The sequence below is a fragment of the Laspinema olomoucense D3b genome, assembly GCF_025370785.1.
GTDB classification, from domain to species: Bacteria; Cyanobacteriota; Cyanobacteriia; order Cyanobacteriales; family Laspinemataceae; genus Laspinema; species Laspinema olomoucense.
This window is the reverse complement of the sequence record NZ_JAMXFA010000031.1, coordinates 1-57671: the sequence shown is the minus strand read 5'-3', so window position 1 is coordinate 57671 and position 57671 is coordinate 1. Positions and strand designations below refer to the sequence as shown.

The following is a 57671-nucleotide window of genomic DNA, read 5'->3' as shown; positions in this document are numbered from 1 at the left end:
TACGCTTAACTAGAGTTGAATAGGACTGATGCAGATCAACCGGGTTTCTGTAAAACAGGGTCACGTTGTCATGATTAGAGAACTCAGCTGAACTCTAGAAACTGGGTTTTTCCTGGGGTAGTCCGGTGGAAAATTGATTGGGAGTTGCCAATGTCGGAAAATGTCTCGCAGTGGTTGGAAGAAATTAGATCCCTGAAACAGGAAATCATCCGTGCCGAACAAGAACGGGATGCGGCGGAAGCGGGTGCCGATCGCTGGCGGGGACTTTACACGACGGAAGCGCAGCAACGGCGAACCCAGGTTGAGCAGTTGACGGATGCAGTCGCCACTCTGAAAGCTGAACTAGAACGGTTGCAAGCGGGACCCTCATCGTTGCCTCGGGCCATTGCCCCCTCGGAACTGTTGCAAGAGTTGGCGGGAATGGGACCGGATGAAGTGAAGGGAAAATTGATTGAAGCCTTCCTGGAACGCGATCGCCTCGCCCAAGAACTGTCACGAATGACTGAATTGCTTGAAGCGGAAAAAGCCAGTCATGAACAAACCCGCCAGAGTTTAACCAGTGCCCTGGGAGATACGGTGGAACTCCTGAAAAAAGGCCAACCGGGAACGAAATCTGGACTCAATCTCGATTTGGCCCGTCTCGTCAGTGGCACTTCATTAAACCCCAAGAGAGAAGATTAACGCAGTTGTCCTTGGTCGTTGGTTCTTGGTCATTGGTCATTGGTCCTTGGTCGTTGGTCATTGGTCGTTGGTCCTTGGTCCTTGGTCGTTGGTCCTTGGTCATTAGGAGGGTTGAATACTCAGAACAAACCAACAACCCATGACAAATGACCAATGACAAATGACAAATGACCAAGGACTGTGGTGATGAGGACCTAAAATCCCATCACTTTTGCTACGGCTTCCATTTCGGGTTCGATGCCTTGTTTAAAGGGATTGTTACTATGTTTAATCGCGGTATCAGGGTCTTTGAGTCCATTGCCGGTGAGGACGCAAACGACGGTGGCCCCGGTGGGTACTTGGTCTTTGACCTTGAGTAATCCCGCAACGGAGGCAGCGGAGGCGGGTTCGCAGAATACTCCTTCCTGGGAGGCTAAAAGACGATAGGCATCGAGAATTTCGTCGTCGGTGACCGCATTAAAACTGCCTCCCGAGGACTCTTGGGCGGCGATCGCCTTATCCCAACTGGCGGGATTTCCGATGCGGATGGCGGTGGCAAGGGTTTCGGGATTGGGGACAGGTTGGCCGTTGACGAGGGGGGCTGCACCAGCGGCTTGAAAGCCCATCATTTGCGGGAGGCGATCGCATTTCCCGGCTTGATGATACTGACAAAATCCCATCCAATAGGCGGAAATATTGCCAGCATTGCCCACAGGAATGCACAGCCAATCGGGAGCGTTACCCAAGGCATCCACGACCTCAAATGCTCCAGTTTTCTGCCCTTCGAGGCGATAGGGATTGACGGAGTTGACCAAGGTAACGGGATAATGTTCGGCCATATCCCGGACAATTTCTAAAGCTTTGTCGAAATTTCCTTTAATGGCTAAGACTTCTGCACCATAGAGTAAGGCTTGGGCGAGTTTACCCAGGGCGACATAGCCATCGGGAATCAGGACAAATGCCCGCATTCCGGCGCGTCTGGCATAGGCAGCAGCAGAGGCGGAGGTGTTGCCGGTACTGGCACAGATGACGGCTTTGGCCCCTTCCTCTTTGGCTTTGGAAATTGCCATTGTCATCCCCCGGTCTTTAAAGCTGCCGGTGGGGTTGAGTCCGTCATATTTGACGTACACTTGCACCTGTCTGCCGATGATTTGGGCGATCGCTGGGGCGGGAATCAGGGGGGTGTTACCTTCTTGGAGGGTAACGACTGGAGTCTGGTCGCTGACGGGCAGATACTGCCGGTAAGCCTGGATGAGACCGGGCCAGTATGAGGACCGAAGGGGGGCATCTGCTGGAGTTGCACCGGAAGTTGGGGAGGGAACGGGAGAATAACTCAGGGTCACCGTGTGTTAATTCTTTGGACTTCAAATAGCCTTACAGTCTAATCCAAGTGTAGCCCACTCGTCAAAAGTTCGCCGGTTGTTGGTCATTGGTCGTTGGTCATTGGTCATTGGTCACTGGTCACTGGTCGCTGGTCATTTGTCGTTGGTCATTGGTCACTGGTCACTGGCCGTTGGTTGATTCTGAGTCTTTATCCCTCCACAAAACCAATGACCAAGGACAAAGGACCAATGACCAATGACCAATGACCAATGACCAATGACAAAATTTGGAATTTTGATAAATTCGATGCTTTTTTTTTCTGGTGTTGAGATAAAATAGCCAGGTGATTTGCCTAAGTAAAAATTACTAAACTTTAAACGACTGATGCCCACTGTTATTTCTAGCCGACCCACCTCCGAAACCGTTCAGAGTGCCTCTAGCGTAGCGATCGCTTCTAATGCTTCCCAGAATAACGGCGATCGCCTGATTAAAATGCTCAAATCCCTCTACCAGGCTGATCAGCAGGTCAAGTTCTTGCACTTGCACGCCGAAGCAGACTACCTGATGCAACAGTTGCAAACCTTGAAACAGCATCACTCCAACCCAGAAAATTCCGTTCCTGCTTCTTCCTCGAAAAATTAAGGCAGTCCAACTCCGACCGGGACAGTGGGACCCCCACTATTTGTTAAGCACACTGTTCCCGGCGAGTCAAGCCCCTGCCGGTTTTTTTGAGCGATTCCGAGATTCTGCATAATAAAAGTCTCTTGTCAATCCCCTAGGGGAAAAATGTGAGGGAAAAACCCTGGCTCTAAAAATTCCTGCTGTGCGATCGCAAGATGTGCTATAAAAGGTAAAGTTTTATGACGTGCCAGGTTTCTAAACCCCAGGGATGCGGAGTGTGTGATCCGTATTTTGCCCTGAACAGGCATTCATCAATCATCAGATTGCACGCAAGACGGCCCTGCTACTCACCCTTTGAGTCAGCAGGAATTTATCCTGCGGCGATCGGGGGATTCATACGATTAGCAACCGAAGAAGTTAGATTTAATAGATGACAGCATCAACATTAAAGCCTCAAGTAACCCCTCAAACATTGGGACCCGATTCCTTCCCTTCTTCTCTACGTCTGAGAGATATTTTGAGGACCTTGCCGAAAGATGTATTTCTCAAAAATCGGCGGAAAGCATGGACTAGAGTTATTATCAATGTATTATTAGTCGCCCTCGGCTACTGGGCATTAGCCGTTTCTCCCGCATTTTTGTTGCCGATCCTGTGGATCTATACGGGGACAGCCCTAACGGGTTTTTTTGTGATTGCCCATGATTGTGGTCACCGTTCCTTTGCCAATCGCAAATGGGTTAATGATTTGGTCGGTCATCTTATGATGCTGCCCTTAATTTACCCGTTTCATGGCTGGCGAATTGGTCACAATCACCACCACAAACACACGAATAAACTGCTGGAAGATAATGCCTGGGAACCTTGGTTGCCGGACGTTTATGAAAATCTCAGCACTTTTATGAAAACCTTTTATCGCTTCCTCCGGGGACGCTTCTGGTGGATGGGTTCCATCGTCCACTGGGCTGGATTGCACTTTGATTGGTGGCGTTATGAAGGCAAGAAACGGGAACAAGTGAAATTTTCGGCTTTAGTTGTCATCGCTTTTGCTGCGATCGCCTTCCCCACTCTAATTGCTACCACTGGAATTTGGGGATTTGTAAAATTTTGGCTGATGCCTTGGATGGTCTACCATTTCTGGATGAGTACCTTCACCATCGTTCACCATACCACCCCGAATATTTCCTTTGCTTTCCCAGAAGATTGGCATGAAGCAAAAGCCCAATTAAGCGGTACGGTTCATTGTGATTATCCCCGCTGGGTGGAATTCCTCTGTCACGATATTAATGTTCATATTCCCCATCACCTCTCCACGGCAATTCCGTCTTACAATTTACGGGAAGCTCATCAAAGTTTGGAACAAAATTGGGGCAAATACCTTCATAAAACCACTTTTTCATGGTCCTTGATGAAGGAAATTACCGATAAGTGTCACTTGTACGATGAGCAAAACGGTTACCAATCTTTTAAAGATTATCACGCCGGTCGGTAAGAGAAAGAATCCTCTCCTATCCCCATGAATTATCCTTTAAAGACGTGCCAAGTGCGCGTCTTTTTTGTTTTTGAAAACGGTTTTTCGGCCCCAGGCCCTACCCCCTTACCAGAGTAGGTTGTTACTGCCCCTCCGGTCCCCTCCCCTGTGTCTTGGGGAGGGTTACGGTGGGGTCCGAGTTCAAAACCCGCAGCGTCCAGCCTGGGGCTACACGGACAAAGCCCGCCTGCGCGGGCTACTCTATAAAATATCCCCTGTTCAATTTGTTTAAAATCAATAAAGCTGCCTTCACCTAAAACGTTCAAAGGGATGCCATGACCCAGCAAAATTTCGGAACCAATCCAGGGGATAGAATGGGGCGTAAATCTCTCCCCGGACCGATTCCATTAAGCTATTACGGCGTTTATCGCTGTCCGGTTTGTCGCTATGGGGAACTCTCTAACCTGGCGATGATGGATGCCTTTGGCTGTAACTTTTGCAGCCGCATTTTTACCGCGAACTTAGACCAAAATGCGCTCAGTTTAGCGGATACTGTGCCGCCAATTACCTGGCATTGGAATGGTCGCCAATGGCAAGGATTACCTCGGGCTGGGGTAGAATTTGGATGGGAAATTGCGATCGCTGCGATCGCCATCATTACCCTCCCCACCCTGTTAGTCGGACTCGGGGCCTATATTTTCCCCCCAGTCCCCGGCAGTAGCTTGAGTTGGGTTCCGGCTTTTTGGACGATCGCCACCTTTTGCGGTCACCTCACCATTGTCCTGTGGCTGATAGTTGAATATTATCAGTTTCCGGTATTGCTTTTTTTAAAAGCATGGCAACGGCGCTTATGGATGCGATAGATTTGTCATTTGTCGTTGGTCATTTGCCATTGTGTTACAAGTTTCGTAGTAACGACTTCAGGCGTTAAAGTGGGGCAGTCAATTAACCACCCCACTCCGAATCAACCTGGGAGTTAAGGCTTACAAATTGTTTTGAATCATTTCTCGGTACAAACTTTTTTGTTTGACTCCCCGGACTTGATCCACTAATCCCTTATCCTTAAAGAACTGCACCGTGGGCGTTCCGGTTACTCCCGCATTGTCCGCAATTTCTGGGTCGGCTTCAATGTCGATTTCGACATAGTGAACCTTGCCATCAAACTCATCAATCACTTTACTGAGAATCGGTTTCAGGGTATGGCAAGGACCGCAGGAGGGGGCGGAATATTTGACCACAATCAAGCGATCGCTGGCATGGTACAACTTCCGCAAGGCCAACCCGCCCACATGGCGCGTTGCAGTCGGATCGAAATTCTCTTCCGTATCGGATATTTGTTCTTTTTCTGGTTCTGGCGCTTTCTCTGATGCTTCGGTTTGATGGAACTCTTGAACTAACCCATTCACCGATAACCACCGTTCCGCTAACATCGCCCCCATACAACCCGTTCCCGCTGCGGTAATCGCTTGGCGAAACTCATGGTCTTGCACATCTCCGACAGCATAAACCCCTTCTACGCTGGTTTCAACGCTTCCCGGTTTTGTGACAATATATCCGAGTTCATCTAGTTCCAGTTGACCTTTAAACAGTTGGGTATTTGGAGTATGGCCGATCGCATAAAACAATCCCCGAACCTGCAAATCAGTTTCTTCTCCAGTTTTGATGTTTCTAACTTTAATCCCCTCCATCCGGTCCTCATTTCCCAAGATATCCACGGTCTCCGTATTCCAATGAACTGTAATTTTGGGGTTCTTCAATACCCGGTCTTGCATCGCTTTGGAGGCGCGCATTTCCTCCCGACGAACTAACAGGTGAACATGAGTCCCATATTTGGTCAAATACACCGCTTCTTCTGCCGCAGTGTCTCCGCCACCCACCACTGCTAAGGCGACGCCTTTAAAAATGGGACTGGCCCCATCGCAAATCGCACAGGCAGAGACCCCACGACTCCAAAACTGGTGCTCGCTGGAGAGTCCCAGCCGTTTGGCCGTGGCCCCTGTGGCAATAATCACCGTATGGGCCTTAACTTCGCGTTCCTCTGAACGGATTACGAAGGGACGCTGACTCAAATCCACCGATTGCACATCTTCCATGTACAATTCAGCCCCCCAGCGTTGCGCCTGGAGTTTCATCCGTTCCATGAGTTTCGGTCCTGTAATCCCCTCGGGAAACCCCGGGAAGTTCTCTACTTCTGTGGTGGTCATTAATTGTCCTCCGGGAATGCCTCCCTTCTGGAACCCTTCAAATACCACGGGTTTCAGATTCGCCCGTCCCGCATAAATGGCGGCAGTGAATCCGGCAGGGCCAGATCCGATAATCACAACGTTTTCTACTACTGGATTTGTCATGGCTTTATTCAAACTCATACCGACTTCGCTTTAAATTGATTATATCAACCTATTGAGCATTATCAGTGATCCAAATCACTTTAAAGCCTTGAATTCAGAGGCTACTTTGTGTTAATTGTTAACAATTAACAATAAGCAGTTAAGGGGTTAGTGACGAGGTGGGTTTGGGCGTCCAATCCGGCCTAAAATAGCAATGGAACCCCTGAGCGGTAAGTGAGATGATGAAACGAGTGTTAGAACCGGAAGTGATGGATACATGGGAGGATGCTACGGCGTATGACGCAATGGATTTTTTGGAGGTGAATACCGCTTTTGCGGAAAGTGCGATCGCAGTCGGTCCCGAGTCGGCGTTGGTCCTGGATGCGGGAACCGGGACCGCCAGAATTCCCATTTTAATCGTGCAGCGTCGCCCCCAGTGGCACATTCGGGCGATCGACCTTTCGCACAATATGTTACAAGTCGGGAGGAAAAATGTGCAATCCGCTGGATTACAAGAGCAAATTCACTTAGAGTATATCGATGCCAAACAGATGCCCTATCATGACAGTACCTTTGATATGGTAATTTCCAATAGCATCATCCATCATCTCCCGGACCCGATGCCCTTTTTCCAAGAACTGAAACGGGTTTTAAAACCCAATGGCGGGATATTTTTGCGCGATTTAATGCGACCCTCGGATATAGAAACGGTAGATAAAATTGTTGCTCGAATTGGACCAGAATATAATGACTATCAGACGCAGTTATTTCGAGATTCATTGATAGCTGCATTTACCCTAGAAGAGGTACAAAACATGATAGAATTGGCGGGATTAGAAGGGGTTAAAGTTTATGCGTCTTCGGACCGCCATTGGACCGCAGAACGTGCCTACAGAGAGTAGGTTTCCTCGTGACGTGGCTCTGCCGCGTCACGCATTCTTGGCGGCTCTGCCGCCTGTACTTTTCGTGAGGAGTTGAAGCAGATTAAGCCATTGCTTTGGGACTGGAGGCAGAGCCTCCTTCAGAGCGTGACACGGCAGAGCCGCGTCACGAGAAAACCTACTGTTTTATGGGTTATGAGTGCCGATCGCCCTTAAATGGTACTGATAGGATTCTTTGCTAAAGCAGACAAAGTAAACTTGAGAGATGGCATTACTTTGGGTTAAAAATTGCTGCACAGTCTTCACCGCTATTCTAGCAGCCCGTTCCATTGGAAACCCATAAATTCCCGTGCTAATTGCGGGAAAAGCGATAGTTTTTAGCTGATGTTTTTCGGCCAACTTTAAACTTTCATAATAACAGCTTGCCAGCAATTTATCTTCATCATGCTTCCCCCCTTGCCATACAGGACCAACCGTATGAATCACATAGTTTGCCGGGAGATTGTAGCCCAGGGTTATCTTAGCTTCGCCGGTTTTACAGCCGTTAAGAGTGCGACATTCAGCCAACAAACCCGAACCTGCTGCGCGGTGGATGGCACCATCAACCCCGCCTCCGCCTAATAGACTGGTATTGGCGGCATTGACGATCGCATCCACCTGTTGTTTGGTAATATCGCCTTGAATCACTGTGATTTTATCGGTCATAGTAGTAAAGTTATTGTCAAATAGAGAAACTACTTTTATTGTATGAAAGAATTGCAGAAATGGAAACAGTTGCGCTCGCGCCTAGTCTTCGATAACCAATGGTGCAAAGTTCGCCAAGATGAAATCGAACTGCCAACCGGCGAAATCATTGATGATTTTTTTGTAAATGTCCGTCCAGATATTGCCTTAGTCGTTCCCGTTACCCCCCATCAAGAAATCGTATTCGTGCGACAATATCGGCATGGAGTCGGGGAAATTTTGTTAGAATTACCTGCTGGCGGATTCAATCCAGAAACCGAAAGGGCAGAAGCAGCAGCAGCGCGTGAAATGACCGAAGAAACAGGTTACTATTGCCAGAATTTAATTAAACTTGCCACCCTCTATGATAATCCCGTTAAAGACACCAATACCATTCATATTTTTTTAGGCAAAGATGCAAAAGAGTCAGGACAGCAAATTTTAGATATTACCGAACAGATAGAAGTGGTTTTAGTCCCCCTTAATGCCATTTTAGACAAAATTACCCAGGGAGAAATCTGCGTCTCCGGAAGCGTTGCCGCCCTCTTCTTAGCCTTAGATTACTTAAAAATCCAAACCTCCACTCCTAAATTGTAGTCGGATTTATCCGACTTAAGCTATTAGACGGGGGTTTAAACCCCCATCCGTCTGTCGGTCTACCTACCATCCCCAACTACCAGGAATACCCTTAAAAGGTCCAACAATATCCGAAGTAATCCAACCCCCATAAAATCCACCGGGTTGCGGTTGCACTTCTTCCCCATCCACATAGCAAACATCCATCACTTCTGGATAGAATGCCACATAATCTTTAATCCCTTCAAATTGGGGAGTAGGATTCGGATAAAACCATGCACAATTCGGCGCTTGTTTTTCCTTAACCGTCACCGTGTAATATCCCGCTGACCCTTTCCACTCGCAGAAACTACTTTTAGGAGTTCGCGTCAGATATTCCATTTTGATATCTTCCGGCGGGATATAATAAACCGGCGGATGACTGGTTTCCAGGACTCGCTTCGCGTTACGAGTATCCGCAATTGGTTCTCCATTAAAGATAATTTGAATCTGTTTGGAGACATCTTCCAACCGAGGAGGACGAGGATAATCCCAAACGGATTCTTGTCCAGGACCGGGTTCAATTCGTTGTGGGTGCATGAGGATTTTAGAGATAAAATGGGATAATCATATATTATCCTATTTTCGGCAAAAATACAGCCGGATCATTTCTCTGTAGCATCATTGAGGGAGGCATTGCTGAATTTTTCAGCTTATGCCACAATGAAAGAAAAAGTCAAGGGAGGGTTGAGCCATGACTTTAACCGTAGGTCAGCAGATCCAAGGGGGCAAATACAGCATTGAAAAGGTGCTGGGAAAAGGGAGGTTTGGGATTACTTATAAAGCGAAGGATGCCGCAGGGAATGCCGTCGCGATTAAAACCCTCAATGACAGTTTGCTGCATCAATTGAGTCCAGGAGAAATTGACGAACTGGAGTCCAAGTTTTGGAATGAAGCAGTCAAATTGGCTAAGTGCAGTCATAATCGGCATATTGTCCAAGTCCAGGAAAGCTTGAAAGAGGGGAAACTGTGCTGTATTGTCATGGAGTATATTGATGGGGTTGATTTGGCAAGTCGTGCCCAAAAGCAGTTACCGGAAAAGTTAGCATTACGATATATTCAGCAAATTGGAGAGGCATTGATGGAGGTGCATTCTCATCAATTGCAGCATCTGGATATTAAACCGGACAATATTGTATTGCGCGGGGGAACTTCCGAGGCGGTGTTAATTGATTTTGGGTTAGCAAGGGCATTTGACCATCCCTTGACCACAACTCGGTATGGTGAACAGGGATATTCGGCCCTAGAAATGTATTCTCAAAGGAGACCACGCGGTGCTTATACGGATCTGTATGGATTGGCGGCGACTTTGTATGAATTACTGACGGGACAAGTGCCGGTGAGTGCGATTGAGCGAAAAGATGCTGATGCGCGATTGATTCCGCCTAAAGAGATTAATTCAAACATCAGCGATCGCACGAATCAGGCTATCTTAAAAGCAATGGCTCTTGATTCAGGCGATCGGCCCCAAACTGTGCAGGAATGGTTAAAATTATTAGGCGTTAAAAAACCGATTCCTTTGCCCAATTGGAATGCAATGGAATGGTTCAACGCCATCATTGCAGTGGGGGCAATTGGGACGTTAATGATTGCATTATTGACCTATTTAAACTCCAATTCCCCACCGCCACCTAACCCCGAACCTCCCACCTCAGAGACTATCCAACCGTAGGGACAGGACAGTACCTTGTCCTCCCCTGCTGTTAATTTTGGATGTGAGACTTTGTATTTTACTGGATCTTACTCCCACAATTAACAGTTTCTTAACCCCTTGATCAAGTCTAGGGATTCAGCTATGAATTGAGGAGTTTAAATTATGCTGCACTTCCAATTCTTGGACCCGACTTTGTAATTCCTCCAATTCTTCAATTAATTGCAAAACGCTGATTCCAATATCCGGTCTAATTTCGGGTTGAGCTGTATTATCAATCTGGGACTGCGCCCAGTCTTGCAACTGTTTTAGTGTCATTTTCTGATTCTCCAATTTATCCAACGGTTGCGCTCGGGACGGTAAACGGTAATTAATTTCGCCATTTGCGTAACTGGATTATAAGTCCAAACACTATGAATGGGATCCCCGATAGTATTAAATCCGAGGATCAGACAAGCGGGTGAGGGATAGGCATCGGGGTAATCTTCAATGATGTCGCCTCCTTCTACGACTGACCCATAGATTTCATCGATTAGTAGGTTATCTGCCACAGCTTCATTGAGACTGTGGCGAGATGGAATAACTCGACCCGATTGAATAGCCTCTACTATGTCATCGATTTCCATTGTAACAATATTGAATTCAAAAATCTGGCATAAGTCTTAGCCTTTAGATGTTACCAGTCTACGCCTCAAAAGGATAGGAGGGGGCGTCAGTCAAATTCCCAGGTTTTTGCATCTTAGCGATCGCTGATTTATCTGACATTCCCTCCCTGTGTGCGCCACCCTCAATCCATCAGGATAAAGTACCGCCCTATCGTCCTCCCCCTGCAGTATCTTTACCCGACAATTAACATTCAAATCGAGAAAACTATGAGATAATAGAACCTGTTCTCTATCCACAACGGGTATGGTCTGGTCGAACGGATATCAATTGCAGAGTCGGGATTACCGCATCGAACGGGTTTTAGGACAAGGGGGATTCGGCATCACCTATCAAGCGCGTCACCTGAAACTCGACCAAGATTTTGTCATCAAAACCCCTAACGAACATCTGCAACTCGACCCAGAGTATCCTAAATTTGTGGACCGATTTATCAAAGAGGGACAGCGGATTGCTCAACTCTGCACCAATCCGCATCCCCATATTGTCCGAGTTTTTGACTTATTTCAAGAAGGGGATACTCACTGCATGGTGATGGATTTTATTCCCGGGGAGAACCTCTTGCAACGGGTGCAAGGTCAGGGTGCGTTACCCGAAGCCGAAGCGGTGAGATATTTTCAACAGATTGGCGGGGCGTTGCAGCGAGTACATGAGGCGGGATTAGTCCATCGCGATGCTCATCCAGGAAATATTATGTTTCGGGGTGATCAGGCGGTTCTGATTGATTTTGGAATTGCCGGAGAAATGGTTCCAGTTACTGTCAGTTCCAAGTATGGCTGGAATCCAGCATTTGCCCCCTTTGAACAGATGAGAGGGTTTCGGGAACCGACGGTGGATATTTACACCCTCAGCGCCTCTTTATATTATGCCCTGACGGGGAAACGTCCGGCGAGTTCTTTTGACCGAAAAATTGATGATGTAGAATTAGTGCCACCCAAAAAATTCGTGCCGAGTCTGAGCAATACGGTTAACAAAGCGGTGTTAAAGGGGATGGAGTTAAACCCTAAAAACCGACCCCAAACGATGGGTGAGTGGTTGTCTCTGCTGCATACTCACATTCCGATAACGACCGTTTCCCCCCGCTATCAGAAATTACAGCTATTCCTGGCAGCAGGCAAATGGCGGGAGGCGGATGAAGAAACTGCACGACTGATGCTCCAGGTGGCGGGGAGAGAAGAAGACGGATGGTTGGATGAGGATTCTATCAACCAATTCCCCTGTGAAGATTTGCGTCAAATTGACGGCCTTTGGGTACAATACAGCAATGGCTGCTTTGGGTTTTCGGTTCAGAAGCGCATCTGGCAAGAATGCGGTGGGAAAGTGGACTATTATGAGACCGAATGTCGGCTGGGCGATCGGGTAGGGTGGAGAAAAGAAGGGAAATGGTTGAGGTATGATGAATGCACTTTCACCTCAAAAGCACCCCCGGGTCACCTTCCTTTATATTATGGTAATTATGTGTGTGGTGTGAGGTTGGATGATGTGATGTGGGAAGTTGAGGGGGTGTACATCCTTCTTCTCTCGCGTCCAGACTTGTAAATTGTAACCTGTAAGCGTTTCCAAAAATTATTACAAATTATTTCCGGCCCTTTTTCAAGGAAAGAATCACTATTTCACGGTTCCGTTACCTGGCACTGAGGGGAGAGGGAGGCCCTTCATCGAACGAATGAAAGAATTATAGAGAGGCCACCCGGGGATCGTAACAGTTCGCCAAGACAAACCTGGATGCGATGGACTCAATTTCTGGATCCATTGCATCCCAGCGGTCCCAAGGTAAACTCATCTGTCCCGGGGATTTTTTCCGGGTTTTACCCCCTGCCACAATTTTCGGTAACAAGCGATTTCCCCATGACAAAGGAGTGAATGATGCAGGTAGAACGTTTAATCTTAGAAACCGATGGGTTAGGGAATCTTAAACACATTCCCAAATTACCGCCGAACAAGCGAGTTGAGGTAACTTTTCGGGTTCTTGATGAGGCAAAAGACTCTGATATTAAACGGAGAATCCCTCACCCGGATTTGGCGGGACAAATTAAAATCTTGTCAGATAACATTATGGATAGTGTTCCCGAGAGTGACTGGGAATTGCTGCAATGATTGTACTTGATCGCCTGTTTCTTGTAGGGGCGCAATGCTTGCGCCCAAGAGGGCGTATGCAATACGCCCCTACATAGGATTTAGAACTCACCTGCTAAGGCAGCAACACACCGATCGCAAATAGTTGGATCTTCCTCGGATTCACCGACGTGAGTCGAGTAGTTCCAACAGCGATCGCATTTCTCTCCTTCTGCATCCACGACACCGATTCCCCATCCGTTGACTTGTGCGGTATATTTCAACGCTTCCAGTGGTTGCGGGTTGTCTAGCACTTCGACTTGGGAGGTGATGAACAGATATCGCAGTTCGTCTACACCGTTGCCAATGGTTTGGGAGACGGGGACGACTGGGGTGGGAGAGGGGACCGTTGCCGGGTGGTGGGCGATCGCCTCTTCGATTGCCTCTTCAAATGCCTCTATTGCCTCGATCGCCGCATCGGTTTGGGTTTTGCCGAGGACATAGTTACTCACGGAGGCAACGGTATCTGTGAGTTCTTTGCGGTTATTGGCGCGTAAGACATAGCGGTTGACAAACCATCCACTGTATCCGATGCCAATTAGTTCCAGTAAACCCGGAAGCAAGGGGAAATCGGCGATCGCATCGACAATTGCGCCTAAGACAATCAGGGAGACTGTACCACTCACAATTAATCCCACAGTCACCAAGGGTCGGCGATAGTCGGAGAAAAATATTCCCAGATATCGGGGTAATTCTGCCATGACTGCTAAGGCAGCATTAAGTAGTTGCTGCCATTGGGGGATATCTTCCCGTGAGGGAGGAGTTGCCGTTGTCTGGGGGAGGGTGATTGTCGTTGCCGGTGTTTCTTCCGGGGGATTGGCGACGGTGGTGGTTGTCGGGACGGTTCCCAGCGATCGCGCTGGGTTCAGGTTCCCTAATGCTTGTCGCAGTGGGATATCCTCAACGTATAACAAGACTTTCGCCTCTAAGGAAGACCCGACTGCTTTATTTTGACGTGCCTTTTCTAGCACTTGGTTGACTTCCCCGCGCAGTTGGCGCAGGGTTTGCCAGGTTTTGGCGAGTTCCGGTTGTTTCCATCGGTCTTCTACCTGCACCCAACCTGCTTCAAAGACCGATTGATAGGGGGTGGAATAGGGGAGATTTTGCCAGATATCTTCGGCGATATGGCACAATACCGGGGCGACTGCTTTGGCGAGGTTTTCCAGGGCGACTGCCAGGACGGTTTGACAGCTTCTGCGCCGTTTGGCATCCACTGCACTGATATACAGGCGGTCTTTGGCAATATCTAGGTAAAAGTTGGACAAATCAACTACGCAGAAATTCTGCACGGTTTGGAAGAACCGGAAGAATTGATAACTCTCAAAGGCATCGGTAACTTCGGCAAAAACCTCCGTCATTCGATGCAGCATATATCGGTCTAATTCCGGCAACTCTTCGTAGGGAACGGCATCTTTTGCTGGGTCAAAATCATCTAAATTTCCCAGTAAAAATCGCGCCGTGTTACGGATTTTTCGATAGATATCTGAGAGTTGTTTTAGGATATTTTTTCCGATAGGAACATCGGAGGAATAATCCACCGAAGAAACCCATAATCGGAGAACATCGGCCCCATAAGGCGGTTCTTCTTTTTGGTTTTTTCCGCCGTTGATGATGGTGGCTGGATCGACAACGTTGCCCAGGGATTTGCTCATTTTGCGGTTGTTCTCGTCGAGAACAAATCCATGAGTCAAAACGCTTTTATAAGGGGCGATGCTATTATTAGCAACGCTGGTGAGTAAGCTGGATTGGAACCAGCCGCGATGTTGGTCAGACCCTTCTAAATAAAGGTCTGCGGGATAGCGCAATTCTTCGCGACCCCCGACGACTGCGGCCCAGGAGGAACCGGAATCGAACCAGACATCCATTGTGTCGGTGCCTTTGCGGTAGGTTTTACCGTTGCTGCGATAAGGTTCGGGTAAGAGGTCTTCGATGGGTAATTCCCACCAGGCATCGGACCCTTTTTCGGCTACAATGGCCTGAACATGAGCGATGGTTTCTTCGGTCATTAAGGGTTCGCCGGTTTCTTCTTCATAAAACACCGGGATGGGAACGCCCCAACTGCGTTGCCGGGAGATACACCAATCGGACCGTTCTGAGACCATTGAGGCAATCCGATTTTCTCCTTGGGCGGGAACCCATTTGACCTCAGAAATGGCTTTCATGGCTTCATCTCGGAATCCATCCACGGAGGCAAACCATTGTTCTGTTGCCCGGAAAATGGTGGGTTTTTTGGTGCGCCAATCGTAGGGATATTTATGAACGTAGGGTTCTTCTTTGAGGAGAGATTTGGCTTTTTTTAAGGCTTCGATGACGGCGGTATTGCCTTCATCGAGAACATTTAATCCGGCAAATTCTCCCGCTTCTTCCGTAAAGTTGCCGTTACCATCCACCGGGGCTAAGATGGGTAAACCATAGCGTTGTCCCACTTGGTAATCTTCCAAACCATGTCCGGGGGCGGTATGTACCAGTCCGGTCCCCGATTCGGTGGTGACGTAATCGCCGCCGATAACTACGGGACTGGTGCGATCGCACAGGGGATGTTTGTACTCACATCCTTCTAAGTCTTTGCCTTTGATTTTGGCTTGGACTGTGAGGGGAGTTCCCAGGGTTTCCGAGAGGCGATCGACTAATTCGGCAGCAACAATTAGGAACTTGCCCGATGCCGGTTCATAGTCCGGTCCGGTTTCCACGATCGCATATTCGAGTTGGGGATTCACACTCACCGCTAAGTTTCCCGGAATCGTCCAAGGGGTCGTCGTCCAGATTCCCACCCACAATTGTTTCATGTAGGGTTGAAGTGCGGCAGCGGTCTCCGCTAACTTAGTGATGTGGAATGCCGCATAGATACTGCGGGAAGTGTGACCTTCGGGATATTCTAATTCTGCTTCGGCAAGGGCAGTTTGAGAACTCGGACTCCAATGCACGGGTTTTCGCCCTCGGTAGATATAGCCTTTCAGGACCATCTTACCAAAGACACCAATTTGGGCGGCTTCGTATTCCGGTTTTAAAGTGAGGTAAGGATTTTCCCAATCTCCCCAGACCCCATACCGTTTGAAACTCTCTTTTTGTTCCTCAACGGTTTTCAGGGCAAATTCTTGAGCTTTTTGGCGCAATGTTAAGGGAGTCAGGTTTTGACGTTCCTTGGATTTCATCGCCTGTAGCACTTTCAGTTCGATGGGTAACCCATGACAATCCCAACCGGGGACATAGCGGACTTGGTGGCCGCGCAGTAACTTATACTTGTTGATGATGTCTTTCAGGACTTTGTTCAGGGCGTGTCCCATGTGGAGGGACCCGTTGGCGTAGGGCGGCCCATCATGAAGGATGAACAACTCACCGGGATTGTTCTGTGACAGGCGTTCATAGATTTGATGTTCGGCCCAAAATTTCTGGAGTTCGGGTTCCCGCGTGACGGCGTTAGCCCTCATGTCAAAGCCAGTTTTTGGCAGGTTGACGGTATCTTTATAAGTTTTTGCTTCAGTCACAGCCAAATCCTAATTATTATAGAACAGTTTTCAGTTTATTATAGCCTGTAGGGGCGTGAGCGCGATCGCCTCTACAGTCGGTTAAAAACAGACTAAAAACCCCCACTGTATAAGACTTGCCGTTATAACCTATCCAGATGGGAAGAGGGGTTCCTCGTGACTTGGCGATCGCGCGTCCCGAGGATGGGTATGGGGAAGGGAGGGGTCAAGGGTTTAGATGGGATAGCTGCCTGCGGTAACCACGCGATCGCGTCCCAGGGCTTTGGCGCGGTAGAGGGCCATATCAGCAGCCCGAATCAGGTCATCTCCGTTGACTCCTGCGGTGGGATAGCAAGCAATTCCTAGGGAAGCGGTAATGATTCCCACTAATTCCCCTCGATGTTCTAAAACTAAGTTTTTAATGGCTTCCCGGATTTGTTCGGCGCGACGATAGGTTTCTGATAAAGTAGCATCGGGCAAAATTAGGGTAAATTCTTCACCGCCGTAGCGGCAGGCAATATCTGAACCCCGAATATTTTTCCGTAATAATTCTCCCACTTGTCGCAACACAGCATCCCCAGCATCATGGCCGAAAGTATCGTTAAAATGTTTGAAATGGTCAATATCAATCATGATGATGCCGAGGGATTGATCCTGCCGGTGAGCGCGTTGAAGTTCTCTTTCTAGGGTTTCTTCTAGGTAACGGCGATTAAACAGTCCAGTGAGGGAATCGCGAATGCTTTGGGTATGGAGGGTTTCTCGGAGTTTAATATTAGCTAAGGCTAAGGCAATTTGTTCGGAAACGGTGCGGGCTAACTGTTGTTTGCCGTCGCTTAATCGCCCTGGATGGCTAGAAATTAAATACAGTAATCCGGAGATAGTTCCCTGGGCCATCATCGGAATGCAGAGAGATTCTACAGGGGAAGGGTGGGGGTGAAAATGGTCACAAAATAAACTAAAGGGACTATTGTCTACCCGATGCGATCGCCCTCGTCGTAAAGCCCAACATTCATGGGGGGCAAACCAAGGTTTACTGCCGGGAAGTTTTCCCCAAGTGGCAACAGTTTCCACACGGTTTTTAAAGGAGTCGATCGCCGCTAGTCCCCCGGAACAAGAGGGGAATAACTGAGGCAGTTTTAGCCCGATTGCTTTGTAAGCTTCCTCTAGGGTTTCGCAAGCTTGCAACAACTCATTCATTTCCCCCAATAAGGCCATTTCTCGATTCCGTTGTTTGAGTTCTTCCACCCAACGAACCAGCTTATCGTTAGCTTGTTGCAAAGTGGCTTCGGATTGCTTATCCTCGGTAATATTGCGAAAAGTTACGGTAAACCCGTCCTCTAATTTAACGGCCATCATTTTAAACCAAGCCTGGATTCCTTCATGGTTGTAATAAAATTCTAATTCTAAGGGTTGTTGGGTATTGACCACCTCGACGTAGCGTTCAAATAATCCAGTTTCGAGATTTCCGGGCATTTCTTGCAGCAGATATTTTCCCAGCACATCTTCCCGGCGGCGTCCGACGATTTTCTCGGCGATAGGATTAATCGTTAGCCACTGAAAATCAATGATAGTTTCTTCAGAATTTCGGATAGCTTTGAAGGCCATAATGCCATCCAAAGAACTATTTAAAAGCCCCGTCAGCAAGGATTCTGAATATTGCAACGCTTCAACCGCCTCATGGCGATCGGTAATGTCCCGCCCTACCCAGATGACTGAGTGGCTGGAGAGGGGGGAAATACTGGCGGTAAATCGCTTTTGCTCTTTTCCGAGGTGTAAAAAATAATCAAATTGAATCGAGGTCTGGGTTTGCAAGGACTTGCGAATTGGGCCTAAAAAGGTTTTGGATTCTGACCCATTAAAAAAAAATTCCAGGGTCTGGCTGATTAATTGATAATTTTCTGCTGAGTGGACTAGGGTGGGATGGGTTGGCGCGACTTTGATTTTATTGGTGGTTTCATCAATGACGAGAATAATATCACTCAAGGCGGCAAATACCGCCCGCAAAACTTTGTCATTGTCCGTTAGAACTGGCTCAGCTTTAAGTAAATCCAACACTATAAATATTTCGGATAAGTTAGGATTTAAGCTGGGTTGTACCGAGAGGTTACTCAAACAGCTTGATTTCTTCAGAAAGTTGGTTTCTGGGGAGCAATTTTTAATATAAGGCATAATTTTAATGCGCTGCCCAATGCGTCCTTCTGACCTCTTTTTGTACCCCACTAAACCTGATTTTGATAAGGGTTTAAATCGAGGAATCAATGATTTTTTAGGGTGACGGGCCGAATTTAATTCTCCCGCTCCATGATGGTGGGTCGGGACCGCATTATCCAGGACCTTGCCCGAGGGAGACACATAAAATCTTTGTAGCAGTCGGGAAGGGGTGAGACAACCGACTATTTGATGATTAGAATCGCTGAGAATGGGAAGGTGATGAATACCTTGCTGAAACCAAGTAAGAATCCTAGAAATATCGCGACATTCGGATTCTTTAATAAAGATTGAACACTTCTGCATTACCGCTGCCACGGTAGTTGTTTTCAAAGATTGGTTTGTTCCTAAAAATTCCACAATATGCCGGGGAGTTAATAACCCGATCGCCTGAGTCTCATCCATGACAAAGAGGCAGGGTTCTGTTCCCTCTTGACCAGAGGAAGATTCAGTAGTCTGCTTGTAGGACGAGACTGGATCGTTAGGCGATCGCCCCTGACTCCTCATCAATGCGATCGCCTCAAGCAAGGGGGTATCTGCGGCAACAATCTGGACATTTCGGTCAATTGCAGATTCTATATCGAACGAACATAACAAACGATTTGCTTCCAGCATCGACTTTCCCTTAGTCCCATCAGAATCATCCTTTCGACCAGCCCCAATCTTGTTCTATATCTGCGCTTAAAGGCGAGTGAAGCTTCTGCACCCTCCCCCCTGTGAACCCTGGCGATCGCGCCAGTCTATCCGGTTGCCCTCTCCCTTTTTCCCGAGGTGACCCTCTGGAATCAACCCACCTGTTTGGCTGGTACTGATTGCTAGTTTATCCTATTTTAGATTGAAATTGGAGAGGAAAGAAAAATAGGTGGACTTCTTTTTACAAATTGACTCGAATCCCTATTTCAATAGAGTTGACCCCTGATTCTATACCTCCCCTTGCCCAGGGGGGGGATAAAATTGTCTCTTCTTAATGATTTAAGGGGTTTCATTTTAAAGCGAACTCCTGCCTGGGATGGCTTTAAACCCCCTTGATTTTTTTTGCTATAATTAAACCCTAAAATAAGCGATAAAATCTAATTTTTGTTAGAAGCGAAGGAAACGAGAAAGCATGACCAACGACAACCCAACTATGACCACACTAGAACGCCAAACTCCCCACAGCGGATACCATTGGCAGAGTAGTCCACGCCGGTTTTTTGAAGGGTGGTATTATCGGGTCACCTTACCCACGGACCGCCAAACTTTTGCCTTTATGTATTCTATCGAAGACCCCGCAGGCGGTTCGCCCTATAGTGGCGGCGGTGCGCAAATTTTAGGGCCGGATGATGGCTATTTATGCCGGACCTTTCCTGATGTTAAAGGATTTTGGGCCTGGTCTAACAGTTTAGCCCTGGGTCACTGGGGAAAAACCGAGTTACCTTACCCACCCAACTATTTATCCCCCCATGAGTTCGATCGCTACATTGAACAAGGGTATCAAGGGACTGCCACTTGGCATCAGGGCAAATTGTGCGACCCCGGGACGGGACAACGTTGCGAGTGGCAATATGCCATCTCCCCCATCTACGGATGGGGCGATCGCCAGCGGGGTCAGTTAGCAACCGCCGGTTTACTGTCATTTTTACCCATGTTTGAACCCGGTTGGCAAATTTTGATGGCCCACGGTTTGGCAACAGGTTGGATCGATTGGAACAGCAAGCGCTATGAATTTACCAATGCCCCTGCCTATGCCGAGAAAAACTGGGGGGGAGCCTTTCCCGAAAAATGGTTTTGGGTTAATTGTAACTGCTTTGACGATGAACCGGACCTCGCTTTAACCGCTGGCGGGGGACGCCGGGGGGTCCTCTGGTGGATGGAGTCCGTGGCCCTGATTTGTATCCATTATCGCGGTGAGTTTTATGAATTTGTCCCCTGGAATGCTCAAGTGAGTTGGGAGATTGACCCTTGGGGTCGGTGGCAAATGCAGGCGAGTAACGATCGCTTTACCGTAGAACTCACCGCCACCACGGATCAACCGGGAACGCGCCTGCGTGCACCCACCCAAGAGGGATTAACCTTTGTCTGCCGTGATACCATGCATGGGCACCTCACTCTCACTCTGCGATCGCGCCTCGGGGGCCAATCTTCGGTAATTTTTCAGGCCACCAGTTCCCTCTGTGGCGTCGAAACCGGCGGCGGGCCTTGGACAGAAACTTGGCGATCGGCCTGAGTAACCCGCGAATCATTGAGCGATTTCCCTCGATGATTCCCCCCTAGGGCAGTCATCAATTAGAATGGCTCATCGTTATCCCACAAGGGGAAGCGATGCCCCAAACCGTCTTGAACTGACCGCCTTAAAAAGTTATCCACTGACCCCTCCTGTTTCGGCGTAGTCTCACTCATCCTCGGAATCAGGGAAATACACTGTATTTAAAATCAGCCCCCCCCATTGTATCAATGGCTGATTGCTGCGATCGCCTCGGAACTGGAAGCGGCAGGGATTTATACTGGGCTGTTCAGTTCCCTCCTATTCCTCTTTGCTCAACTTTGCCGCAAAACAAACCCGTCAATCTCTGTGTGCCTTACGTGGGTTCCAGTTTTACTGAGATTGGCAATCCGGAGTCGAGCAACCCAATGTAAAGTTATCGTGAAGACCACTTTGGCGGCGGGGAAGGTCCGTAATTTTACGGAAGCGATGGGACAAGAACCCGGATAGGCTAGAACTATCTACTAAAATTGTCCTCTATCGAGAGGACGAGGTGGGGGTGCAGCTTGTCGTTCATTCCTCAGATTCCGGAGTGAATTAACCCCCTTAGCTTGCACCCCTTGTCCAATTGGGTGGAATAGCTCCAAAATCCAGCCATCAGGGGAACGAATTGGCATTTACTCTGTCGATTTTTAGCAGATTCTAATTTATCCATTCGCATCCCGAGAGATTTAGACGATGAAACTCGATGAAATCACGTTTCAGTGGTTGGTGATTTTTTCCCTCCTCGGCAGCTTATCTCCCCTAACTCCAGCTTCGGCACAACCCATCACACCCGCAGCGGATGGGACGAATACTGTAGTCACCCCCGAGGGCGATCGCCTTGATATCAGCGGCGGTTCCCTGAGTCAAGATGGCGCAAATCTGTTCCACAGTTTCCAGCAATTCGGGTTATCTCAGGGCCAAATTGCCAACTTTTTATCTAACCCCGAAATTCGCAATATCCTCGGACGAGTTGTCGGGGGTGATGCTTCTTATATTAATGGTTTAATTCAAATTACTGGAGGCAACTCCAACCTATTTTTAATGAATCCCGCAGGCATCCTATTTGGTGCCAATGCCCAACTCAACGTTATGGGCGACTTTACCGCCACCACCGCCACCGCGATAGGATTGGGAGAGTCTTGGTTTAACGGATTTGGGGATAACAATTATGCAGCACTGGTGGGAACCCCCAGTGCTTTTAATTTTTCTATATCACAACCCGGGAGTATTGTCAACCTTGGGAACTTATCTTTAGAACCGGGACAGAATTTAACCTTGTTAGGGGGTAATGTCCTCAACATCGGCACCCTTTCTAGTCCCGGTGGGACCATTACCCTGGCGGCAGTCCCCGGAGAAAGTCTAGTTCGGATTTCGCAGGCGGGACATTTGCTCAGTTTAGAAGTGAGCAATGCACAGAGTGACCCCACCTCCCTGATGCCGGTTTCATTACCGGAACTCCTGACAGGGGGTGGGACGACTCATGCCAATCAGGTGCAGGTGAACCCCGATGGCACGATCGCCCTGACAAGTTCGGGACCCGCAATCCCGATGACAGGGGGAACGGCGATCGCCTCGGGGACATTAGATGTATCCGGAGAAACCGGCGGGACCGTCCAAGTCTTGGGTGAAAAAGTCGGGGCGATCGCTAGTGAGATTAACGCCTCCGGCATCCAGGGGGGAGGCACAATCCTCCTCGGCGGTGAATATCGAGGCCAAGGTCCCATTCCCACCGCCTTATACACCTTCGTCAGTAGCGATTCCACCCTGAATACCGATGCTGGAACCGTCGGAGATGGCGGACGGGTGATTTTATGGGCCGATGATACAACCCGCTTTGATGGTCATATTACCGCCCGAGGCGGTGCAGCGGGTGGCAATGGCGGATTTGTGGAAGTATCGGGCAAGCAAAACCTAATATTCCGAGGAAATGTAGATGTGAGTGCGCCCAATGGCAACTTAGGAAGTTTGCTGCTGGATCCGGAAAATATTATTATCGTGGATGGTAATGGTGGTGCGGAGGATAGCGAACTCGACGATTCTAACATTTTTAGCTTAGAGGGTACCGGAGATTTTACCATTTCCGAACAGAAACTGGAAAGTTTGGAGGGCAATGCCGATATTACCTTAGAAGCGAGTAATGATATTACTATTGAAGATTTAAGCGATAACGAATTAACCTTTAAATCTGGTGAGGGTGCTATTACCTTTAATGCAGATGCTGATAGGGATGGATCGGGTTCGTTCTCCATGAATGAAGGGGATAGCATTTTAGCCGGAAAAAGAGCCGTAACCATTTATGGAGTCAGCATTACTGCTGGGACAATCCGCACTGAAGACTGGGCAACGGGACAAGATGGCCCCGGTGGAAATGTCACCTTAACGGCGCAAGAGAGTATCGATATCAGTCGCATTAGAAGTATGAGCGCTAATGGAGACGCCGGAGATATTATCCTAGAACTCACGGAAACCGGCGGCACGATTGTGACGGGTAATTTAGAAGCGTACACTTACTATAACGGAGATGGAGGCACGGTTGATATTAATGCAAATGGGGGCGATATTCAAACGGGACATATAGAAACATTTGCCAACGTGCCGTTGTCGGAGTCCCAGGGAGGGGCAGATATTATCATCACCGGGGGCAATATTTCCGTAGGAGATCTCAACGCGGGTAATCAAGGAGTTGATGATGCTAAGTATGGAGGCTCGATTACAATTTCGGGAGCAGGAAATATTAGCACCGGAAGTATCAATTCTGCGGGAAATCTGATCGGGGGAAATATTAGGCTAACTGCAACTGCCGGGACAGTTTCAGTGGGGAATCTACAATCTCAATCCAATGCTGGAGACGCGGGAGATGTTACCCTAACCGCTCTGGGAGATATTGTCACCTCGGAGATTTCTTCTTACGGACAAAATTTGGGCGGTCACATTAACATTACCAGCGAATGGGGTGCGATCGATACGACGGCGGGAACGATTTCTTCCTACACTACTGGACATAGTTATGAGTACGGAATCGGCGGCAATATTACTATCGTCGCACCGGGCGATATTACCACAGGTAACATCCGCTCCTCCGGTTGGGTAAATGGAGGTGAGATCACGATCACCAGTGATTATGGGGTGATTGATACGACATGGGGAACGCTTTCTTCCTACACTACTGGAAGTATGGGCGCGGGAGGTGATATTAGCCTAGCAGCACAGGGGGATATTACCACCAGCGATATCGAGTCCTACGGCTCGAATATAGGAGGTAAGATTAAAATAATTAGCAGTAATGGGCTGATTGATACAACGCTGGGAACGCTTTCATCCTACAATAATGGGCCGGGTGGAACTGGCGGGACTATTACCCTAGAATCTGAATATAATGTGACCACCAGCGATATCGAGTCCTACGGCTCGAATATAGGAGGTGATATTAACATTATCAGCAACTCGGGTGCGATCGATACCCGTGCGGGTTCTCTCAACTCTTTCAATAGCAGCGAGGATGGCGGTATTGGGGGAAATATTACTTTAGAAGCTCTAGGCGATATTGCTAGTGGCAATATCGAGTCCTATGGTTCTGACGGTGGGGGAAGCATTGCGATCCGGAGTCATGATGGTGCGATCGATACCAGTGCAGCACCTCTAATCTCCAATTCCACTCGAGGAGATGCCGGAGATGTAACGCTTCAAGCTGAGGGAAATATTCTCACCAATTATATCCGAAGTTGGACATTTGGGGATGAAACCAAAAAAGGCGGCAATATTAGCATCACCAGCAATTCGGGGGCGATCGATACCACGGCGGGGGGAACATTATTGTCCGAAGCAATAATTGCTCCCAATGCAGCGATCGCAGAGATTTCTAATAGCTTTTCATCACAGTTTGCCAATTTGGATGCCTATGCAACCAATGGCACCGGAGGAAACATTACTCTCTCGGCAGCGAATGGAATTACAACCAGTCATATTAGCTCATTTGGAGCAGCAAATAGCGGCAATGTCAACCTCAACAGCAGCTTAGGAGATATCACAACCAACGTAATTTTCTCCGTGTCAGCAAATGGCAATGGGGGGAGTATTACCCTAAATGTACCCCAGGGAAATATTAGCAGCAATCATCTGGCTTCTTATGCAGCACAACAAGGAGGAGCGATCAATATTACCAGTGGCGGTACATTGAATCTGGGTGAGGCAACCCTTAACTCGTATTCCAGTGCAGGTGCAGCCGGAGATGTGACGATTGCCGTAGGAAATAGCCTGATTTTGGGTGGCGATGCCAGTCGCAGTGCGATTCGTTCCGAGGGATATACCCAAGGCGGGAACATTACCGTAAATAGTAGCGAGGGTGCGATCGCCGCGCCCGGTTCTCTCGATTCTTTCTCAGAAACCGGAACCGCAGGTACACTCAGCCTTGTTGCTAATACCGATATTACCACCAACGGTATTCGTTCGGAAGGGGCGCAACAGGGGGGGAGTATCGCGATTACCAGCACCACAGGGGCGATCGATGCCAGTGGTGGCGGATTAAATTCCTACTCCAGTGGGGGAACGGCTGGAAATGTCACCCTCACCGCACCGGGGAATATTACCACATCTACGATTCGCTCCGAAGGCTATACAGAAGGCGGAGATATTACCATCACTAGCAATACTGGGGCGATCGCCACCGATGGTTCCCTCAACTCTTACTCCGAAACTGGGACTGCGGGAAATGTCGCTTTAACCGCCAATACTGACATTACCACTGTTGATATTAGTTCCCAAGGCGGGGAACAGGGAGGAAGCATTACCTTGACGAGTAATGCCGGTGAAATTGATACCAGCCTTGCAGCTTTAACTTCTACTTCGGATCAAGGCAATGCGGGAAATGTAACCCTTGAAGCGGCGGGAAATATTGTCACCAATTATATCCAAAGTTGGACATTTGGGGATGAAACCAAAAAAGGCGGCAATATTAGCATCACCAGCAATTCGGGGGCGATAGATACCACGGCGGGGGGAACATTATTGTCCGAAGCAATAATTGCTCCCAATGCAGCGATCGCAGAGATTTCTAATAGCTTTGCATCACAGTTTGCCAATTTGGATGCCTATGCTACCAATGGCACCGGAGGAAACATTACTCTCTCGGCAGCGAATGGAATTACAACCAGTCATATTAGCTCATTTGGAGCAGCAAATAGCGGCAATGTCAACCTCAACAGCAGCTTAGGAGATATCACAACCAACGTAATTTTCTCCGTGTCAGCAAATGGCAATGGGGGGAGTATTACCCTAAATGTACCCCAGGGAAATATTAACAGCAATCATCTGGCTTCTTATGCAGCACAACAAGGAGGAGCGATCAATATTACCAGTGGCGGTACATTGAATCTGGGTGAGGCAACCCTTAACTCGTATTCCAGTGCAGGTGCAGCCGGAGATGTGACGATTGCCGTAGGAAATAGCCTGATTTTGGGTGGCGATGCCAGTCGCAGTGCGATTCGTTCCGAGGGATATACCCAAGGCGGGAACATTACCGTAAATAGTAGCGAGGGTGCGATCGCCGCGCCCGGTTCTCTCGATTCTTTCTCAGAAACCGGAACCGCAGGTACACTCAGCCTTGTTGCTAATACCGATATTACCACTAACGGCATTCGTTCGGAAGGGGCGCAACAGGGGGGGAGTATCGCGATTACCAGCACCACAGGGGCGATCGATGCCAGTGGTGGCGGATTAAATTCCTACTCCAGTGGGGGAACGGCTGGAAATGTCACCCTCACCGCACCGGGGAATATTATCACATCTACGATTCGCTCCGAAGGCTATACAGAAGGCGGAGATATTACCATCAATAGCAATACTGGGGCGATCGCCACCGATGGTTCCCTCAACTCTTACTCCGAAACTGGGACTGCCGGAACCGTGAACCTGTCTGCCCATGCGGATATTACCACAAATGGGATTCGGTCCGAAGGTGCACAACAGGGGGGAAGTATTAGCCTAGAAAGTACCACAGGCGTCGTCGATGCCAGTGGGGGTAACCTAGACTCCTATTCCAGGGATGGCAATGCCGGACAAATTACCGTAACCGCCGAAGGGGACATCAAAACCGGATTTATTCGCAGCTTTACCTTAGATGATGCCAGTACCTCCCTCGGGGGAGAAATTTCGCTGATTAGTCGCAGCGGGGCGATCAATACCACCGCAGGAGACTTATCGGGGGAAGCAGAAATTGCCCTAGATGGCGATGTTTCTTCCCCGGAAGTCGCCAATGCCTTCCAACATAACCAAGCCAATATTAACGCCTATTCCGCCAATGGCACCGCAGGCAATATCACTTTAAATGCCCGTAACCAAATTACCACCAGTCATATCAGTTCTTATGCGGGAGAAGGCAGCGGAAATGTTACCCTGGGAAATAGCATCGGAGATATCACAACCGGCGTAATGTTTTCCAGTACCCGCAACGGTGGCGGAGGTGCGATCGCCATCCAAGCCCCCGAGGGCAATATCAACATCGATCACATTGCCACCTATTCCAGCAACGGCACCGGGGGGAATGTCAATCTCTCCGCCAGTGGTAGCGTCACTTTGAACAACATTGCCTCCTTTGGCAACTTAGAAAGTGGCGACGTCACCATCATCAGTGACGCCAGTACCATTACCACCGGCGCAATCCAAACTCTCGCCCCTTCTGGTACTTCGGGGAATATCACCTTAAATACCTTTAGCACCTCCGGGAACATTCAAACCGCCGAACTGCGCTCATCCGGTGCAGAAGGTGCCGGGGATATTACCGTAATTGCGGAAGATGGTTCCGTACTCACTGGGGATATTGAATCCACATCCGAAACCGGCGATTCCGGCAATATCATTGTTGAAGGGTCAGGAGATGTTCAAACCGGAGACATTCGGTCCGAAGGCGGTCAAAATAGCGGGGATATTGCCGTCAACAGTAGCGAAGGGTCTGTCACCACCGGCAACATCGAAACCATTGCTCACAATGGTGATTCCGGCAATATTGCCGTCAATGCTGAAAAAGATGTAATCACCGGAGACATTCGGTCCGAAGCTAGTCAAAATAGTGGCAACATTGAGGTTAATAGCAATTCCGGAAGCGTCACCACCGGCAATATTGAAACCATTGCTCACACTGGTGATTCGGGGAATATTGCTGTTAATGCCGAGAAGGATATACTCACCGGAGACATTCGCTCCATCGGCGGAAACAATAGCGGTAACATCCAAATCGAAAGTCGCCGGGGTACGATTACCACCGGCAATATTGAAAGTATAGCGGGAACCGGAACCGCTGGAGATATTAGCCTCTATGCTGAGGGAGAGATTAACACGGGGAATGTGACCTCAACAGGAGCCTTGGGGGGTGGAAATATCGAACTCAACAGTAAGACGGGAGAGGTGAATACCGGAACTGTGGTGACGAATGGCGGACAACTGGATATTTCTGAAGGAAGTGCGATCGCACCTACCGAAGCAGTCCGTGCGTTTGTAGCACCCCGAATTGAGCAGAGTAACGTGCTGCCACCCGCCCAGCAAGGGGGGAATCCTACCGCAACGGAACCACGCAATCCCGTGTTGACGGTAGATCCAGGAATGAACTTAAGCCTAGTCCAACAGAATACTGAATTGCAGCAAGTCTTATCAAGGACCGGAGACAGCCTTGCCATCACAAGCATAGGTAACAGCGATCTCATTGAACTCCAAGGGTTGCAAAATAATAGTACCCTCAACAGTATGATGCAGGCGATCGGGATCAGCGACCTCAAAAGTGTAACCGATAGCATCAGCGATCGCACCTCTACCACTCAACAAATCGCGCACGCTCTCAACGCCATCACCAGCAATCCCCTAACAGTTGCTGGAGGCGATGCCGTCGCCTCCCTCGAACAAAGCCGGGATGACGAATATAGCGAGTATTTCGGGACTAATTTCTCCGAAGGATTAATGAACAGCGCCTCCTTGAAGGATGCCTTAGTCAAAATTACCGCAGAAACCGGCTATCACTTTGCCGTGGTTTACATCAGCGCCTTACCCAGCCAACTGGAACTGATCCTGTTTACCGCAGATGGACAACCCATCCGCAAAACCATTCCCGAAGCACCGCGAGAACAACTTTTAGAAGTCGTCCAGCAGTTTCGCAGTGAACTCACCAACCCACGACGCCTCAATTCCAAGAGTTATCTAAAATCCGCCCAGCAGTTGTATAATTGGCTGATTGCTCCCATCGCCTCGGACCTAGAAGCCGCAGGGATTAATACCCTCATGTTCAGCATGGATGCAGGATTGCGTTCTTTACCCGTCGCTGCCTTACATGATGGGGAACAGTTTCTCGTCGAAAAATATAGTTTGAGTCAGATTCCCTCCGTCAGCTTGATTGATACCACCTATCGTCCCTTACAGGATACAAGGGTATTAGCAATGGGTGCCTCCACCTTTACCGAACTGTCCCCCTTACCCGCAGTTCCCGTAGAACTCACTACCATTGCCGATGGCTTATGGGAAGGAGAAGCCTTTATAAACGAACAGTTTACCCGGGAGAATTTACTCCAGCAACGGCAAAGCTATCCCTATCCCATCATTCACCTTGCCACTCACGGCGAATTTAAGTCCGGCAGTCCCAGCGAGTCCTATATTCAATTATGGGATGACCAACTGCAACTCGATCGGATTCGCGAAATGGGTTGGAACAATCCCGTTGTCGAGTTATTAGTCCTTTCTGCCTGTCGCACCGCATTAGGGGACGAACGCGCCGAATTAGGGTTTGCCGGGTTAGCAGTCCAAGCTGGGGTCAAATCCGCCTTAGCCTCCCTCTGGTACGTCAGTGATGAAGGCACTCTAGCACTGATGACCGAATTTTATACCCACCTCACCGATGCCAAAATTAAAGCTGAAGCCTTACGGGAAGCCCAAATTGCCATGATTCGCGGAGAAGTCCGCATGGAAGGGGGACAGTTACTCGGAACTGGAACTCGCGGCGGCGTCACCCTCCCTTCGGGATTGCAAAATCAACGTCTCTCCTTTGCTCATCCTTATTTTTGGTCCAGTTTCACCTTAATTGGCAGTCCCTGGTAGGGGAGATAGGGGAGATAGGGGAGATAGGGGAGATAGGGGAGATAGGGGAGATAGGGGAGATGGGGAGATAGGGGAGATAGGGAGATAGGGGAGATAGGGGAGATGGGGAGATAGGGGAGATAGGGGAGATAGGGGAGATAGGGGAGACTGATTGAAGTCGTTATCCGCCTTAGACGTCACGACTTCAGTCGTTTACCATCCCCATCCTCCCTATCTTCCCCATCCTCCCCATCTCCCCCATCCTCCCCATCTCCCCCATCCTCCCCATCTCCCCCATCCTCCCCATCTCCCCCATCCCAGGACCACCCACCCCATCCCAGGACGAACCACAAATGACCAAGGACAAATCCTGTACTATTAGGGTGAAGTGCGTTCAGAGAGACTAGCAAACATGAGTGCAGCAGGCACCTCAGAGGAAATCGTATTTGGTACCGATGGATGGCGGGGGATTATCGCCCGAGATTTTACCTTTGCCAACGTGCGGAAGGTGACGAGGGCGATCGCCGCTTATCTGGAAACGGCCTACAGTAAAGATAAACCCGTTTTAATTGCTTATGACCCCCGCTTTTTAGCCGACCAATTTTCTCAAACAGCGGCGGAAGTCTTAGTAGATTTGGGTTGGACTGTCAAGATGACGGACCGGGATTGTCCGACTCCGGTAATTGCTTATAATGCCCGCCATCTGAATACTGCCGGTGCGTTGATGTTCACCGCATCCCACAACCCGGCCCCTTATTGTGGCATTAAATATATCCCCGATTATGCGGGTCCTGCTACCCCAGAAATAACCGATACCATTGTGGCAAATATTGCCAAGGCATCGGATGAACCGCCCTCGGGTAAGAATACCGATAAAATTTCCATTTTTGACCCTAAACCCGCTTATTTGGAATTCATCTACACGTTGCTGGATGTGGATACCATTCGCAAGGCGAAACTCAAGGTCAAATATGATGCATTGTATTCCACTTCCCGGGGCTATTTAGACCTAGTTTTAGACCATTGCGGTTGCGAAACCGAAAGCTTCCACACTTGGCGCGATGTCCTATTTGGGGGAGGAATGCCCGAACCCAAAGGGGAAATGCTGGTGGAGTTGGTAGATGCAGTCAAAAAAGATGGTGCCGATTTGGGTTTGGCAACCGATGGGGATGCCGATCGCTTCGGGATTGTCGATGAGAAAGGCACTGTTCTTACCCCAAATACCATCCTGCTATTATTAGCAAAGCATTTGCTCCAAAATAAAGGCAAAAAAGGCGCAATTGTCCGAACTGTTGCCACCACTCATTTGCTCGATAACCTGGCGGAAAAATACGGTTTAACCCTATATGAAACCGCTGTTGGGTTTAAATATGTTGGGGAAAAAATGCGGGAAACGGATGTGCTCATCGGCGGTGAAGAATCCGGCGGTTTGAGCATCTTGGGTCACATCCCCGAAAAAGATGGCATTCTGGCTGATATGTTGGTCGCTGAAGCAGTCGCTTTCGCCGGTAAACCCCTGAGTCAATTGGTGGAAGAGGTGATCGCCGAAGCGGGCGGTCCTCTCTATAACAACCGTCTGGATTTACATTTGACCGAAGCCCACAAAGCAGCAGTTCTCGACGCTTACCTGAAAAATCCCCCGACAGAAGTCGCGGGAATTCAGGTCAAAGAAGTTGGGCGCAAAGATGGGATTAAACTCTATCTTGAAGATGGTGGCTGGGTGTTACTCCGTCCCTCGGGAACGGAACCTTTGATTCGGGTTTATATGGAAACAAATTCTCCCGAAAAACTCCAAAAAGTCGGCCAAGAAATGCAGGCCAAAATCGATAAACTGGCTCCGGTTGCTGCGTAGTAATTTTCCAGGGAACGGCGGGGGTGTAAATCCCTGCCGTTTGTTGCTGTAAAAGAGGTTAAAACATTATGCCAATTACCAAATTAATTCCAACCTTAGTGAGTGCGATCGCCGCGATTTGGGTAGTGACAATTGCCCTAGTTTCGGTCCAAAATGCTACCCCGGTTTCCTTGCTGTTTTTGGGATTTAGTTCGATTCAGCTTCCCGTGGGTCTTGTCTTAGCCGCAAGTACCGGATTAGGGATGATTGTAGGGGCGCTGCTCCTATCTATGTTTAGCAAGGGGCGAAATTTTTCCTGAGTCTTAATACTCCGGTTCCATTGCAACAGAATTTAGTGAATTTAACCGCTTGACAAACAGGGAAAAATGGGATAAGAGTTTAACTCAATTCCCAAAAGGCGAGTGCCTTGTCCGGTCCCTTAAACTCTTAATATTTAATTTATCTCTAACCGCATCTCAAATCTCAACCTAGCCCCGTAAAAATCCCTTTAACCTAATTGTTAACAAGCCATGCACAAAGCCAGATTAGCGCGGCGGTTTTCCTCAGTCCTGTTAGTGACGACTTTCTGTAGTTCCATGCCTAGGGTAGGGTTGGCGATCGCCTCCGATCTCCCCTTGCGTTCCCCCATCCCGGCGATCGCCTCCGCACCGGAACTGAGAATCTGGGAATTTGACCCCTATACCAACGAACTGCAAATAACCGTCCCCGAGGGCGTCACCCCAGACTATTCCATTCTCACCGACCCCCTGCGGATTGCGATCGATATCCCCAGTGGCGACAATCCTGTACAATCCAGCGCCGAAACTTATCAAGGGACTGTCCGGGAAATTCGGATTGCTCAAATGGAATCTGGGCTCACCCGAATTGTCATGGAATTTGCACCAGGAGTTACCCTCGACGCCAATGCCGTCACCGTCACGGCGATCGGACAAAGCAATCGCTGGGTGGTCCGTCCGGCGGTGCAATTGGCCGAGTCCCTACCCACCACAGTAACAGAACCGAGCACGCAATCGAGGGGGGACCTTCGCACCCTGCCGATGTTACCCCAATCTGCGGCGAATCAGCCCCCAGCTATTTCCTTGCCCGCACCCACCCTGGAATCGGCGGAATTTAACGCTAACTCAGAACTGGAGCAAATGCCCATTCTGAATGTGCCGCCACCGCCACCGCCTCCACAACTCTCAGAATTAAATATCCCTGTGGAAGATGCCCGATCGCTGGAAGTAACCGAGGATTTAGACTTTGAATTGCCGGTGGAAACCTCAACGGGTGTAAATAGCGCCCCCACAATCACGGTTCCCCCGGTGGAAAGTGCCTCGGTTCAAGAGGCGATCGCGCCGAGTACCCCGATTCCAGTGACTGTAGAATCAGAAATTTCACCGCCACCAACCTATCCAGCTATTGAAACACCCACCGCCGTAAATCCAGAGACTGATGGTATCCTCGCCTTTGGACAACCCCTGCCCACAACCGGGGCGATCGCCACTCCTCCCGAACCTGTAACCGATGAAACTCCCCCATCCATGCCGGAGGAAGTCGCTACGAATATTCCCCCGGATGTGTTGCTCTCTTCCGGAACCGTCTTGGTTCTAAACTATCCGGGTTCCGTGGCGATCGCCTTAGAAGACCGCCTCCCCAGACAAGAAGTCCTGCTGGTGTATTCCGACATTTACGATCGCACCGGCCAATTAGTGGCCCCCGTTGGTACACCAGTGATTGGCAGTTTCGTGCGCGATCAAGGCCAAATCCGCTTTCAGACCCAATCCATCATCCTCAAAGGTCGTGCCATCCCCTTCCTCGCTGAATCGGAACCCCTCGACGGCAATCGCGATATTTCCCAGAGAAGAACGATTAGCTACTCCGCATTAGGGGCCGTTGCTGGGGCAGTCCTCGGGGGTTTAGCTGGAGGGCCTCTATTAGGCGGTGCCGCCGCTGGTGCAGTCACCTCCCTTCTGCGTTCCGATGTCGCCGCTATTGTCGAACCCGGACAACTTCTCCCAGTGCGTTTAAGTGAACATTGGCGGTAATCCTTCCTCAGAAAGGTGGGATGAACACAGCTCAAAATGCAAAAGGACGCGGAACAACCTCCGCGTCCTTTCCTTTATAAAACGCAAAATTCAACTGCGCCTTAAAAGCGTTCAGTTTCTGCGGGGGTGCCTCCAGATCCCTGGAAGAACAGATTTCCAGCGGCGTCATTCTGATAAATGCAACTAATGCTTGGGGTATTTTCCAAGGCGCCGGTGAATCCAAAGGTGTTCATGCGATTTTTGCAGTCACGGACCTGATCGTTAGTGACCAGTTTGCGTTGCTCCAGAATATTCCAGGTATTGGTTCGCAGTACGCACCCCGGCTGCATTTTGGGCTGGGATATATAGACATTGAAGGGATTAAGGGTGACGAAGATGCGAGCATCCATCACCATCGCACTGGCTCCATATTGAATGCAGAGTTCCGGGTTAGGGGCGCTGCGATCGATGACTTCCCGCGATGCCACGTTTTCTGGACTAAAGTTGGCGGTAGAGCTAAAGGCAATACCGATCCCGATTCCCAACACGAAAACCCCAGCTAAAATCGCGAGGGAGGTGTAGTTAAAGGGGGACGAGGATTTTGGTTTTCGATACATGGTCTTTGGTGGTTTTGAGACGTTGGTTTGGGATGGGTTGGATGATCTCTATCTATTAGTATGCCGAATCTGACTCCCAGATGACTGTTCATGGGGGTGCGATCGCCAGGACATTCTTCCCTTCTGCTTGCTTAAATACGGGAATCCCACCCCCTCGGGTCCGAAATCTAGGGCCAAAACCCCACCCAAAATGTATTCCTCCCCCCCACGAACCCCAACTCCCAACCGGCTGCGTTTTTTGACTTCAGATCAACCCGGGGTAAAATTTGAAAACCTCAAGGGTAATTGTGAGCATCTTAAAAAAATCTTAAGTTTTGATGGAAAAAATTAGAGTAATCCTAAACTTTTATTTTATTTTTACAATTTTTAAGGCTAACTAAAGATAAAAAATGGCAAAATAGGCTTAAGCGATTTGATTGTCCACTTCAGGGATTTCACCCTCCTCGGCAAAACAGCTTATGGGTTGAAGTCTGGGCCGTCCAAGGCTGTAAGATTTCTGAGCTTTTATCCGGGCTGGTCCATTCTGCCAGATGCGGGGTGAACTTCTTGGGAAATTGGTCAATTTTGGTAAAAATTTTAAAGAAGAAAACCACAGACTGTCAATTCAGGAATTGACGGGTTTAATTATGGACAAAAAACTGGTAAATTTAACGTTAAAATTGGTATCAGATAGAGTCGATTGCCTTTTAAAAACTTATCCCTATTCTCTATATAAAAGAGTGATCGACGGCTCGGATTTTCAGTTAGAACTCATTGCCTATATTTTGAATCGAGTCCCTAATCTGTATGTGGTCACCGGGGACGATCGCCCGGCGATCGGATTGTGCTTAGGGTCTTCCGAACAGTTCCATCTGGAAGGCTTAATTCATGAAGGTATCCACGTTATTCTGCCCAAGGTGCTGAAAACTCCACCCCCAGAATTTTGTGATCTTCTCAAACCCCGTCCCTACACCACCAGTAAAGAAGGTAAATCCAAACCGACCCCGGGGGAAGCGAGTCCGGTATCCTGTCAGTGGGATGAACTCGCAATTTACGCTCGAACCAAGTGGGTTGAACAGAATGGGATGCCTCTGCAATAACCCCATCACTCTTGGATTATATTCGCATCGTCCACCGTCCTGGTGAAGACAAAAATCCGATGAAACTGGGGATGCCAGAAGTTCGTCCTGGTTTCAAAGAGCAAGGCACTCCTATTTTTGGAGGACCGGAATCAAAGATTCAGGTCAACCGGAAGATAATGCAACATTTCTTAACAAAATAAAGCCACCTCTTGCGTCCTTCCAGGCAGTGCCTTCGGTGAAAAGTCGCCCTAATGAGGGAGGCGATTGAAGAGAAACGAGCATAAAGTAACGGGATATTCCGGATGAGGCATCAGCCAAGGGCGAAGGTATTCCGTCGTCGATCGCGATCGCCCTCCAAATCAGAGAAAACAGACAAACCCAAATCCCTTGTGGATAGACTGGAGTGAAATCGCTTCCAGGGTGCATGACTTGTGGATTAAGACCGCAATCTAGGGACTCACTCCCCAGATCTCGGGATTTAATTCGACCCCGGGCGGACACCGGAAACGCAGGTTATGCTTGGGAAGATTTATTATAGATTAAATGTGCTAAGGGCTTGCGAATTATGACTCATTGCATCAATCCCGATTGCCAAAATTCAGAAAATACCCATTATGCTGACCATTGTTCTAGCTGTGGGCAACCTCTGCTTTTAAAAAGCCGCTACCGCTGCTTGGAACTCCTGGGTCAGGGAAAATATGGCCGCACCTTCTTAGCGGTCGATGAAGACAAACCCTCGAAACCTCGTTGCGCGATTAAACAGTTTTTCTCCGGAAAAAGCGACCAGGCGATCGCCCCATTCCGAGGGGCTACTCCTGGATCCCCGAGAGCATTGACCTCAGAAATCATGCTTCTGGATGAACTGACCCAGCACCCGCTAATTCCCGAACTCTATGCTTCTTTTGAAGATAATGCCAGTCACTATTTAATCCAAGAATATGTCGAAGGCCAAAATTTAGCCGCTGAACTCGCTGAAAGCGGCCCCTTTAATGAGAAAAAAATTCGTCAAGTTCTCACCGATGTTCTGCCGGTGTTGAAATTTGTTCACAACAGTTTGTTGATTCATCGGGATATTAAACCCGAGAACCTCATTCGTCGCCGCAGGGATGGCAAAATTATTCTCGTTGATTTTGGCACCGTAGAACATCCCACAAGGATGAATTCGAGGAGTTCCGCCACGGTCCTGGGTTCGGCAGAATATGCCGCCCCCGAACAAACCAAAGGCCAAGCGGTTCAAGGGAGTGACCTGTACAGTCTTGGTGTCACCTGCTTGCATTTGTTAACCGGACTGCCGCCCTTTGATTTGTACAGCATTAAAACGGAAAGTTGGGTCTGGTCTGAATATCTCACGCAACCCGTGAGTCTTCAGTTAAGCCGGGTTCTCGATACCCTGGTGCAGCGGGATGTCAATCAGCGCTATTCCTCCAGTGCTGAAGCCCTCAAAGCTTTGAATGCTCCCAACTTAGAAGCGGTCTTACCCCCGCCGAACAAACGGGTAGCAACCTTTGTGGGTGGGGCGGCGATCGCGGTTTTGTCTATGACCCTCGGCTATCGTGCACCCACTTCGGTCCCGGTGAGTTTCCAGCAGGAACCCTCGGAACCGCCACCGCCACCGCCGCAGATGATGTATCGGCTTAAACATCCGGAACTGTCTTACACACTCCCGTCATTCCGCGAGGAGTCTAGCTATCCGATGTCCACAGTCCAACCCATGCGGACCTTGGCGATCGCCTCGGGACCCGTCTGGTCCGTGGCCGTCAGTCCCGATGGCAGTACGATCGCCTCCGGCAGTACCGATGGCACTATTCAACTCTGGCACGTTAGCACCAATAACGTTCGCGTTCCCCTTCGCATTCTCAGCGGTCATTCTGACCCAGTATGGACCCTCGCGGTCAGTCCCAATGGCCACTTCCTCGCCTCCGGCAGTGCGGATAAAACCATCAAACTTTGGGACCTCAGAACCGGGGAATTGCTCGGGACCCTGAAGGGCCATAAAGCTGGAGTCTTCTCCGTCGCCTTCAGTCCCGATAGTCAAAGTCTCGCCTCCGGCAGCTTCGATAAGAGCATCAAAGTTTGGCGACTCCATGCCAACAACTACTCTGGACTCGCCGGTTCAGAAGTTCGCAGTTTCATCGGTCATTCCCAAGAGGTCCAGTCCGTTGCCTTTAGTGCCGATGGTCAAACCCTTGCCTCTGGCAGTACCGATGGCACTGTGAAACTCTGGAACTGGCAAACCGGCAAACTGATCCGCACCCTGTTAGGACATTCCGATGCCGTCTGGTCCGTCGCCTTCAGTCCCGATGGCAATACCATCGCCTCGGGAAGTTGGGATAAAACCGTCAAACTCTGGGATTTTAGCAGTGGCCTACCCATCCGGACCCTCAAGGGTCATTCCGAACAGGTGCACTCCGTCGCCTTTAACCCCGATGGCCAAACCCTCGCCTCTGGAGACCTCGGCGGCACGATTAAGCTGTGGAAAATGGACACAGGTTCCCAAGTCGGAACCCTCAAGGGACATACCGATTGGGTGGGAGTCGCCTTTAGCAAAAGCGGCAAAACCCTAGTCAGCGGCAGCTTTGATGACACCATCAAATTGTGGAAAGTCAATCCTTAGTCCTCTCTCAGGGACTAGCTTCCCGTTGGAATTTTTAAAAAACGCGATTGGGTTTGTTCTGTACACCCGATCGCGTTTTTTCTCCGGTTTTACTCCCGAATCAGAGGTGGAAACCCAGTTGCCGCTTCTTCTAGGGAAGACAAACCCGGTTTCTGCACAAAATCCCTGCATCAGAGCCCCAAATTTGGGCCGGGAAACCCGGTTTCTTGTCCTTGGCATCTAATTTTGCACCATTGCACTGGGCGATCGCCCGGTTACAAATCACAGCCTCCCGTCCCCCAATCCTATACAATCGATAAAACACGGTCCCGATCCGTTGAGCGCATTCCGGTTTTAGGAGACTAAAACCATATTGTTCAGTTTATATTATTTTTATATTGAGTCTTGAGTCTCAACCCCAAATCGATTTGAATAGAGAGGAAGGCCACCGTGATGACCACTGAGGAAATAGGGTTAGTGTTAGTAATTGACGATTCCTTCACTAACTTAGAATTATTATACTCTCTTTTGACGGAAGTGGGCTATGATGTCCTCTTGGCTAAACAAGGTAGAAAAGGAATTGACCTCGCCAAAACTCATCCCGTTGATTTAATTTTACTGGATATCATCATGCCCGAACTCGATGGTTTCCAAACTTGTAACCTCCTCCAAACTGCTCCCGAAACCCATGATATTCCGATTATTTTCATGACGGGCATTTCTGATAATTTGGAAAAAGCCAAAGGATTAGGACTCGGGGCAGTTGATTATATTACAAAACCTTTTTATAAAGATGAAATCTTAGCTCGCATTAAAATTCATATTAAATTGCGTCGCTTAACCCGGGAATTAATTCATGAAAAACAATCCCTCGAACAACGAGTGGAAGAAAGAACCGCCGAACTCTCTCAAATTTTGGCAGAACTGCAAAAGACTCAACTCCAATTGGTCCGGGGGGAAAAGCTCTCTTCCATCGGCCAATTAGTGGCGGGGGTTGCCCATGAAATTAAGAATCCTTTGGGGTTTATTGCGGGGAATATTGATATTGCGACTGAAGCAGTTTATCATTTAATTGAATATTTAGAATTGTATCGAGCTAAGTTTCCGAATAGTGGCGAAGAAATTCAGCGCAAAGGGGTAGAAATCGATATTGAGTATCTGTTACAAGATTTACCCAAAATGCTGGCTTCAATGAAGGTAGGGACCGATCGCATTTCTAACCTCAGCACTTCCCTGGGCACCTTTTGCCGTTCTGATACCAGTGTTAAAGTGTTGGCCGATATCCATGAAGGACTCGATAGCACCTTAATGATTTTACAGCATCGGCTCAAAGCCACTCCTAACCGCAGAGAGATTAAAGTGGTGAAAAACTATGGAAAAATTCCGAGGATTCGCTGTTATCTCGGCCAGCTTAATCAAGTATTTATGAATATTATTGCTAATGCGATTGATGCTTTAGAAGAGGGCAGGGAAAATTCGATTTTGCCACCCGATGTAGGGCCGCAAATCACGATTTATACGAAATTGAGTGCCGATGGTCAACAGATCCGAGTTCAGATTGCCGATAATGGTCAGGGAATGACTCCGGAAGTTCAATCCCAAATTTTTGATTACTTATTTACGACTAAGGCGGTGGGGAAAGGGACAGGATTAGGGCTATCTATTTCCCTTCAAATTGTTAAAGAAGCTCACAATGGTAATTTAATTTGCTATTCTGAATTAGGGGAAGGAACTGTATTTGAGATCCAGATTCCCGTGGGTGACCCCGAGGCGATCGCAGGCTGATGGAGCGAGTTTGCGAGCCAAAGTTTACCCGATTTTATGACTTTTTTCCCGTTAGCCAGTAGGTGAGCATTTCTCCTTTTCCTCGAATGGAAACCGTTCCCCGTTCCGTCAAGATATAGTTGCTTTTTAATCGGTGGTATGTCTCGGCAGTGACTTGAATTTGACCGGGTAATCCTTGAGATTCCATTCGCGAGGCAATATTCACCGCATCTCCCCAGAGATCGTAAATAAACTTGGTGGTCCCGATTACCCCGGCGACCACAGGACCCGTGGCAATCCCACAGCGAATTTGAAATGGTTCGCCGGTTTGGGTTTGAAATTGGGAGATCGCCTGCTGCATATCCAATGCCATCTGAGCGATCGCCTCCGCATGGTCCGATTGGGGGAGGGGAACGCCACCGACAACCATATAGGAATCCCCAATGGTTTTAATTTTTTCTAATCCATGTTGAGTTGCCAGTTTATCAAATTCGGAAAAAATTTGATTCAGTAAGGAGACTAATTCCGATGCGGACATTTGAGCCGACAGGGGGGTAAATCCGACAATATCGGCAAATAAAATGCTGGCTTCCTCAAAGTGTTCGGCGATCGCAGTGGAGCTTTCTTTTAATTGCGCGGCGATCGCCTTCGGTAAAATATTCAGCAATAATCGCTCCGATTTCTCCCGTTCTAACCGCAGTAACGCATTTTGTTCTTCTAATTCTTGTTGCAATCGACAAATTTTTAAATGATTCTCAACCCGCGCTAAAACCTCTTCAAATTGGAACGGTTTGGTGATATAATCAACCGCCCCGAGTTTGAACGCCTTGACTTTATCTAACACATCATCAAGGGCACTTAAAAAAATCACCGGAATATTCCGAGTTTTTTCTTGAGTTTTTAAATTTTCACAAACCTCATACCCATTCATATCAGGCATATTAATATCCAGCAAAATCAAGTCCGGTGGCGAAGCCTGCACCCCCATTAATGCCATTTGACCGTTCAAGGCTTTACGAACCTTATATCCCGAATCGGTCAACATTTTGGAGAGCAGATTAACATTGTCCAGGGTATCATCGACGACTAAAATTTTGCAGTTGGGTTCATGAATAGGCTGGCTAGTCATTAGTCTGGATTAACTCAATAATTTTATCAAATCGCAGTTGAGTCACCAAAGAGGTGAGGGTTGTTGATAAGGCGGCATGGGAGTCGGGAATTTGGGTCATTAAGCTCGCGATCGCCTCCTCATCCAGTGCACTAGCCGCTTGATAGAGTTGGGTTCTCCACTCCGGCGACATTCCCTGCAAACATTCGGTTACCGTTAGGCAGTCCCCGGGAACCGAGGCAGAGTGACTATTCACAGAAGCAGCAGCGATTTCTTCATAAAGATAACGCACCCCTAAATGTTCCGTCATTTTTTGAAAAATTACGTCCTCGCGAAACGGTTTACTGGCAAAATCATCACATCCTGCCTCCAAAACCATTGCCCGATTTTCTTCAAACGCGCTGGCCGTTAACCCAATAATAACCGGAATTGGCCCATTAGTCATCCGTTTAATTTGTCGGGTGGCTTCATAGCCATCCATCACCGGCATTTGCATATCCATCCAAATCAGATGGGGTTGCCAACTGTGGCACATCGTCACCGCATCTTCCCCATTCACCGCTTCCCGGACTTCAAACCCCAAAGGTTCAAGCAGATTCACCAATAACAGACGGCTTTCCCATTTATCCTCAACCACCAAAATCCGGTAAGCAGGTTGATTGGACAATAACCCAATCACGCGCTGACGAGGTACTTGACTCCCCTGAATCATTGCCTCGGCTAGACTAATTTTGATGTTAAATTTAAAGATTGTGCCTTTGTCCAGGGTAGAACTAACGGTAATTTCACCCCCCATTAATTGCACGAACTGACGACTAATGGGAAGACCCAAACCAGTGCCAGATTGCGATTTGATTCCCGTTTCAGTTTGCACAAAGGGGTCAAATAAACTCTCCAGTTCTTCCGCACTAATTCCGGGTCCGGTATCTTCAATTTGACAGGTCAAATAGGTGGCCGCTTCTCCTTCACTTCCTTTTGGCAATAAGAATTTGTTTTCCCTGTTAACCCGGACGACAATTCCACCTTTTTCGGTAAACTTGATGGCATTTCCTAACAGGTTAATAAAAACTTGCCGCAATTTGCTTTCGTCGGTTTTGATGAACTGGGGGACATCAGAGGTCCATTCAAACATGAGCTGTAATCCTTGGGATTCAGCTTTGAGTTTAAACATTTCTTCCAGAGAGGTTAACAGCCGATACAGGTCAAAGCTGGTTTCATTCAGGGAAATTCGACCGGCTTCAATTTTGGACATTTCCAATACATCATTAATCAAGGTGAGCAGATGTTCCCCCGCCCGCGAGATGATACCCAGATAGTCTTGCTGTTGAGGGTTGAGGCTATTGTCGCGATTTAGAATTTGAGTAAAGCCGAGAATGGCATTCAGTGGGGTCCGTAATTCGTGGCTCATTTTTGAGAGAAATTCCCCTTTGGCTTTGCTGGCAGTATCCGCCGCTTCTTTAGCTTGTTGCAGGGCTAATTCCGCTTGTTTACGTTGAGTAATATTGCTGGCTGTGCCGGTTAAACCTAATCGTTGTCCCTGGGCGTCTTGTCGGATAATTGCATTAATCAGTAGATAAATCGGTCTACCATCTTTGGCGATATCTATGGTTTCATATTGCGAAAGGGAATGGCCAGCTAAAATTGTATCAAAAGCTGCTTGATCCTGGGTCTTATTCTCATATTCCGACGGTTTGAATTCGGAAAAATGATGACCGATCATCTCCTCGGGTTCATAGCCATAAATATTTTTAACCGCTTGGTTGACAAAGGTAAAATAACCTTGGCTATTCATGGAGAATATCATTTCCTGAGAGGTTTCCACCAAGTCGCGATACTTCCGTTCACTTTCGGCTAATGCTTCTTCGGCTAATTTGCGATCGGTGATATCTGTAATTGAGCCAACCATTCGGATCGGGTTTCCGGCTACATCCCAGAGTGCCTGACCCCGGGATAAAATCCACTTGTAAGTACCATTTTTGCACCGCAGGCGATGTTCCGTGGCGAAATAGGGCGTTTGACCCGAGAAATGCTCTTTAATCGCCTGGGTGACCCAAATCCCATCATCAGGATGTATGCGACTAATCCAGGTATTTGAATGGTTGAGAAGTTCATGATCTTCATAGCCGAGGATCTCTTTCCATCGACTAGAAATGAAGGCTTCACTGGTTTTTAAATTCCAGTCCCAGATTCCATCATTGTTGCCTTGCAAGGCTAATTGCCAGCGTTCTTCACTCTGCCGTAATTCCTCTTCTGCCTGTTTGCGATCGGTTATATCAACTACTAATCCATCCCATAAAATACTGCCATCCGGTTGCTTTTCAGGGTTGGCATCCCCTTGCAGCCATTTAATTTGACCGGATACAATAATTCTCCAGATTGAATGCCACGGTTCGAGGGTAGCGGCTGAACGGGTGATGGATTCCGTATGTTGCTGGCGATCATCGGGATGAATTAAAGCTCTCAATAAAGAGATGTCTTCCATCGCGGCTTCGGCTTCAACTCCATAAATTTTTCGGCAAACCGGACTGACATAGGGAGAAGTAAATCTTCCGTCAGGGTGCATCATAAATTGATAAATCATCCCCGGAATATTGGCAGCCAGATTATAATATCGAGTATTGCTTTGTTGTAATTGGTGGGTGCGCTCTTGGACGGTTTTTTCTAACTGGCGAGCATACTCTTTTTGGGCTTGATAAAGCTGAGCATTTTCTAAGGCGATCGCCGCTTGAGAGGAGAGGAGTTTGAGCAATTCCACTCGCGAGGGACTAAAGGCCCCCACAAGCAGGTTATTTTCCAAGTACAGAATCCCCAGCAGCTTACCTTGCCCCAAAATTGGCGTACATAACACCGACTTGGGCTGAGTCGCTAAAATGTACGGGTCACTGGTAAATTGCTCATTTTGGCTGGCATCGTTGAGGACGACATCTTCTTGGGTGCGACTGACATAATTAATTAAGGACCGGGGTAACAAGGAACTGGTTTCAGCGGCGATCGCCTGTCGAACTGAGACCTCGGTTTGTTCGATTTTACCCGCTGCTTTTATCACAAAATTACCCTGTTGATTGAGGAGTAAATATCCCGTTTGCGCCCCCGCATTTTCGAGAGCAAGACGCATCAATTTAGCCAATAGTTGGTCGAGATGTACTTCCCCAATCAGAGCTTTAGAAGCTTGAATAACCGTCTTTAAATCTAAAAATATATGGTAACCGCTACTTTTTGACTCGGTATAATTCTGGGTCTGAATTTCATTCGTGCCTATTTCGAGTGTTTTAGAGTTTAAGTCAGAGAATCGATGTTCCAAATCCTGGACTTTAGCCAATGCGCCCCAGCGATAGTAGCAGGAATGGGCTTTTTGGCGATAAAATCCGGCAATAGGGTCTCGTCCAATCTGTTCATAAAACTCTGCGGCTAATTCCCAGGCGAGGGCTTCTTCTTGGATATAGTTATTTTTTTGAGCCGTGGCGATCGCCTGGTCATAAAATTTCATGGCTTCTAATACTTCTCCCTTGATCCGCGCTTTTTCTGCCTCGACTAATTCATACTTGTGTTGAAAATTGTCGGGGGCAAAGTTGGCCCAGTTTTTCATTTTGTCTTGATTGGTTTCTACCTTAATCAGAATCTCTTCTTGTTCAGATTCGGATGCCTGGAGATACACCGCCACAGCGGAGAGAGAATCATAAAAATAAAACAGAGGCAGGGTATAAACTGCGGTTAACGCATCTAAGTAGTTTGCCCCAAGAGCAGCATTTACTACCGCCTGTTCAGGTTGCCGAAATAAATAGCTTAGAATAAGTTTGTGCAAATATAAACAACAGAGGGCATAGCGATCGCTCCCTTGTTCATGGATTGGCAGCATTGTCTCTGCGTTATAAGCTGTCCCGACTAAGTTCACGGAATTGTCTGATTTATTCCTTAAATTTAAAACCACCTGCCAAGACATTTGGCAATAAGTGAGCATGGTAGTTTGTTTAAATTTTTCAAGCAGAGAATTATAAGAAGCCATCTCAGCTTCTAATTTAGAAAGTTCTTTTCCAGCAAAATAAGAATTGAGGCAGTAATTATAAGCCGAAAGACCGGCATACTCTAAATCTCCATTTTCCAAGCCCGTCTCATAAGCCGTTAGCAAAGGCGGGAGGGTTTCCTTCAAGGGGTCTTTCCAGACTCGCACGTTATTATTGACCACCATTAGAGTTCGGCATTTTAGCTCCTTATTGTTAAATTGATCTAAAACTTTTAAGGCCAATTGACCGAATTTATGCCCGGTTTCAATATTTCCCACAACGCCACATAAAATCAGGCCATAACAAGCGTAAGCATAAGCGGATTCATCGGTATTCCCATAGGTTAGGGATAACTTTATTTCCTGAAATACAATCAAGGGGAGCAGCATCGGGGCAACTTGATAGGCCGGGGCGATCGCACTATTGAGAATCCGCATCCCGGCTTTTTGATGAGCCTCAGACATTTGAGGTAAAGTGATTAAATCCCGGATATTTTTTCCGGTTAATTGATTTGATATTTCATTCAGTTCAACTTGAATAGCGGCAAAGGTGGGCTGTTCTGGCAAATGTATATTTAATAATTGAAGTGCTTTTTGGGTATTCTCTAACGCTTTGAGTTGTTGGCTGCAAGAGCTATAAGCTTTAATTCTGATTTCATAAAAATTAACTTGATCTAGAATAGATTTTGCTTGGATTAGGCCAATTTTTACCAAATCCTCCATTTGTTCAAAATCCGTATTGAGGTAAGCCGCATAAGCTGCCTGGATATGCAGCCTGAGGGTAGTTTGATAATCACTCTCCCAGCTTCCTTCTTCTAAAAGTCTCAATCCGACTTGAAAATAGGTATGAGCCAATTCATAAGCATTGGCTGCTAGGGCTTTCTGCCCCGCCCTTAAATTTAATCGGACTAACTTAATTTGTTGTTCAGAAGTAGTTATTAATTCATAACTATAGTTTAAATGATTGACAATTTCAAAAATACTTTCTTCTAGAGTTTCCGGCGGAGTATTTTTCAACAGAAGATAAGCAATTTGCCAATGAGTTTCTTTTTTGCGGTTTTCTGGAATTAGGGAATAAGCAGCTTGTTGGACGCGATCGTGTAAAAACTGGTAGCAGACTTTCCCCCCATTGCGAGGTTCTATAACCCGGTACAGTGTATGAGTTTTAGCTAAGGGGAAAATCAATTCTTCTTGAATAGCTTCCCACAAATCTCTACTCGTCAAATGAGGCGATCGCTCATTGACAATCGAGAGCATTTCAATGTCAAAAGAGTTGCCGATACAAGCTGCTAATTTTAAAGCAGTTTGAGTTTTGGGCTGCAATTTTTGAATTTTGCTAACCATTAACTCCACCACATTCTCAGTCATCCCGATTTTTTCAATTTGGCTGCTTTGCCAATCCCAGCTCCCTTTCTCCCAATTGAACTTTAATAACTGGTCTTGTTCTAAAGATTTTAAAACCTGGGTTAAGAAAAAAGGATTTCCTTGGGTTTTCTTAAAAATTAGCTTGGCTAGGCTAAAAGATTTGGCTGTGGTACAATTTAACGTTTCTGCCAGTAAGTCATTGACCTGATGAACATTCAAGGGAGTGAGATTGATTTCGCTCACCGGAACCTGCGTATTTTTAATATCCTTTAATGTCAACCCTACCGGGTGAGTCGCGGTTACTTCATTATCTCGATAAGAAGCAATCATCAATAAATAATGATTTTCCCTATCGGTAATCACTCGCTTAATTAATTCCAGAGACGCTAAATCGGCCCACTGTAAATCGTCAATAAAGAAAATCAGGGGATGTTCTTCTTGAGGGAAAATATTAATAAATTTTTGAAAAACCAAATTAAACCGATTTTGAGATTCCGTCGGAGGCAGCGATACCAATGCCGGTTGAGGGCCAATAATCAGTTCTACTTCGGGAATCACCTCAATAATCACCTGGGCATTTTCCCCAGTCGCCGCTAATATTTTGTCTTTCCAGGCTTTAATTTGGGCTTCAGGTTCACTCAGCAGTTGCCGGACCAGGGATGCCAAGGCTTGAATCACCGCCGCATAAGGAATATTTACGTTAAATTGGTCAAACTTGCCGCCAATAAAATAGCCCCGATGCTTCACTAAAGGTTTCTGAGTTTCCTGCACTAAAGCCGATTTGCCGACTCCAGAATACCCCGAAATCAAAATTAGTTCAGTCCCCCCTCCACAAACCCGTTCAAAAGCGGATAAAACTTCCGCACTTTCTCGTTCCCTTCCATATAGTTTTTGGGGAATTTCTAACTTACTAGAAAAATCTTTTACTCCCAACTGGAACTCATCAATTTTACCCTGTTCTTGCCATTGCTTTAGGCAATATTCTAAATCCCACTTTAACCCATACCCACTTTGATATCGGTTTTCTGCTGTCTTTGCCAACAATTTCATGACCAGGTTAGAAACCGCGAGAGGAATCTCCGGAACCACTTCAGTCGGGGGAATTGGCATCCGGGCAATATGACAGTGAACTACCTCGATCGCCTCCTCTGCTTGACAGGGTAATTCCCCTGTGAGCATTTCATAAAAGGTCACCCCTAACGAGTAAAAATCCGTGCGATAGTCGATCGCCCGATTCATCCGCCCCGTTTGTTCTGGGGACATATAAGCGAGGGTTCCTTCCAGGCTATTGGGATGCACCGCAGCCGCCGTTTCTTTGGACAACTGGGAGGCGATCGCAAAATCAATTAACTTCACCTCTAAAATCTGAGGATGAATAATAATATTGCTCGGTTTAATATCTTTATGAATAATATGGTGTTGATGAATTTCCCCTAAAATTTGCGCTAATTGAATCCCTAAATTTAAAAATATATCAATTTCTAAGCCTTGTTGGTTTAAAAAAGTTTTCAGGGAAATTTCTCCGTTATCTGGTAAAACTAAAACCGGCAAATTCCGGCTCATTTCCAGACTTAATGGCTCAATAATTCCCCCTAAATTCAAGTCTTTAGTCATCTCATATTCGTGATGGAGTTGCTCGATATCCGTGGGACTCGGATACTCCGTCCCCAAAGCTTTTAAAATTACCGGCAACCCGTCCATTTCTCGAATACCGCGATAGACCACCCGCTTGGTGTTGCGGTAAATTTCTTGACCAATCTGATATCCACTCAGTTCAATCATGTGTTTCTGCCCTCACGGTACTATTACAAAATGTTGAGTTTTATGAAATTGATACAGACAACTTAAATCCCCAGTCTTAACCCATTAGTTAGCTGGATGAAGTCTATCTATAATTTACGCTTAAAAATGATTTAAGTTCCCCATTTTTCCATAAATATTGCCCTCTATCCGCCTTCTTCAAAAGGCGTCATCCAGTTTTATTACAAAACCGGATGACGCCTTAAAAACCCAACCCACTTCACCCCGTTAAATCGGAACCTGTTGCTGTAAGCACATTCGCTGTAACAGTTGGGTAGCCTCTTGCGGGGATAAGGGATGACTAAAGAAATAGCCTTGAATTTCTTCACAGTCTAGCATTCGCAGACAATCGAGTTGTTCTACAGTTTCCACCCCTTCTGCCACCACGTTTAAATGTAACCCATGTCCCAAGGCAATCACCGCACGGGCGATCGCAATATCTGCCGGTTCTACGGTCAAGTCTTTGACAAATGAACGGTCTATTTTTAACGTATGGAGGGGAAACTGTTTCAGATAACTCAAAGAAGAATATCCAGTTCCAAAATCATCCAGAGCAATATTCACCCCCATCTTTTCTAACTCCCGTAACAACTTGCGGGTAAAGTCCACATCCAGCATCGCTGCTGTTTCAGTAATTTCGAGGGTCAAATACCGGGCCTCCAACCCAGTTTCTTCCAAAACTTGAGCAATTTTTTTGACTAAATTGGGTTGTTGAAACTGTCGAACGGAGAGGTTCACAGCCACAGGCATTGGCGATAAACCTGATTCTATCCAAGCTTGATTTTGACGGCAAGCTGTCTTTAAAACCCATTCTCCAATGGGCATAATTAACCCCGTTTCTTCGGCAATGGGAATAAATTTTGCAGGAGAGACTAAGCCCAATTCCGGATGGTTCCAGCGGAGTAATGCCTCCATCCCCTTAATTTCTCCGGTTTTAATATTCACCTTGGGCTGATAGGTGAGCATAAATTCCCCCAGTTCCAAGGCGCGGTGCAGCCTATTTTCTAAGTCTAATAATTCACTAGAGAGCAGGTCGAAAGAAGGGGTATAAACTTCGTAAGTATTGCGGCCTTTTTCCTTGGCTCGATAGAGGGCAGAATCGGCGTGTTTGATGAGAGTTTCCCCATCTTCTCCATCTCGGGGATAGAGGGCAATTCCAATACTGGTACTGATATGAAGATGGTGATTTTCAATGGAAAAAACCGGCTTTAAGGTTTGGATAATCTCTTCGGCAATCTTCGTAGCGGCAATCCGGGAAGAAACCTGGGGAAGGATGATGGTAAATTCATCTCCCCCCCAGCGGGCGATGATATCCTGGTCTCCCAAGGTGGCTTTGAGTCTCCCGGCTACCCCTTGTAATAATTTATCCCCGATCGCATGACCGAGGGTATCGTTAATCGTCTTAAACCGATCCAGATCCAGGAACATCACCGCTACTCGACTGGCACTATTTTTTGCCTCTTCCAAGACCTCCTTTAAGCATTCATTTAATAAATTTCGGTTGGGTAAATCCGTGAGAGAATCGTGAAAAGCTTGATAGCGAATATGCTGTTCTGCCCGAGTTGCATCGGTGATATCCCGGAAGCTAAAAACCCGTCCCACGGTCAAATTGCCCACCATTTGCGGGCGAGAATAACATTCTAAAATTCTCCCTTCTTTAAATTCCAGGGTATCCCAAAATTCCAGATTCGGAGAATCCCGCCATTTTCTAATTTGACTGAGGCACTCTAAGGGCTGTTTTAACTGAGGCAATAAAATTTTTAGTCCTTGCTTAAAGGTTCCATTTTCCAGCCAAGACTGGGAAATGTTCACTAACTCAATGAATTTTTGGTTATAGGTGGTGATGTGACCATCCTGGTCGATCGCTAAAATTGCATCTGCTGTAGATTCGAGGGTCGCCCGCAATAAAGACAGAGAGTTTTCCAGACGTTCTTCTGCTTGTTTACGTTGAGTAATATCCTCCACTGTGCCTTCGTAGCCAATAATTTGCCCCTCCGGGTTGCGAATAACCCGTGCATTTTCTGAAATCCAAATGATGCTCCCCTCTTTGCGATAAACCTGGGATTCAAAGTTCCAAAGGGCATGATTGTTTTGAAGGAGACGAACGAATTGGGCGCGGCGATTTTGGTCTACATAAATCTGAGATCCAATATTATTAACACTGGCTATTAGTTCTTCGGGTCCATCATAGCCGTAGATTTGGGATAGCATAGGATTGACGGTGATATAACGTCCGTCAAGGGTACTTTGAAAAATTCCTTCTACAGCATTTTCAAAAATGCTGCGATATTTTTGTTCCGCTTGCTTTTGTTCGGCTTGCGCCTGTTGTAGTTCAATCAATGTTTTCTGGAGTTCCTCACTGCGTGCAGCGGCGATCGCACTCAGGTATCGTTCTCGTTCCGCTTGTTCTCGTCTGGCATCCATGATGCTCAAGGTATGAGCATTCCACCCGATCGCCGTCGCTAATAGGATGGTATTTAATACACTTAATAAAGCAATTCCCACCCCGCGATCGTAAAGATTCAATTGGGTACCTTGGAGGATTAATCCCCCCAACAGGGGAGGGAGAACTAAGGCGGCGATCGCCTGGGGTTGCATGAGCAGCCGAAGGGCGCGATCACTGGTCAATAAGGCGACGGGTCCTCGGTCCGGATTCGCTAACAAAATCCCCACCGCCAGTAATATAAAGCCTATACTCGTATGCAATGCCATTTCGGTACTGCGTCCGAGACCATAAAATGCAGAAATACCATATAGATAACCCAGTAATCCTAAAAACCCGATCGCCCAAGCCATCACACTCAAATACTGGGCCATCCGATAGCGTTTTTGGTGGGAAAAAGCCAGCGCCAAACCCAGCAATACAAAATTAAAAGCTGTATTAGGAGCCATCCGTCCGGGTGTGGAAGTCCCTACGGCATTTCCTGTCTCTTGAAAAAGCCATTCATCAATCCCCAAATTGACATTCAGGATATATTGGACGAGGGTCATCACCCCGATAAGAATGGTTACATAGGATAAATAGGGCAGGATTGAGACCACCCAATGGGCCAGAGGTTTGAGAATACCTATCCCTCTCTTATTCAGGGGTCTTAGTCTATTGGGCTTCCCTAATTTCTGCCACGAGGGAGAAGTTTTAGCTGCCAATTGCCACAGCGAAAGACCGCACAAAATAAAACTAATGGCGGTATTTGCTTTCATCGTCACTAGCCCTGGCCAAACACTTTTAAACAGAGGAATATTGAAAAGCCAGCCCAGCAGAACCATCAAACCAATGAGGGTCACTGCAAGGCTCATCCTTTGAGACAGTGATTGTAAGGATGAGATGGCATTGGAAGTTGTAGGTGGGTTGGAATATCGAGATACCATTTCTAATTGCCCGCCTCCACATTGAGTCAGCATTCTCTAATTATCCTTATTTTTTAGACTAAATTTACTCCAACTTCAAAAAGCGGCGGTCACCCCTCTCCTGTTTTAGACTCTAGCGGATCCAGATAGAAGCAGTTCTGTATTCTATTTTGCAGTTTTTATATTTTTTTTATGTTTTCCTAAAAACAACAGGGCCTGGTCACCCCTCGTATAAACTTCAGCCAGGAGCAGCCCCAGGAATTTATGCTAATAAGACCGGGTGCGATCGCCGCCCCGTAAAGGGTAAAAATATCAGGCAATTTAGGTCTGACGATTGCCTTTACGAATCCCCCTCCCCTAGGATGGAATTAGCTCACCCTTCTGTGAACCCAGCCTCTTTCCCAAAGGAGGTCGTTGGATTAAGTTTAGAGGACCTTTGCACCCCAGAACCTTGTTTAACGGGCAGTTGGATCCAGAACTCAGTTCCGTAACCCGGTGTGGAAATACACTGAATCTCACCCCCATGCTTTTCTACGACAATTTGATGACTAATGGACAACCCCAACCCGGTTCCTTTTCCCACGGGTTTGGTCGTAAAAAAGGGGTCAAATAGGGAGGAAAGTACCTCGGAATTCATGCCCGGGCCATTATCAGAAATTTGAATCACCACCCGTTCATCCTCGCTCAGGTGAGTGCGAATGTGAATCGTGGGAAGAAAATCATCAAGACTGGAAGGAAGCGAGGATAGCATCCCTTCTTCCTCTAATTTCCAGCCTTCGTTTCCCTTCCCCCAATCTCCCCGTTTCATTTCTAAAGCATCAATAGCATTTCCAATTAAATTTATAAAAACTTGATTGAGCTGACAGGGAAACCCTGGAATGGGGATAATTTTACCATAGTCTTTGACGATATTGATAGCGTGGCTTTTACCATTGGCTTTGAGGCGATTTTGTAAAATCAAAAGGGTACTTTCAAGGGCTTCATGAATATCCACTTGTTTCATGACGGCTTCATCTTTCCGGGAAAAATTACGCAAAGACAGCACTAACTGATACATTGAATCGGAGCCAATCTTAATCGAATATAAAGTTTTGGGTAAATCTTTTTTAATAAAAGGGAAATCAACTTCTTCGAGATAGTCCATTATTTTTTGGTCATAATGGGGGTATGTTTGTTGATACAGGTCGATGATTTCCAGCAATTCTTGAACATAAGCGATCGCGTGATTGACATTGCCATAAATAAAACTCACCGGATTGTTCAGTTCATGGGCAACATTAGCCAGGAGTTGGCCTAAGCTGGACATTTTTTCGCTCTGAATCAGGCGATCTTGGGCGTTTTTCAACTCCCCCAGGGCTTGTTCTAATTCGTCCGCTTGAGAACGAGCTAGGGTGGCTGTAATCTGGCTTTGATGATAAAGTTCTGCTTGCTGACGGGCGATCGCCTCTTGTTGGCGGTTACTTTCTTTTTGATATTGACTGACGATGGCATCCAAGTCATCGAGTAAGGGTCCACTCGCTGCCTCTAGGATGTAACACAGATGGGGATTTTCCCGAGTCAATTCCCCATCTGCTGCGGCGATCGCCTGATTGACTGCAGCAATATAGGCTTTAATTTTCCGATCTAAATCGATCGGGGGTTCAAAGTACATGGATTTGACCGTTGGGGATGGATGTCCTGGTAATTGCAAAGCTGTATCCCCATAAATCAGCCCCTTATGGGATTTTTCCATCAGAGTGATAGTTTCGCGCAAAGCCGAACGCCATTTGGTTCTATCTTCCGGTGTCTGAGCCCCCTCTAGTTGTAAGGCAAAGAGTGCGGTGCGTTGAGACAGCATTCGCTGGCGACCACTGATATTAACTACTGCCGCATTAATTTCTCGCATAGTTTGTATCTCAGCCATCTGAAAACAGTTGCTCAAACTGAACACGGCTTTTTTGACTCCACATCTAATAAATCGAGCTTTCTTCCCCTGCAGGACTGACCCATTACCTTTATATTTGTAGAGGGGATTCGTGAATCGCCCCTACAGTTCGGGTAGGGTGGGAGAACAAGCATAACTCCTGCCCTAAATTGACCTCGTGCAAAATTCACTTAAGCCCGCAGTAATTAAAGATTTATTCCTCTGGCTTCCCGCATAAGAACGCCATCGACTGTACGGGTATCTCCCGGGGGGAAAGGGGGAGCCATCCTTTTTTTTGCAAGAGGTCTAATCTTTTTTATGCCGATTCAGGGAATGAGTTTGTAGTTGAAGTTACAGACTTTTCAGCCTAGGCCGTTTTTTATGTTAATTTATGTATTGTTTACATGACGGGTTTTAAAGTTTTTCAACGCCTAAAAAATACTCACCGATCGCCGGGACCATCGCACTTAAGTTCCGCTCACCCCTGAGGGGATTAACTCGCTCCCCCCATCAAAGATGGAATCGCATCGCTCTCGGGATCCGAGGCTCGCACTTTACCCCCTTGTCGGATGGGAATGACAATCCGGAACTCAGTCCCCCGACCCGGTTCCGATATACAAGAAATAGACCCCCCATGCCGTTCCACCACAATCTGATAGCTAATCGACAAACCCAAACCTGTTCCTTTGCCTTCCGGTTTGGTCGTAAAAAAAGCTTCAAAGAGCTGCTCTCTGACCTCTGGGGTCATCCCCGGTCCATTATCAGCCACGCGGATAGCGACGGCCTCATCCCGCAAGACTTCCGTGCGAATCCAAATCGTCGGCAAGGGTAATTGATACACAGGGAGTCGAGATTGAGAAAAATCCAGGTCCGACAAGGACATCTGTGCGGTTCCACTGGCGGTTGCCTTACCCGGGCGATCGCAGTTCTCTAAGTGATGTCCCTTCCCCTCACTAGAATTGCTACTGTTCCATTTGCCCGTCATCTCTTCTAAGGCATCGATCGCATTCCCGATCGCATTCATAAAGACTTGATTAAGTTGACTCGGATAACATTCGACCAAGGGAAGATCTCCAAACTGTTCAATCGTGGCGATCGCCCCGCAATAGGGATTTGCTTTCAGGCGGTGATGTAGAATTAACAGGGTACTTTTGAGTCCTTCGTGAATGTCCGTAACTTTCAGTTCCCCCGTATCCGCCCGGGAGAAGTTTCGCAGCGATCGGGCCAATTCCCCAATCCTTTCGGCCCCCACTCGCATTGAGGAAATCATTTGGGGCAGGTCTTCGAGGAGGTACTCCAGTTCAATTTCCTCCCGGTAGGCGCGAATCTCACCGGGGGGGTCCCCATAGTATTTTTCGTAAAGTCGCAACAGTTGCATCAACTCTTGGAGATACTTAGTAGCATAAGAGAGATTCCCATAGATAAAATTCACCGGGTTATTGATTTCGTGCGCCACCCCCGCGACTAAAGACCCCAAACTGGATATTTTTTCAGTTTGGATCAGTTTGGCCTGGGTCTGTTTGAGTTCGTGTAAAGCAGTTTTCAGCTTGAAGGCTTGGGCATTAGCCGCAGTCGCCGTAATACAGCTTTGGTCATAAAGTTTGGCCTGATCAATGGCGATCGCAATCTGGATAGACACATCTTGGAGCAACTCCACCTCACTTTCGGTCCAAGGGTGAGTAGAACTCCCATGCAGGCAGACCAGGGCCCCTTTTTGTCCGGAATGGGTTTCCACTGCCACTGCCAGTAACGAGCGGATGGAGCGGGCTTGTAGGAGATCGCGACTTTGGGGGTCAAGTTGGCGATCGGCCATCACATCATCGAGTTGCAGGAGTTGAAGCTGTTGCAACGCCTTCCCCAGAACCGGAATTTCCGCGAGGGGATTGTTGAGACAATCCGGGGACTGGAGGGGGTCTTGCGCTTCCTGACTGGGTTCGTAATGGGGGGGATGCGAGTCGCTATTATACCATAAAAACTGACAGCGGTCAATAGAGAGCAGATTGCGAATTTCGCTGACTGCGGTTTTTAAAATGGTGTCAATATTGAGCGAGGTATGAATTTGACTAGAGAGGCGACGCTTGAGGAGTTCCACCCGCGATCGCAGTTCTCGAAACCGACTTTCCGAGGCCACCAGTTCCGCTTGAGTGCGTTCTAGACGTTCATTTGTAGCTTTAACTTCCGCCATTGCCATCTCAAGCTGACGGGATTTTTCTTCCATTTGGCAACTATATTGGATCGCATGGGACACCTCCCCCAACATCTCGATCGCCACCGCAGAGACACTCCCACTCACCGCTTCTATGCCCAACCAAGGCAGGGGCGCGATCGCCTCCGGCGTTTCCCAGACAATTTTAAACTGTCCATTCGGTAAAATTTCTCCGATTCGACAAGTTTTGCATATATGATTATTTGCCTCAATTCGCACCAAACCCCCAGGTGCTTCAAAGGTTTGATTGTAGGCCGCTTTCCTCACCTGCTCCACATCAAAAGTTCCCGCTTTTTCAACGGATTGTTTCCATAAATAAACTTGTGTATAAGCCGCTTCAATTGGGTCACTGGTTACCCGATTTTTTCCATAACGGGCCTGAAAATTTTTGACAAATTTTTTATTTTGAGGCGTATTAACACTTTGGAAATAACTCCAGGTCGCATAATGTCCCGTTGCCGCCTCCCCAATCCGGCGCACTTCATCTTCGGCCACACTAACCGCGAGAATGGGAAGCTCTGCTGCGGTAATTCCCGCTTCTCGATATTGGTGATAAAAAGCGATATTGCTATCCCCATTTAAAGTATTAAATACTAAATCCGCTTGAGTCGCTTGAATCCGAGGGATGATATCTTGAAAGTTTTGTTCCCCTAACAAAATGTATTCTTCTCCCACAATTTCTCCACCTTGTTGTTTAAGATGGGCGCGGATAATTTTGTTAATTGTCCGGGGAAATACATAGTTTGAGCCAATTAAGTAGATTCGCTTGCCTTTATTGGCGATCGCCCAAGTCAGGGCCGGTTCCACTTGCTGATTCGGACAGATGCCGGTGTAGAAAATGTGCACAGAAGATTCGAGCCCTTCATATTCCACGGGATACCAGAGTTGGGCATTAAACTCCTCTAAAACAGGCAGAACAGCTTTGCGCGATGCCGAAGACCATCCCCCAAAAATCGTTACCACTTGCTCCTGTTCGATGAGCTTGCGAGCTTTTTGAGCGAATTCGGTGGGTAAAGACGCGCCATCTTCAATCACGGGTTCTATGGGTTTTCCGAGTACACCCCCAGCGGCATTGATTTCGGCGATCGCCATCAGTTCCGCATCTTTGAGGGATGCTTCTCCAATTGCCATCGTTCCACTCAGGGAGTGCAATATTCCCACTTTGACGCTCGACTCGCATCGCTTCCCGGTCTCGCTCGTTTTACTCATAGCTGACTCTTCAAACACCTCGATGTTCTGGACTAGGCCGCAACTGATATACAGGGTTCAGGTTTGCTTGTTGCTGGCGCTCCCTTGACTCAAACTTTACCTAATTTACTCAGAATACCTCTTTGTGTTGGTCTGGGAATTCCTTCCGGGCTTTGGTTAGATATTTCTGTGCTCTTCCACTTAGACTCCATCCTCCCCAGCCGTTTTTTTGCCCCTGACTTGTTTCAGTTTTATCAACCTCCTATCTCGATAAATTTACTGAAGTTGATGCCAACTCCGGCTCAATTTCACTCAAGTCCCCTCTACCGAGGAGGGAAGGATGCGATCGCTAAACTGAAAATAGTTTAAATACCGCCCTAACAGCCCCGAACGACAAAAACTCTCAAGCTTATGTTTTTATTTTACATAATTTTTTCAAGTTTTGACCCCTAGTTTTGGGGATGAACCCAATTCCGTCTCAATTTTTTGGCAGGGTTCTTTTCCCCATCTTTTCGGAAATTTTTAACAATTTTTTCAGCTTTTCGCGACAGAAAACCGTAACCATTTATACCCTTTATCAAAACTTATAAAAGCCTCACGCAAAAAACTCACCCTCACGGGTTAATCAACTCAATGTTTGAACCCCATTAAGCGCCAGAGTGCTGGTTTTTAGAAAGAAGATGGGGGAGATGGGGGAGATGGGGGAGATGGGGAAGATGGGGGAGATGGGGGAGATGGGGGAGATACGGGAGATACGGGAGATACGGCTGAAGTTGTTACTACAAACTCCCCCATCCTCCCCATCCTCCCCATCCTCCCCATCCTCCCCATCCTCCCCATCCTCCCCATCCTCCCCATCCTCC

General features: G+C 47.7%; 34 protein-coding genes and 1 pseudogene. 19 read left to right on the top strand and 16 right to left on the bottom strand.

All coding sequences use genetic code 11. The features are described from left to right. Nucleotides 1-150: 150 nt before the first annotated feature. Entirely contained in the window at nt 151-681 is a 531-nt protein-coding gene (locus NG792_RS20395) for a hypothetical protein (protein WP_261200108.1), read from the top strand. A 194-nt stretch (nt 682-875) separates the two neighbouring features. Here NG792_RS20395 and thrC read toward each other — a convergent pair whose 3' ends face one another. After that, entirely contained in the window at nt 876-2003 is a 1128-nt protein-coding gene (gene thrC / locus NG792_RS20390; RefSeq protein WP_435387593.1) for a threonine synthase, read from the bottom strand. A 364-nt stretch (nt 2004-2367) separates the two neighbouring features. Here thrC and NG792_RS20385 point away from each other — a divergent pair, with 364 nt between their 5' ends. The 3 genes from NG792_RS20385 (at nt 2368) to NG792_RS20375 (ending at nt 4935) form a co-directional block, all read left to right on the top strand. Beyond that, entirely contained in the window at nt 2368-2625 is a 258-nt protein-coding gene (locus NG792_RS20385) for a hypothetical protein (protein WP_261236608.1), read from the top strand. Between the two features lie 409 nt (nt 2626-3034). Beyond that, nucleotides 3035-4093 (top strand): fatty acid desaturase, encoded by a 1059-nt coding sequence (locus NG792_RS20380; protein WP_261236607.1) that lies wholly within the window; start codon nt 3035-3037, stop codon nt 4091-4093. Between the two features lie 314 nt (nt 4094-4407). Further along, entirely contained in the window at nt 4408-4935 is a 528-nt protein-coding gene (locus NG792_RS20375; RefSeq protein WP_261236606.1) for a hypothetical protein, read from the top strand. Between the two features lie 120 nt (nt 4936-5055). On the opposite strand, the gene trxB is transcribed toward NG792_RS20375, so the two are convergent. Then, entirely contained in the window at nt 5056-6420 is a 1365-nt protein-coding gene (gene trxB, locus NG792_RS20370) for a thioredoxin-disulfide reductase (protein ID WP_261200112.1), read from the bottom strand. 221 nt (nt 6421-6641) lie between these two features. Between trxB and NG792_RS20365 the strand changes: the two genes are divergently transcribed. Then, nucleotides 6642-7301: a class I SAM-dependent methyltransferase gene (locus tag NG792_RS20365; RefSeq protein WP_261236622.1), complete on the top strand. Its 660-nt coding sequence runs from the start codon at nt 6642-6644 to the stop codon at nt 7299-7301. 165 nt (nt 7302-7466) lie between these two features. Here the strand turns inward: NG792_RS20365 and NG792_RS20360 are convergent, their stop codons facing one another. Then, nucleotides 7467-7985 carry an O-acetyl-ADP-ribose deacetylase gene (locus NG792_RS20360; protein ID WP_261236605.1) on the bottom strand — a complete coding sequence of 173 codons (519 nt, stop codon included), beginning with the start codon at nt 7983-7985 and terminating at the stop codon, nt 7467-7469. A 42-nt stretch (nt 7986-8027) separates the two neighbouring features. Here NG792_RS20360 and NG792_RS20355 point away from each other — a divergent pair, with 42 nt between their 5' ends. Next, a complete protein-coding gene (locus tag NG792_RS20355) occupies nt 8028-8600 on the top strand; it encodes an NUDIX hydrolase (protein ID WP_261236604.1) in 573 nt (190 codons plus the stop codon). 63 nt (nt 8601-8663) lie between these two features. Here the strand turns inward: NG792_RS20355 and NG792_RS20350 are convergent, their stop codons facing one another. After that, nucleotides 8664-9158 carry a DUF427 domain-containing protein gene (locus tag NG792_RS20350; protein WP_261236603.1) on the bottom strand — a complete coding sequence of 165 codons (495 nt, stop codon included), beginning with the start codon at nt 9156-9158 and terminating at the stop codon, nt 8664-8666. A gap of 154 nt (nt 9159-9312) precedes the next feature. Here NG792_RS20350 and NG792_RS20345 point away from each other — a divergent pair, with 154 nt between their 5' ends. After that, on the top strand, nt 9313-10290 hold the full coding sequence (locus tag NG792_RS20345) for a serine/threonine protein kinase (RefSeq protein WP_261236602.1): 978 nt from the start codon (nt 9313-9315) through the stop codon (nt 10288-10290). 117 nt (nt 10291-10407) lie between these two features. Here NG792_RS20345 and NG792_RS20340 read toward each other — a convergent pair whose 3' ends face one another. Together NG792_RS20340 and NG792_RS20335 are read right to left on the bottom strand one after the other, a co-directional pair. Continuing rightward, nucleotides 10408-10587, bottom strand: a complete 180-nt coding sequence (locus NG792_RS20340) for a hypothetical protein (protein WP_261236601.1) — start codon at nt 10585-10587, stop codon at nt 10408-10410. Next, nucleotides 10584-10895 carry a DUF4258 domain-containing protein gene (locus tag NG792_RS20335; RefSeq protein ID WP_261236600.1) on the bottom strand — a complete coding sequence of 104 codons (312 nt, stop codon included), beginning with the start codon at nt 10893-10895 and terminating at the stop codon, nt 10584-10586. The genes NG792_RS20340 and NG792_RS20335 overlap by 4 nt, the downstream gene beginning before the upstream one ends. Nucleotides 10896-11178: 283 nt before the next feature. On the opposite strand from NG792_RS20335, the gene NG792_RS20330 reads away from it, so the two are divergent. Together NG792_RS20330 and NG792_RS20325 are read left to right on the top strand one after the other, a co-directional pair. Beyond that, complete coding sequence (locus NG792_RS20330; RefSeq protein ID WP_261236599.1) at nt 11179-12471, top strand: serine/threonine-protein kinase; 1293 nt, start codon at nt 11179-11181, stop codon at nt 12469-12471. 324 nt (nt 12472-12795) lie between these two features. Next, on the top strand, nt 12796-13029 hold the full coding sequence (locus NG792_RS20325) for a hypothetical protein (RefSeq protein ID WP_261236598.1): 234 nt from the start codon (nt 12796-12798) through the stop codon (nt 13027-13029). A gap of 80 nt (nt 13030-13109) precedes the next feature. Here NG792_RS20325 and ileS read toward each other — a convergent pair whose 3' ends face one another. After that, nucleotides 13110-16532: an isoleucine--tRNA ligase gene (gene ileS, locus NG792_RS20320; RefSeq protein ID WP_261236597.1), complete on the bottom strand. Its 3423-nt coding sequence runs from the start codon at nt 16530-16532 to the stop codon at nt 13110-13112. Nucleotides 16533-16745: 213 nt separating this feature from the next. After that, complete coding sequence (locus NG792_RS20315) at nt 16746-19334, bottom strand: diguanylate cyclase (RefSeq protein ID WP_261236596.1); 2589 nt, start codon at nt 19332-19334, stop codon at nt 16746-16748. 511 nt (nt 19335-19845) lie between these two features. On the opposite strand from NG792_RS20315, the gene NG792_RS20310 reads away from it, so the two are divergent. From NG792_RS20310 to NG792_RS20300, 3 genes are all read left to right on the top strand, one after another. Continuing rightward, complete coding sequence (locus tag NG792_RS20310) at nt 19846-20925, top strand: tocopherol cyclase family protein (RefSeq protein WP_261200121.1); 1080 nt, start codon at nt 19846-19848, stop codon at nt 20923-20925. A gap of 219 nt (nt 20926-21144) precedes the next feature. Then, on the top strand, nt 21145-21411 hold the full coding sequence (locus tag NG792_RS20305; RefSeq protein WP_261236595.1) for a hypothetical protein: 267 nt from the start codon (nt 21145-21147) through the stop codon (nt 21409-21411). 228 nt (nt 21412-21639) lie between these two features. Further along, complete coding sequence (locus tag NG792_RS20300; RefSeq protein ID WP_261236594.1) at nt 21640-30018, top strand: CHAT domain-containing protein; 8379 nt, start codon at nt 21640-21642, stop codon at nt 30016-30018. A 176-nt stretch (nt 30019-30194) separates the two neighbouring features. On the opposite strand, the gene NG792_RS20295 is transcribed toward NG792_RS20300, so the two are convergent. Beyond that, nucleotides 30195-30407: a hypothetical protein gene (locus tag NG792_RS20295; protein ID WP_261236593.1), complete on the bottom strand. Its 213-nt coding sequence runs from the start codon at nt 30405-30407 to the stop codon at nt 30195-30197. A gap of 2 nt (nt 30408-30409) precedes the next feature. On the opposite strand from NG792_RS20295, the gene NG792_RS20290 reads away from it, so the two are divergent. From NG792_RS20290 to NG792_RS20280, 3 genes are all read left to right on the top strand, one after another. Further along, nucleotides 30410-31849 carry a phosphoglucomutase/phosphomannomutase family protein gene (locus NG792_RS20290; RefSeq protein ID WP_261236592.1) on the top strand — a complete coding sequence of 480 codons (1440 nt, stop codon included), beginning with the start codon at nt 30410-30412 and terminating at the stop codon, nt 31847-31849. Between the two features lie 68 nt (nt 31850-31917). Next, nucleotides 31918-32148: a LapA family protein gene (locus NG792_RS20285; RefSeq protein ID WP_261200125.1), complete on the top strand. Its 231-nt coding sequence runs from the start codon at nt 31918-31920 to the stop codon at nt 32146-32148. 210 nt (nt 32149-32358) lie between these two features. Next, on the top strand, nt 32359-33876 hold the full coding sequence (locus NG792_RS20280; RefSeq protein WP_261236591.1) for an AMIN domain-containing protein: 1518 nt from the start codon (nt 32359-32361) through the stop codon (nt 33874-33876). A gap of 101 nt (nt 33877-33977) precedes the next feature. Here the strand turns inward: NG792_RS20280 and NG792_RS20275 are convergent, their stop codons facing one another. Beyond that, complete coding sequence (locus NG792_RS20275; RefSeq protein ID WP_261200127.1) at nt 33978-34472, bottom strand: DUF3172 domain-containing protein; 495 nt, start codon at nt 34470-34472, stop codon at nt 33978-33980. Between the two features lie 626 nt (nt 34473-35098). On the opposite strand from NG792_RS20275, the gene NG792_RS20270 reads away from it, so the two are divergent. From NG792_RS20270 to NG792_RS20255, 4 genes are all read left to right on the top strand, one after another. Beyond that, the gene (locus NG792_RS20270; RefSeq protein WP_261236590.1) at nt 35099-35551 is read left to right on the top strand and encodes a late competence development ComFB family protein; all 453 of its coding nucleotides are present in this window, start codon (nt 35099-35101) and stop codon (nt 35549-35551) included. A gap of 11 nt (nt 35552-35562) precedes the next feature. Further along, the gene (locus NG792_RS20265; protein ID WP_261236589.1) at nt 35563-35733 is read left to right on the top strand and encodes a hypothetical protein; all 171 of its coding nucleotides are present in this window, start codon (nt 35563-35565) and stop codon (nt 35731-35733) included. 365 nt (nt 35734-36098) lie between these two features. Beyond that, nucleotides 36099-38147: a serine/threonine-protein kinase gene (locus tag NG792_RS20260; protein WP_261200130.1), complete on the top strand. Its 2049-nt coding sequence runs from the start codon at nt 36099-36101 to the stop codon at nt 38145-38147. Between the two features lie 432 nt (nt 38148-38579). Further along, nucleotides 38580-39911 (top strand): hybrid sensor histidine kinase/response regulator, encoded by a 1332-nt coding sequence (locus NG792_RS20255; protein ID WP_261200140.1) that lies wholly within the window; start codon nt 38580-38582, stop codon nt 39909-39911. A 34-nt stretch (nt 39912-39945) separates the two neighbouring features. Here NG792_RS20255 and NG792_RS20250 read toward each other — a convergent pair whose 3' ends face one another. The 6 genes and pseudogenes from NG792_RS20250 to NG792_RS20225 all read right to left on the bottom strand — a co-directional run. Beyond that, nucleotides 39946-41019, bottom strand: coding sequence for an adenylate/guanylate cyclase domain-containing protein (locus NG792_RS20250; RefSeq protein WP_261200131.1), 1074 nt, complete (start codon nt 41017-41019; stop codon nt 39946-39948). Beyond that, nucleotides 41012-48145 carry a PAS domain S-box protein gene (locus NG792_RS20245; RefSeq protein WP_261236588.1) on the bottom strand — a complete coding sequence of 2378 codons (7134 nt, stop codon included), beginning with the start codon at nt 48143-48145 and terminating at the stop codon, nt 41012-41014. Before NG792_RS20245 ends, NG792_RS20250 begins: the two co-directional genes overlap by 8 nt. Nucleotides 48146-48391: 246 nt before the next feature. After that, a complete protein-coding gene (locus NG792_RS20240) occupies nt 48392-51364 on the bottom strand; it encodes a sensor domain-containing protein (protein ID WP_261236587.1) in 2973 nt (990 codons plus the stop codon). Between the two features lie 520 nt (nt 51365-51884). Further along, on the bottom strand, nt 51885-53414 hold the full coding sequence (locus NG792_RS20235) for an ATP-binding protein (RefSeq protein ID WP_261236586.1): 1530 nt from the start codon (nt 53412-53414) through the stop codon (nt 51885-51887). Nucleotides 53415-53907: 493 nt separating this feature from the next. After that, on the bottom strand, nt 53908-56829 hold the full coding sequence (urtA, locus tag NG792_RS20230) for an urea ABC transporter substrate-binding protein (protein ID WP_261236585.1): 2922 nt from the start codon (nt 56827-56829) through the stop codon (nt 53908-53910). A 604-nt stretch (nt 56830-57433) separates the two neighbouring features. Continuing rightward, nucleotides 57434-57671: pseudogene (locus NG792_RS20225) on the bottom strand (hypothetical protein); the annotation flags it as partial.

Bases quoted from the DNA above. Each gene is read 5' to 3' on its own strand.
- NG792_RS20275 (WP_261200127.1), bottom strand. From the start codon at position 34,472: ATGTATCGAAAACCAAAATCCTCGTCCCCCTTTAACTACACCTCCCTC.
- NG792_RS20285 (WP_261200125.1), top strand. From the start codon at position 31,918: ATGCCAATTACCAAATTAATTCCAACCTTAGTGAGTGCGATCGCCGCG.
- NG792_RS20310 (WP_261200121.1), top strand. From the start codon at position 19,846: ATGACCACACTAGAACGCCAAACTCCCCACAGCGGATACCATTGGCAG.
- NG792_RS20250 (WP_261200131.1), bottom strand. From the start codon at position 41,019: ATGACTAGCCAGCCTATTCATGAACCCAACTGCAAAATTTTAGTCGTC.
- NG792_RS20260 (WP_261200130.1), top strand. From the start codon at position 36,099: ATGACTCATTGCATCAATCCCGATTGCCAAAATTCAGAAAATACCCAT.
- NG792_RS20355 (WP_261236604.1), top strand. From the start codon at position 8,028: ATGAAAGAATTGCAGAAATGGAAACAGTTGCGCTCGCGCCTAGTCTTC.
- NG792_RS20340 (WP_261236601.1), bottom strand. From the start codon at position 10,587: ATGACACTAAAACAGTTGCAAGACTGGGCGCAGTCCCAGATTGATAAT.
- NG792_RS20360 (WP_261236605.1), bottom strand. From the start codon at position 7,985: ATGACCGATAAAATCACAGTGATTCAAGGCGATATTACCAAACAACAG.
- NG792_RS20380 (WP_261236607.1), top strand. From the start codon at position 3,035: ATGACAGCATCAACATTAAAGCCTCAAGTAACCCCTCAAACATTGGGA.
- NG792_RS20330 (WP_261236599.1), top strand. From the start codon at position 11,179: ATGGTCTGGTCGAACGGATATCAATTGCAGAGTCGGGATTACCGCATC.
- NG792_RS20350 (WP_261236603.1), bottom strand. From the start codon at position 9,158: ATGCACCCACAACGAATTGAACCCGGTCCTGGACAAGAATCCGTTTGG.
- NG792_RS20325 (WP_261236598.1), top strand. From the start codon at position 12,796: ATGATGCAGGTAGAACGTTTAATCTTAGAAACCGATGGGTTAGGGAAT.
- NG792_RS20365 (WP_261236622.1), top strand. From the start codon at position 6,642: ATGAAACGAGTGTTAGAACCGGAAGTGATGGATACATGGGAGGATGCT.
- NG792_RS20255 (WP_261200140.1), top strand. From the start codon at position 38,580: ATGACCACTGAGGAAATAGGGTTAGTGTTAGTAATTGACGATTCCTTC.
- NG792_RS20245 (WP_261236588.1), bottom strand. From the start codon at position 48,145: ATGATTGAACTGAGTGGATATCAGATTGGTCAAGAAATTTACCGCAAC.
- NG792_RS20395 (WP_261200108.1), top strand. From the start codon at position 151: ATGTCGGAAAATGTCTCGCAGTGGTTGGAAGAAATTAGATCCCTGAAA.
- trxB (WP_261200112.1), bottom strand. From the start codon at position 6,420: ATGACAAATCCAGTAGTAGAAAACGTTGTGATTATCGGATCTGGCCCT.
- NG792_RS20235 (WP_261236586.1), bottom strand. From the start codon at position 53,414: ATGGCTGAGATACAAACTATGCGAGAAATTAATGCGGCAGTAGTTAAT.
- NG792_RS20385 (WP_261236608.1), top strand. From the start codon at position 2,368: ATGCCCACTGTTATTTCTAGCCGACCCACCTCCGAAACCGTTCAGAGT.
- NG792_RS20300 (WP_261236594.1), top strand. From the start codon at position 21,640: ATGAAACTCGATGAAATCACGTTTCAGTGGTTGGTGATTTTTTCCCTC.
- NG792_RS20270 (WP_261236590.1), top strand. From the start codon at position 35,099: ATGGACAAAAAACTGGTAAATTTAACGTTAAAATTGGTATCAGATAGA.
- NG792_RS20335 (WP_261236600.1), bottom strand. From the start codon at position 10,895: ATGGAAATCGATGACATAGTAGAGGCTATTCAATCGGGTCGAGTTATT.
- NG792_RS20290 (WP_261236592.1), top strand. From the start codon at position 30,410: ATGAGTGCAGCAGGCACCTCAGAGGAAATCGTATTTGGTACCGATGGA.
- NG792_RS20280 (WP_261236591.1), top strand. From the start codon at position 32,359: ATGCACAAAGCCAGATTAGCGCGGCGGTTTTCCTCAGTCCTGTTAGTG.
- NG792_RS20375 (WP_261236606.1), top strand. From the start codon at position 4,408: ATGACCCAGCAAAATTTCGGAACCAATCCAGGGGATAGAATGGGGCGT.
- NG792_RS20315 (WP_261236596.1), bottom strand. From the start codon at position 19,334: ATGCTGGAAGCAAATCGTTTGTTATGTTCGTTCGATATAGAATCTGCA.
- urtA (WP_261236585.1), bottom strand. From the start codon at position 56,829: ATGAGTAAAACGAGCGAGACCGGGAAGCGATGCGAGTCGAGCGTCAAA.
- NG792_RS20345 (WP_261236602.1), top strand. From the start codon at position 9,313: ATGACTTTAACCGTAGGTCAGCAGATCCAAGGGGGCAAATACAGCATT.
- NG792_RS20240 (WP_261236587.1), bottom strand. From the start codon at position 51,364: ATGAAAGCAAATACCGCCATTAGTTTTATTTTGTGCGGTCTTTCGCTG.